At 55.8% G+C, this 57671-nt stretch carries 53 protein-coding genes (2 of these 53 cut by a window edge); 21 read left to right on the top strand and 32 right to left on the bottom strand.

What is annotated here, in order from left to right:
• A protein-coding gene (locus KO486_RS07120) for a YihY/virulence factor BrkB family protein (protein ID WP_216036554.1) crosses the window boundary here: on the bottom strand, positions 1–268 show its beginning. Its footprint begins 557 nt before the window's first position; the window shows 268 of its 825 coding nt (coding positions 1–268); its start codon is at positions 266–268; the stop codon falls past the left edge of the window.
• Between the two features lie 13 nt (positions 269–281).
• On the bottom strand, positions 282–836 hold the full coding sequence (locus KO486_RS07115) for a hypothetical protein (protein WP_216036553.1): 555 nt from the start codon (positions 834–836) through the stop codon (positions 282–284).
• A 95-nt stretch (positions 837–931) separates the two neighbouring features.
• Between KO486_RS07115 and moaA the strand changes: the two genes are divergently transcribed.
• Both moaA and KO486_RS07105 read left to right on the top strand, forming a co-directional pair.
• Positions 932–1948 (top strand): GTP 3',8-cyclase MoaA, encoded by a 1017-nt coding sequence (moaA, locus tag KO486_RS07110; protein ID WP_216036552.1) that lies wholly within the window; start codon positions 932–934, stop codon positions 1946–1948.
• A gap of 4 nt (positions 1949–1952) precedes the next feature.
• The gene (locus KO486_RS07105; protein WP_216036551.1) at positions 1953–2408 is read left to right on the top strand and encodes a hypothetical protein; all 456 of its coding nucleotides are present in this window, start codon (positions 1953–1955) and stop codon (positions 2406–2408) included.
• Positions 2409–2515: 107 nt separating this feature from the next.
• Here the strand turns inward: KO486_RS07105 and KO486_RS07100 are convergent, their stop codons facing one another.
• Entirely contained in the window at positions 2516–3796 is a 1281-nt protein-coding gene (locus KO486_RS07100) for a DUF3422 domain-containing protein (RefSeq protein WP_216036550.1), read from the bottom strand.
• Between the two features lie 166 nt (positions 3797–3962).
• Between KO486_RS07100 and KO486_RS07095 the strand changes: the two genes are divergently transcribed.
• Entirely contained in the window at positions 3963–4514 is a 552-nt protein-coding gene (locus KO486_RS07095; RefSeq protein ID WP_216036549.1) for a pseudouridine synthase, read from the top strand.
• Between the two features lie 68 nt (positions 4515–4582).
• The gene (gene yghX, locus KO486_RS07090) at positions 4583–5470 is read left to right on the top strand and encodes a YghX family hydrolase (RefSeq protein ID WP_216036548.1); all 888 of its coding nucleotides are present in this window, start codon (positions 4583–4585) and stop codon (positions 5468–5470) included.
• A gap of 50 nt (positions 5471–5520) precedes the next feature.
• On the opposite strand, the gene KO486_RS07085 is transcribed toward yghX, so the two are convergent.
• From KO486_RS07085 to KO486_RS07070, 4 genes are all read right to left on the bottom strand, one after another.
• Positions 5521–6024 (bottom strand): aggregation factor core, encoded by a 504-nt coding sequence (locus KO486_RS07085; RefSeq protein ID WP_216036547.1) that lies wholly within the window; start codon positions 6022–6024, stop codon positions 5521–5523.
• 112 nt (positions 6025–6136) lie between these two features.
• Complete coding sequence (locus KO486_RS07080) at positions 6137–7570, bottom strand: NAD(P)(+) transhydrogenase (Re/Si-specific) subunit beta (protein WP_216036546.1); 1434 nt, start codon at positions 7568–7570, stop codon at positions 6137–6139.
• A 13-nt stretch (positions 7571–7583) separates the two neighbouring features.
• Positions 7584–9155 (bottom strand): Re/Si-specific NAD(P)(+) transhydrogenase subunit alpha, encoded by a 1572-nt coding sequence (locus tag KO486_RS07075; RefSeq protein WP_216036545.1) that lies wholly within the window; start codon positions 9153–9155, stop codon positions 7584–7586.
• A 139-nt stretch (positions 9156–9294) separates the two neighbouring features.
• Positions 9295–9744 (bottom strand): isoprenylcysteine carboxylmethyltransferase family protein, encoded by a 450-nt coding sequence (locus KO486_RS07070; RefSeq protein ID WP_216036544.1) that lies wholly within the window; start codon positions 9742–9744, stop codon positions 9295–9297.
• A gap of 232 nt (positions 9745–9976) precedes the next feature.
• Here KO486_RS07070 and KO486_RS07065 point away from each other — a divergent pair, with 232 nt between their 5' ends.
• Both KO486_RS07065 and KO486_RS07060 read left to right on the top strand, forming a co-directional pair.
• Positions 9977–15364 (top strand): Hint domain-containing protein, encoded by a 5388-nt coding sequence (locus tag KO486_RS07065; RefSeq protein WP_216036543.1) that lies wholly within the window; start codon positions 9977–9979, stop codon positions 15362–15364.
• Between the two features lie 65 nt (positions 15365–15429).
• Positions 15430–15759 carry a hypothetical protein gene (locus KO486_RS07060; protein WP_216036542.1) on the top strand — a complete coding sequence of 110 codons (330 nt, stop codon included), beginning with the start codon at positions 15430–15432 and terminating at the stop codon, positions 15757–15759.
• A gap of 3 nt (positions 15760–15762) precedes the next feature.
• On the opposite strand, the gene KO486_RS07055 is transcribed toward KO486_RS07060, so the two are convergent.
• The 3 genes from KO486_RS07055 to KO486_RS07045 all read right to left on the bottom strand — a co-directional run bounded on the left by KO486_RS07055 (position 15763) and on the right by KO486_RS07045 (position 19223).
• Entirely contained in the window at positions 15763–16539 is a 777-nt protein-coding gene (locus KO486_RS07055; protein ID WP_216036541.1) for a gamma-glutamyl-gamma-aminobutyrate hydrolase family protein, read from the bottom strand.
• A gap of 87 nt (positions 16540–16626) precedes the next feature.
• Positions 16627–17055 carry a heme-binding protein gene (locus tag KO486_RS07050; protein WP_216036540.1) on the bottom strand — a complete coding sequence of 143 codons (429 nt, stop codon included), beginning with the start codon at positions 17053–17055 and terminating at the stop codon, positions 16627–16629.
• A 20-nt stretch (positions 17056–17075) separates the two neighbouring features.
• Entirely contained in the window at positions 17076–19223 is a 2148-nt protein-coding gene (locus KO486_RS07045; RefSeq protein ID WP_216036539.1) for a malate synthase G, read from the bottom strand.
• 209 nt (positions 19224–19432) lie between these two features.
• Here KO486_RS07045 and pepN point away from each other — a divergent pair, with 209 nt between their 5' ends.
• The 3 genes from pepN to KO486_RS07030 all read left to right on the top strand — a co-directional run bounded on the left by pepN (position 19433) and on the right by KO486_RS07030 (position 23622).
• Positions 19433–21982, top strand: coding sequence for an aminopeptidase N (gene pepN, locus KO486_RS07040; protein ID WP_216036538.1), 2550 nt, complete (start codon positions 19433–19435; stop codon positions 21980–21982).
• 61 nt (positions 21983–22043) lie between these two features.
• The gene (locus KO486_RS07035) at positions 22044–22562 is read left to right on the top strand and encodes a hypothetical protein (RefSeq protein ID WP_216036537.1); all 519 of its coding nucleotides are present in this window, start codon (positions 22044–22046) and stop codon (positions 22560–22562) included.
• Between the two features lie 199 nt (positions 22563–22761).
• Positions 22762–23622: a lysophospholipid acyltransferase family protein gene (locus KO486_RS07030; RefSeq protein WP_216036536.1), complete on the top strand. Its 861-nt coding sequence runs from the start codon at positions 22762–22764 to the stop codon at positions 23620–23622.
• A 3-nt stretch (positions 23623–23625) separates the two neighbouring features.
• Here KO486_RS07030 and KO486_RS07025 read toward each other — a convergent pair whose 3' ends face one another.
• Entirely contained in the window at positions 23626–24486 is an 861-nt protein-coding gene (locus KO486_RS07025; protein WP_252734612.1) for a transglycosylase SLT domain-containing protein, read from the bottom strand.
• Between the two features lie 186 nt (positions 24487–24672).
• On the opposite strand from KO486_RS07025, the gene gatB reads away from it, so the two are divergent.
• The gene (gatB, locus tag KO486_RS07020) at positions 24673–26184 is read left to right on the top strand and encodes an Asp-tRNA(Asn)/Glu-tRNA(Gln) amidotransferase subunit GatB (protein WP_216036535.1); all 1512 of its coding nucleotides are present in this window, start codon (positions 24673–24675) and stop codon (positions 26182–26184) included.
• 125 nt (positions 26185–26309) lie between these two features.
• Positions 26310–26837, top strand: a complete 528-nt coding sequence (locus KO486_RS07015; protein WP_216036534.1) for a DUF4177 domain-containing protein — start codon at positions 26310–26312, stop codon at positions 26835–26837.
• An 8-nt stretch (positions 26838–26845) separates the two neighbouring features.
• Here the strand turns inward: KO486_RS07015 and KO486_RS07010 are convergent, their stop codons facing one another.
• On the bottom strand, positions 26846–27100 hold the full coding sequence (locus KO486_RS07010; RefSeq protein WP_216036533.1) for a BolA family protein: 255 nt from the start codon (positions 27098–27100) through the stop codon (positions 26846–26848).
• Between the two features lie 75 nt (positions 27101–27175).
• On the opposite strand from KO486_RS07010, the gene KO486_RS07005 reads away from it, so the two are divergent.
• Positions 27176–27808, top strand: coding sequence for a J domain-containing protein (locus KO486_RS07005; RefSeq protein ID WP_216036532.1), 633 nt, complete (start codon positions 27176–27178; stop codon positions 27806–27808).
• Here KO486_RS07005 and KO486_RS07000 read toward each other — a convergent pair.
• The 5 genes from KO486_RS07000 to KO486_RS06980 all read right to left on the bottom strand — a co-directional run bounded on the left by KO486_RS07000 (position 27805) and on the right by KO486_RS06980 (position 31209).
• The gene (locus tag KO486_RS07000; RefSeq protein ID WP_252734611.1) at positions 27805–28326 is read right to left on the bottom strand and encodes a hypothetical protein; all 522 of its coding nucleotides are present in this window, start codon (positions 28324–28326) and stop codon (positions 27805–27807) included. The two genes, KO486_RS07005 and KO486_RS07000, sit on opposite strands and share 4 nt — an antisense overlap.
• Before the next feature lie 283 nt (positions 28327–28609).
• Complete coding sequence (gene msrB / locus KO486_RS06995) at positions 28610–29071, bottom strand: peptide-methionine (R)-S-oxide reductase MsrB (RefSeq protein ID WP_216036531.1); 462 nt, start codon at positions 29069–29071, stop codon at positions 28610–28612.
• A gap of 129 nt (positions 29072–29200) precedes the next feature.
• Positions 29201–29761: a fasciclin domain-containing protein gene (locus KO486_RS06990; protein ID WP_216036530.1), complete on the bottom strand. Its 561-nt coding sequence runs from the start codon at positions 29759–29761 to the stop codon at positions 29201–29203.
• Positions 29762–29860: 99 nt separating this feature from the next.
• Positions 29861–30568: an anti-sigma factor gene (locus tag KO486_RS06985; RefSeq protein ID WP_216036529.1), complete on the bottom strand. Its 708-nt coding sequence runs from the start codon at positions 30566–30568 to the stop codon at positions 29861–29863.
• Positions 30565–31209, bottom strand: coding sequence for a sigma-70 family RNA polymerase sigma factor (locus KO486_RS06980; RefSeq protein ID WP_354667490.1), 645 nt, complete (start codon positions 31207–31209; stop codon positions 30565–30567). The genes KO486_RS06985 and KO486_RS06980 overlap by 4 nt, the downstream gene beginning before the upstream one ends.
• Before the next feature lie 52 nt (positions 31210–31261).
• On the opposite strand from KO486_RS06980, the gene cobS reads away from it, so the two are divergent.
• The 6 genes from cobS to KO486_RS06950 all read left to right on the top strand — a co-directional run bounded on the left by cobS (position 31262) and on the right by KO486_RS06950 (position 37464).
• The gene (cobS, locus tag KO486_RS06975; RefSeq protein ID WP_216036528.1) at positions 31262–32251 is read left to right on the top strand and encodes a cobaltochelatase subunit CobS; all 990 of its coding nucleotides are present in this window, start codon (positions 31262–31264) and stop codon (positions 32249–32251) included.
• Positions 32252–32256: 5 nt separating this feature from the next.
• On the top strand, positions 32257–32631 hold the full coding sequence (locus KO486_RS06970; RefSeq protein WP_216036527.1) for a hypothetical protein: 375 nt from the start codon (positions 32257–32259) through the stop codon (positions 32629–32631).
• Positions 32632–32837: 206 nt separating this feature from the next.
• Positions 32838–33218 carry a hypothetical protein gene (locus KO486_RS06965; protein ID WP_216036526.1) on the top strand — a complete coding sequence of 127 codons (381 nt, stop codon included), beginning with the start codon at positions 32838–32840 and terminating at the stop codon, positions 33216–33218.
• A gap of 73 nt (positions 33219–33291) precedes the next feature.
• On the top strand, positions 33292–35166 hold the full coding sequence (gene cobT, locus KO486_RS06960) for a cobaltochelatase subunit CobT (RefSeq protein ID WP_216036525.1): 1875 nt from the start codon (positions 33292–33294) through the stop codon (positions 35164–35166).
• 65 nt (positions 35167–35231) lie between these two features.
• Entirely contained in the window at positions 35232–37031 is a 1800-nt protein-coding gene (locus tag KO486_RS06955) for an aminopeptidase P family protein (protein ID WP_216036524.1), read from the top strand.
• A gap of 91 nt (positions 37032–37122) precedes the next feature.
• The gene (locus KO486_RS06950) at positions 37123–37464 is read left to right on the top strand and encodes a DUF427 domain-containing protein (RefSeq protein ID WP_216036523.1); all 342 of its coding nucleotides are present in this window, start codon (positions 37123–37125) and stop codon (positions 37462–37464) included.
• Positions 37465–37471: 7 nt separating this feature from the next.
• Here the strand turns inward: KO486_RS06950 and KO486_RS06945 are convergent, their stop codons facing one another.
• Entirely contained in the window at positions 37472–39160 is a 1689-nt protein-coding gene (locus KO486_RS06945; RefSeq protein ID WP_216036522.1) for a chloride channel protein, read from the bottom strand.
• 58 nt (positions 39161–39218) lie between these two features.
• Here KO486_RS06945 and KO486_RS06940 point away from each other — a divergent pair, with 58 nt between their 5' ends.
• Together KO486_RS06940 and KO486_RS06935 are read left to right on the top strand one after the other, a co-directional pair.
• The gene (locus KO486_RS06940; RefSeq protein WP_216036521.1) at positions 39219–40595 is read left to right on the top strand and encodes an FAD-linked oxidase C-terminal domain-containing protein; all 1377 of its coding nucleotides are present in this window, start codon (positions 39219–39221) and stop codon (positions 40593–40595) included.
• A gap of 48 nt (positions 40596–40643) precedes the next feature.
• Entirely contained in the window at positions 40644–42413 is a 1770-nt protein-coding gene (locus KO486_RS06935; protein WP_216036520.1) for a LuxR C-terminal-related transcriptional regulator, read from the top strand.
• Between the two features lie 309 nt (positions 42414–42722).
• Here the strand turns inward: KO486_RS06935 and recN are convergent, their stop codons facing one another.
• The 14 genes from recN to ftsW all read right to left on the bottom strand — a co-directional run bounded on the left by recN (position 42723) and on the right by ftsW (position 57052).
• Positions 42723–44381, bottom strand: a complete 1659-nt coding sequence (gene recN, locus KO486_RS06930) for a DNA repair protein RecN (RefSeq protein WP_216036519.1) — start codon at positions 44379–44381, stop codon at positions 42723–42725.
• Between the two features lie 36 nt (positions 44382–44417).
• Positions 44418–45275: an outer membrane protein assembly factor BamD gene (locus tag KO486_RS06925; protein ID WP_216036518.1), complete on the bottom strand. Its 858-nt coding sequence runs from the start codon at positions 45273–45275 to the stop codon at positions 44418–44420.
• Between the two features lie 137 nt (positions 45276–45412).
• The gene (gene lpxC / locus KO486_RS06920) at positions 45413–46333 is read right to left on the bottom strand and encodes a UDP-3-O-acyl-N-acetylglucosamine deacetylase (RefSeq protein ID WP_216036517.1); all 921 of its coding nucleotides are present in this window, start codon (positions 46331–46333) and stop codon (positions 45413–45415) included.
• A gap of 221 nt (positions 46334–46554) precedes the next feature.
• A complete protein-coding gene (gene ftsZ / locus KO486_RS06915; protein WP_216036516.1) occupies positions 46555–48123 on the bottom strand; it encodes a cell division protein FtsZ in 1569 nt (522 codons plus the stop codon).
• Positions 48124–48325: 202 nt separating this feature from the next.
• Entirely contained in the window at positions 48326–49660 is a 1335-nt protein-coding gene (gene ftsA, locus KO486_RS06910) for a cell division protein FtsA (RefSeq protein WP_216036515.1), read from the bottom strand.
• 15 nt (positions 49661–49675) lie between these two features.
• The gene (locus tag KO486_RS06905; protein WP_216036514.1) at positions 49676–50554 is read right to left on the bottom strand and encodes a cell division protein FtsQ/DivIB; all 879 of its coding nucleotides are present in this window, start codon (positions 50552–50554) and stop codon (positions 49676–49678) included.
• Positions 50542–51432 carry a D-alanine--D-alanine ligase gene (locus tag KO486_RS06900; RefSeq protein WP_303435098.1) on the bottom strand — a complete coding sequence of 297 codons (891 nt, stop codon included), beginning with the start codon at positions 51430–51432 and terminating at the stop codon, positions 50542–50544. Before KO486_RS06900 ends, KO486_RS06905 begins: the two co-directional genes overlap by 13 nt.
• 122 nt (positions 51433–51554) lie before the next feature.
• Positions 51555–52490 (bottom strand): UDP-N-acetylmuramate dehydrogenase, encoded by a 936-nt coding sequence (gene murB, locus KO486_RS06895; RefSeq protein ID WP_216036512.1) that lies wholly within the window; start codon positions 52488–52490, stop codon positions 51555–51557.
• Between the two features lie 36 nt (positions 52491–52526).
• Positions 52527–52778 (bottom strand): DUF2484 family protein, encoded by a 252-nt coding sequence (locus KO486_RS06890; RefSeq protein ID WP_216036511.1) that lies wholly within the window; start codon positions 52776–52778, stop codon positions 52527–52529.
• Positions 52778–53032, bottom strand: coding sequence for a DUF2484 family protein (locus tag KO486_RS06885; RefSeq protein WP_216036510.1), 255 nt, complete (start codon positions 53030–53032; stop codon positions 52778–52780). Before KO486_RS06885 ends, KO486_RS06890 begins: the two co-directional genes overlap by 1 nt.
• A gap of 103 nt (positions 53033–53135) precedes the next feature.
• Complete coding sequence (locus KO486_RS06880; RefSeq protein ID WP_216036509.1) at positions 53136–53363, bottom strand: hypothetical protein; 228 nt, start codon at positions 53361–53363, stop codon at positions 53136–53138.
• Positions 53360–54757, bottom strand: a complete 1398-nt coding sequence (gene murC / locus KO486_RS06875; protein ID WP_252734609.1) for a UDP-N-acetylmuramate--L-alanine ligase — start codon at positions 54755–54757, stop codon at positions 53360–53362. The genes KO486_RS06880 and murC overlap by 4 nt, the downstream gene beginning before the upstream one ends.
• Positions 54758–54791: 34 nt before the next feature.
• Entirely contained in the window at positions 54792–55886 is a 1095-nt protein-coding gene (locus KO486_RS06870; protein ID WP_216036507.1) for a UDP-N-acetylglucosamine--N-acetylmuramyl-(pentapeptide) pyrophosphoryl-undecaprenol N-acetylglucosamine transferase, read from the bottom strand.
• Positions 55886–57052 (bottom strand): putative lipid II flippase FtsW, encoded by a 1167-nt coding sequence (ftsW, locus tag KO486_RS06865; RefSeq protein WP_216036506.1) that lies wholly within the window; start codon positions 57050–57052, stop codon positions 55886–55888. Before ftsW ends, KO486_RS06870 begins: the two co-directional genes overlap by 1 nt.
• Positions 57053–57191: 139 nt before the next feature.
• Here ftsW and KO486_RS06860 point away from each other — a divergent pair, with 139 nt between their 5' ends.
• Positions 57192–57671: the start of an NAD(P)/FAD-dependent oxidoreductase gene (locus KO486_RS06860; protein WP_216036505.1), read on the top strand. It continues 702 nt past the right edge of the window; the window shows 480 of its 1182 coding nt (coding positions 1–480); the start codon lies at positions 57192–57194; its stop codon lies off the right edge, out of view.

Raw genomic sequence — 57671 nt, 5'->3', positions numbered from 1 at the left:
GCGTCGCCCCACCCGCACTCAGCAACCCATCTATCTGAGCCTCGAACAATCGAAACACGCCAAGCGGCATGAGGCCAGACATCAGATCAAGCTGGCTGTCGACCACCACAGGGTCTGCAAACAGACCAAACAACGAAATCGTCGCGGCGATGCCGGGAAAGATCGCAAAAAGCCCGTAAAAGGCGACACCCGCCGAAATCAGCCCCGCATTCTTTTCCCCTAAGTCATCAATGACTTGTCGAGAAACGGCATAGGCGGACCGCAACATTCAGAAAGGCTCATTAGTTGGCATAGACCGTCACTTCCGGCAGCCCTGTTAGGGGCGCCTCGATCAAACGCATTGCAGCCAACGAAATCTGACTGCCTGACCCAACAACGCCGCCAGAGGGGCGCAACTCAACTGCGACGGAATTACCGTTATAGACAACGCGCCCTTGGGTCACTTCGCTCACCAAAGGTGTCTTGAACCAAATTCCGGGGTCCGTGGGGCTGCCGAGGCTGGCAATGGTCGTGCCCAAACGGCGCTCCCCGCTGCTGACGGGCGTCGCCACGGCGGCGGCCCGATCTTCGGCGGTTGTGGTGTCAAACTGCTCAACGGTGCGCGCCGTCGCGGAGGGCGGTGGCGGAAAATCGGGGCGCGTCTGGGTTCTATCCAAGGTCGGACGAACAGGTGGCGCAAAGGCCTCCCCCAAAGACGGCGACAAATCAGGCGTTACAGCGGACACCGCAACAGGTGCGACAATCGCAGGATCAGCATTCTGAAACGGAGAGTTAAAGGGCCCATTCGCACAGGCGGAAAGCCCAACAAAGGCCGAGATTGCTAACAACTTATTCATACGCCAGAACCTACGTTTGCCCAAAGTCGCTGTCGAGGGGGAATTGAAGGCGCAATTCCCTTGCGCGGGCTGTTGCCCGTCCTTACGGTCACGCCATGACAACGCCACTTATAGATCCCTTTGCACGCGCGATTACATATTTGCGGGTTTCGGTCACAGACCGATGCGATTTCCGCTGTGTTTACTGCATGTCTGAAAATATGACGTTCCTGCCAAAAAAGGACCTTCTGACGCTCGAAGAACTCGACAGGCTTTGCTCGAACTTCATCCGCTTAGGTGTTGAAAAGCTTAGAATAACGGGCGGAGAACCTTTGGTTCGACGCGGCATCATGACCTTCTTTGATGCGATGACACGCCATCTGGAGACAGGCGCTCTCAAAGAGCTGACACTGACAACAAACGGGTCCCAACTCGAGAAATATGCCGCCGACCTTTATGCGGCAGGTGTGCGCCGTATCAACGTCTCGCTCGACACGCTGGATGACGACAAGTTCGCAGAAATCACCCGCTGGGGTCGCCTTGAGCAGGTGATGCGCGGCATTGACGCAGCCCAAAAGGCTGGGCTGCGCGTAAAGATCAACACGGTCGCTTTGGCTGGGTTTAACGAAAGCGAATTATTTACCCTTCAAGCGTGGTGCGCGGATCGGGACATTGATCTGACATTCATTGAAGTCATGCCTATGGGTGACATCGGAAACGAAGACCGCATCACCCAATATTGGTCGCTCAAGGACCTGCGCGCGCGTTTGGAAGAACGCTTTACGGTCAGTGACTTGGCTGAACGCACGGGCGGGCCTGCCCGCTACATCCGGATCGAAGAAACTGGTCAGAAAATCGGTCTCATCACCCCGATGAGCCATAACTTCTGCGAAAGCTGCAACCGTGTGCGCGTTACCTGCACGGGCGAAATCTATACCTGCCTTGGGCAAGAAGGTCATTCAGACCTACGCGCACCGCTGCGCGCCAGCGCGGCCAACGGTGGTGATGACGCCGTGCTAGAAGATGCCATTCGCGCAGCAATCGGGCTTAAGCCCAAAGGCCATGATTTCGACTATTCCCGTCAAACAGTCGACGGCCAAGTCTCCCGCCACATGAGCCACACCGGGGGCTAACAACATGGCCAAGATTCTGCGCAACGCAGCTCTTCTTGCGTTGGTCACAGCACTCTGGTGTTGGATCATGAGCGCGCTTCACGGAATTTGGTCTTTCGGCATCATTCGCGATTACTTGGATGGCGGGGTGGTCCCACTTTACCCATCAATGCCAGTCACTTACATGACGTTCTTTATGTATGCGACGGGTGCTTTTATGGTGTCTTTCCTGGCCGTTTTTACCCTTTGTGTTTTAGCCCCGTCAAAGTTCAGATTGGCAATCGTTCTGGGGGCGTGGCTGATCGGCGCGTGGATGGGGGCTGCTAATATTTCGTTCCTGTTTCAGATCGATTTCGGCACCACGTGGCGCACATGGGAAGCGATCCTGAGCCTCTTTGTGCACGGCCTTTTCACCCCCATTTGGCTTTTCATCGGGCTTTGGGGAACGGAAGCCCTCACCCGCCCTTTGCGCAAGGCCTAAGGCGTCCGGCCGCAATACACATCAAGTCTGTCTGCCAAAATTCTTGAATTTTGGCCCCCGCCCGCCGCAGGCGCCGACCGAAGGTCGTCCTACCCGATATTCAATATTCAATGCAGCGCGTTTCGTATTCGTCGCACCATCAGCCAAACCAAGCCTATGACGATTGGGGTTAGAACAGCCTTTAGCCCTTTGTCACCGAGCCCCAGTTCATAAGCAAACGGAGCTGTCACGTTCGCCGCAAGGTTCACCCCGTAATAGGAAATCGCAACAATAGATAACCCTTCGACCGTTTCCTGAAGACGCAGCTGAATATCTGCCCGCCGGTCCATGCTTTCCAGCAGTGCTTTGTTCTCGGCGGAGCGTTCCACATCGACCCGTGTTCGCAACAGATCAGAGGCACGGATAGCGCGGCTCGACATGGCGTCCAGCCTCTCCTTGGTGCTGGCCACTGTCCGCATTGCAGGATCGAACCGCCGCATCATGAACTCCCCAAAGGTTTGCCGCCCCTCAAAGCGGGATTCCCGCAGGACTTCGATCCGTTGGTTTACAATCTTTTCATAGGCCGCTGTTGCGCCAAACCTGAACGTCGATTGCGCGCTCAGCGATTCCAGCTCTCCTGATACCTGTAATAATGCATCCAAGGTTTCTTCGGTTTTCTCGGGCGCGCCACTCAGTGCCTCGGTAAGGCCATTCAAGCGGCCATCAAGGGCACCCATATCGCGACCCAGATCGCGGCAGCGCGAAAAGCCGAGCATCGCCATAGCCTTATATGTCTCAACCTCGCACAGGCGTTGCACAATCCGCCCCACCCGTCTCTCTCCGGTTTCGGGACGGGAAAACACCGCAAATCGCATATGACCGCCCTGATCGATCCTGTAGTCCCCCGCAATCACGGCGTCATCATCCAAGACCCGACTGACGGCGACGCTTTCAGGCACGAACCATTTGTTAACTTTGTCTCCGATGCCAGCATCACCGCTTTGCTGTTCCACACGGATCAAGGCAGATGTGACCCGCGTTCCGGGCGCGTTGGCCAACCAGTCCTCAGGGAACATCCCGAACGTCGCAGCATCAAAGGGCGTCTTTGCGACACCCTCGCCGAACACCGTATAAGTCACGAATTCCGTATGGCTTTCCCACTTCAGCAAATGGCGACCGACCTGCCCGAAATAATGCGTCGCCCCTTCTTCGGGGTGCGGGGCCGCGTAATGATCTAGCAATGCCTTTAGGTGTTCCATATCAGCCGCGCGGTCGCGTCCGGCGGCATTTTGCGCAGGCTTTATTGCAAGGTAGGCCGCACGACACGGCGCATCCAATGTTGGAAACGGACGGGCGTGCAATTCATTGGCCAGCGCATAGCGCAACGGGTGATCGGCGATCGGGCTCATATCAGTCTTTCCGAAAAGCGTTTCGAGGCAATCTAAGCTAAATTGCGTAAGAGTAAAGAAAAACGTGTAATTTCATATGATTAGCGGAATACCATTGCATACACTCACCGCAATACGGCGGATATCTCTGCTTTCCTTCCGCATTTGACGGGTCTACGAAACGCGCATGACCACGATCTTGTTCAACAAACCCTTCGGTGTTCTCAGCCAGTTCACGGACGCAAAGTCACCGACTGAACGTCCGACCTTGTCGGGCTTTGATCTTCCCAAGGACGTCTATGCCGCCGGTCGATTAGACCGTGACAGCGAAGGGTTATTGGTGTTGACCGATGACGGAAAACTACAGGCCAAACTATCTAGCCCGAAATTCAAAACCCCAAAGACCTATCTGGTGCAAGTCGAGGGCGATCCATCTGAGGCTGACCTTGCCCCCCTGCGCAGTTCCGTCACCCTAAAGGACGGCCCAACTCTGCCAGCGAAAGTGCGTCTTATTGATCCGCCCGACCTATGGCTGCGCGACCCACCTGTGCGGGTGCGCAAGTCCATTCCGGATCGCTGGATCGAAGTTACGATCACCGAAGGCCGCAACCGACAGGTCCGCCGCATGTGCGCCCATATCGGATTTCCGTGCTTGCGGCTTGTGCGCTGGTCGGTCGGCGCGTGGACATTGGATGGATTGGCACAAGGCCGCTGGCGGGACGAACGCGCAAAAACGTGAATTGCAGCTTCTACAACCTGAGGTAACGTAAGCGCAGCCGACCACGGCCCCACCTGAGGAGACCTACTATGACCCGCATGACTGCCAAAGACTTCGATCAAGAACTGCTCGACCTGTATGACTTTTATGCCCACGGCAAGATCACCAAACGCGAGTTCTTAAACCGCGCCGGTAAATTCGCTGTCGGTGGTGTGACCGCCGTCGCCCTGTTGAATATGATGTCGCCGAACTATGCATTGGCACAGCAGGTTTCGTTCACGGATGAGGATATCTTTCCCGAATACATCACCTACCCGTCCCCCAATGGCACGGGCGACGTGCGCGGCTATCTGGTGAAACCCGCAAACGTAACAGGCCCCGTGCCCTCCGTTCTGGTTATTCACGAGAACCGTGGCCTCAATCCTTATATCGAAGACGTGGCGCGCCGCGTGGCCAAGGCAGGATTTATCGCTTTGGCCCCTGATGGTCTGACCTCAGTGGGCGGTTATCCGGGCAATGACGTCGAAGGCCGCGAATTACAAAGCACGGTGGATGGCACGGAGTTGATGAACGACTTCTTTGCAGGGTTCGAACACTTGATGGCCCGCGACGACACCACCGACAAGGTCGGCGCTGTGGGCTTTTGTTACGGCGGTGGCGTCTGTAATGCGCTGGCCGTGGCCTACCCCGAGATGGCGGCTTCTGTTCCGTTCTATGGCCGCCAACCTGCAGCTGACGACGTGCCGAAAATCCAAGCCGCAATGTTGATGCAATATGGTGAGTTGGATGAACGTATCAACGCGGGCTGGCCTGCCTATGAGGAGGCCCTAAAGGCAGCTGGCACCACCTATGAGGGCCATATATACGAGGCAGCCAACCACGGGTTCCACAACGACAGCACGCCGCGCTATGACGAAGAAAAAGCCGAGCTTGCGTGGTCCCGCACGATTGATTGGTTCAACACCTATCTAACCTAAGTCGTCGGGCGGCCCGTTTTCCGAAGATGGTTTCGGGCCGCCCCTTCCCGTTAAGAAATGCAATCTGGCAAAGCGACACGCGCTACGCCACTGCTGTCGAATGTCGCCGAGTAGCTGGTGCCGTCGAGAGTGACCGATGCAGTCACGCCTGCCATTTCCTGACCACTGACCGTTATGCCGCGCGACCCCAAGGTGTCATCGAGGTCTGCGGTAAAGACAACAGGCGCCCCTTGATCCACACCGTTCAAGGAGAGTGATACCTCTGTCGCGCCATCCGATATCTCGGATACCCGCAAGACGCGCTCGCTTTGCTCCACGAGGACAAGCGGCTGGTAGACCTCAACGCCCGCGCCTTGCGCTGTCACATCAAAGATAAGGCCTGCCGCAGACCCGCTCAGATCCAGCGACACATCAAATGGCGTGCCCATGCATCCATCGCTCGCTTGTATGGTAAATCGATCAACCGGTGCGCCGTCTTGGAAAACAACGTTGATATCGGCGTGTGCCGCGAATGGCTGCGCCAGCAATGCACCCAACAGAATAATAGATCGCATGAGTAACCCCTTTCCAGTTTATCTTACTACGGGTCCTGTCTGGGATTAGATCAAAAAAAGGGGCCGCAATCCTGCAGCCCCTTTGTCAATTTCAGGTCTGAAACCCAGTCGATCAATCGATCTTGGTCAGCAAGCTGTCCAAGGACGCTTTTGCATCGCCGTAGAACATGCGTGTGTTGTCCTTGAAGAACAGCGGGTTTTCGATACCGGAATATCCAGTACCCTGACCACGTTTGGACACGAACACCTGTTTGGCCTTCCAGCATTCCAGAACCGGCATACCCGCGATTGGGGAGTTCGGATCATCCTGTGCGGCTGGGTTCACGATGTCATTGGACCCGATCACGATGGCGACGTCCGTTTCCGGGAAGTCGTCGTTGATCTCGTCCATTTCCATGACGATGTCATATGGCACTTTGGCTTCCGCCAGAAGTACGTTCATGTGACCCGGCAGACGACCCGCAACTGGGTGGATCGCAAAGCGCACGTTCTTGCCCTTAGCGCGCAAACGACGTGTCAGTTCAGCGACGTTTTGCTGTGCCTGTGCAACCGCCATGCCGTAGCCTGGGATGATAATGATGCTGTCAGCTTCTTCCAAAGCCGTCGCAACACCGTCCACATCTATGGCGATTTGTTCACCTTCAACGGCCATCTGCTCACCCGCTGGGCCGCCAAAGCCACCCAAGATAACGGACACGAACGAACGGTTCATCGCCTTACACATGATGTAGGACAGGATCGCACCGCTTGAGCCAACCAGTGCACCAACAACGATCAACAGGTCGTTCCCAAGGGAGAAACCAATCGCCGCTGCAGCCCAACCGGAATAGCTGTTCAGCATGGACACAACGACAGGCATATCCGCGCCGCCGATGCCCATGATCAGGTGGTAGCCGATAAACAGTGCCGCCAAAGTCATTAGGAACAGTGGGAAGAACCCGCCTGTGTTGAAGTACCAGATCAGCGTGATCACTGCGACTGCCGCCGCCGCGATGTTGAGCATGTGACCGCCCGGCAACTTCGTCGCCGCGCTGTCCACTTTGCCAGCCAGCTTACCGTAAGCAATGACCGACCCTGTGAACGTGATCGCACCGATAAAGATGCCGAGGAACAGCTCGACCCGCAAAATGCCGATCTCTACGCCAGATTTATGCGCCAGAAGCCCTGCGAACCCTGTCAGGCCCTCGCGGGTTTCATGGTCCATACCCAAGACACGGTTCAGTTCGATATGCGCAATGAAGCCCACGAACACCGCTGCCAGACCAACCAGAGAGTGCATCGCTGCAACCAGTTCTGGCATCTGTGTCATCTGAACTTTGGTCGCGAGTTGGTACCCAATCGCGCCGCCGCCAATGATCATCAAGATCGAAAGAAGCCAATAGCCAGCACCGGGGCCAACCAATGTTGCTGCCACGGCCAAGGCCATACCAACGATACCGTACCAAACAGCGCGTTTTGCGCTTTCTTGGCCAGACAGACCGCCCAAGGACAGAATGAAAAGAACTGCAGAGACGACGTATGCCGCTGTTGTGAAACCAAATTCCATTATCCAGCCCCCCTTAAGATTTCTGGAACATGGCAAGCATGCGCCGTGTGACGAGGAACCCGCCGAAGATATTGATACCTGTCATAAAGACCGACAAGGCCGCGAGCAGAACCACTAGGAAGCTCCCCGATCCGATTTGCATCAAAGCACCCAGAATGATGATCGATGAAATCGCGTTGGTCACCGCCATGAGAGGCGTGTGCAAGCTGTGTGCGACGCCCCAGATGACTTGGAAGCCCACGAAGACGGCCAAAACAAACACGATAAAGTGCTGCATAAAGCTGGCAGGTGCCACAAGGCCAACGGCCAAAAGCAAGAAGGCACCAATCGCGATCAGTGTCACCTGAGATTTGGTCTGCGCTTTGAACGCTGCGACCTCTTCTGCACGCTTTTCTTCTGGTGTCAGTTCTTTGACCTCGACCTTTGGCTGTGCCGCAATCGCCTGCACCTTTGGTGGTGGCGGCGGGAAAGTCACTTCTTTGTCGTGGGTCACGGTCGCGCCGCGGATCACGTCGTCTTCCATGTTGTGATCGACGACACCGTCTTTCTCAGGTGTCAGGTCAGTCATCAAATGGCGGATGTTGGTCGCATAAAGCGTAGAAGACTGCGCCGCCATACGGGATGGGAAGTCTGTGTAGCCAATGATGGTCACACCGTTGTCCGTGACGATCTTCTCGTCTTTGACGGTCAGCTTACAGTTGCCGCCCTTTTCCGCCGCAAGATCAACAATCACAGACCCCGGCTTCATGGATTTCACCATGTCTTCCGTCCAAAGCTCTGGCGCTTCGCGGTTCGGGATCAGGGCCGTTGTGATAACGATGTCCATGTCCGGCGCAATTTCGCGGAACTTGGCAAGCTGTGCCGCCGCGAATTCTGGTGAAGACACAGAAGCGTAGCCACCTGATGACGCGCCATCTGCCTGTTCTTCCTCAAAGTCGAGGAAGACGAACTCGGCGCCCATGGATTCGACCTGTTCGGCCACTTCAGGGCGCACGTCGAATGCGTAGGTGATCGCACCAAGGGACGTCGATGTCCCGATAGCAGCCAAACCGGCAACCCCTGCCCCGACAACCAGAACCTTGGCAGGTGGAACTTTACCGGCCGCAGTGATCTGGCCTGTAAAGAAACGTGGGAAGTTATTACCTGCCTCGATAACGGCGCGGTAACCCGCGATGTTCGCCATGGACGACAAAGCGTCCATTTTCTGAGCGCGCGAAATACGCGGGATCATTTCCATTGCGACAACGGTTGCACCTTTATGGGCAGCGGATTTCATCTTTGCTTCGTCAGCGACGGGGCTGAAGAATGAGATCAATGTTTGATCCGCACGCAGACGTTTCATTTCACCGTCATCAGGGACACGGACCTTGGCGACAATGTCAGCCGTTTTCCACAACGCAGCGGCGGTCTTTACGACCTCAACGCCTGCATCTTTATAATCTTTGTCCGAGAAACCCGCGGCAGCACCGGCTTTGGTTTCGACCACACATTCATGGCCCAATTTTTGCAGTTCGAGCGCAGATGCCGGCGTCATCGCGACGCGGTTCTCACCCTCAAATAGTTCCTTTGGTGTGCCAATTCTCATGGAACATCCCCCTTATAAGTCTTCCTTGCAGCAGTCGTAGCGGTGCAGGACTTGAACCACAAGTCATCCGACGTGGTCAAAGGCCCGCACATGCTGGCTTCAACGGGTCATTGGATGGACGCCAAAAGCGCTGTGAGGGTTACAGCCAGCGGCGGGTCTTTTCGGTGTAACGATAGAAATCCTGCCTGAACTTGCGGCGTAGGCGGTCTTCTTCGGGGATGACAAACCGTGTTTCCAACAGCCAGAACAAAATCGGGATCAGCGGCAAGGCCAACGGCACGTCCCATCGCAGAACGAAACCCGCTAAGATCAAGATATCACCAAGATAAATCGGATTCCGTGAGCGTTTGAAAATACCGGATTGCACCAGTTTTTCAGCGTCCATATGCGGGATTATGGTCGTCTTCTGACGCCGCATCTCCATCACGGCCAAAAGCATCAAAATCGCCCCACCCCCGATAAGTACGGCCGCAAGAAACTGCGTGATCGGATGCGCCAAGCTAAGCCCTAAGGGCCGCCATTGCCCAAGCCAATAAGTGAGGCACAATGCCGCGACGAGCCATACGGGGGGGATGTCTAACCATTTCATATGCATTTCTTGCCAGAGGTTGCCCCGTTTCTCCAGTCAAAAACACGCATGCCGTGTGCCGCACTTATTTTTGCCATGATCTTAGCAAAATTGAGGGATCAATAGCCCCCTTATCACCCCATTCATGCCGCCTATGACCCGTAGGTAACCCTCTAAAGGTCGAGCTGTGCCCAGCGCATGGTCGGCGATGTTCAATACAGGGCGAAAGCCCGCGCAATGAGGTTATAGAGTTATGCCAACAGGTTATTTGGTAACATTAGGAGACGGAATCCTCGACGGTGGAGACGCGATTAGCGGATCCCAGTCAACGTTCACAACATCCAGCACAATTGGCGCAGGCAATTGGATCTGGAGCGGCACCTATGGCGGCAACTCTTACAACAACATTCAGGATTCCGGCGTCTACTACGAAGCCACCGATGGCAATGTTTACTTTATTCCCGACAATTACATGATTACCAGCGGCACCGCCCAAGCTGACGGTCCGCCAACCTACCCTGTTGTGCCATCCGATGGCACGATTGACGGGACGTCCGGCGATGATGACATTGATTTTAATTACAATGACACAGGCAGCAACGACGAAGTTGACGGTGGCGACAGCAACGGAACCAACGAGGACATAATCGTCGCGGGCGGTGGCAATGACACCGTGGATGCAGGCGTCGCGAATGATACCGTTTATGGTGGCACGGGTTCTGATACGATCTCTGGTGGTAGCGGCAACGATAGCATTGATGGTGGTGACGGGAATGACGTCATTTACGGCGACACCAACACATCTGTAAGCAGCAACATTGAAACAGCGTTTCGCTGGGATGAACAGGGTGTTGCGGATGAAGCAAGCATCGCTGGCGGGCTGACCGGAACCTCTATTAGCGGCGACATTCAGGTCGATGTTTCTGTCACACAGGGCGTCAACTTCACCGGTGCCTCGATGGAAACCAATGACACGCTTTACGACTTTGATGATCGTAGCGATTCATCCTCTATTGAACTCTACGGCGGCGGTACCGGCACGGGGCAACACGCCTCAACGGTCACGCTTGATTTCTCAGCCAATGATCCCACGAGCTATAGTGATGAAGTCACCGATGTCACTTTTGGTATCCATGACATCGACGAACTGGAAAACCAGTTCATCGACCAGCTGATCATTACGGCATATGATGCTTTGGGCAATGCCGTCCCTGTTGTTCTTACCGCAGGCGACGCATCCACGATCACAGTTGATAACGCGACTGGGACAGCGACCTCGATTGTGAATTCGGGTGGCTCGGGTCTAACGTCAGCTCAGACTGGTTTCCTTGAAGTCAGCATTGCCGGTCCAGTCGCGCAAATTGTGATCGAATACAACAACGTTGATACAGCATACGGCAATCACGCGATCCGCATTGGTGACGTTGAGTTTAGCCAAGTTCCAATCGCTGAATTCAGCGACGCTGACGACGTAATTTCAGGTGGCGATGGCGCCGATGAAATCTATGGCGGCGAAGGCCATGATACGATCCAGGGCAACGCGGATGGCGACACCATTTACGGTGGCACGGGTGACGACTCCCTCAGCGGCGACGCCGGGATTGATACGCTATACGGCGGTGACGGCGCAGACAGCATCGACGGTGGTATCGGCGATGACTCGGTATCGGGTGGTTCTGGGAATGACACAGTTTCCCTTGGCGACGGCAACGACACCTTTGGCGATTGGTCCACAGAGGCCGGAAACGACACCGTTTACGGTGGCGCGGGCAATGATTTCATCAATGGCGGCGCAGACAATGACAGCCTTTATGGCGGTGCGGACGACGACACCATCACGGGTGCATTTGGCGACGACTATCTAGATGGCGGAACAGGTTCGGACCAATTCTGGATCACCGACGACCACGACACCGATACCATCGTCGGCGGCGAAGATGTCGGCGATGGCGATTGGGACAGCGTTTGGTTCTCTGATTACGTAACAAGCGCAGGCGTCACAGTCACATCCACCGGTGCCGAAATGGGCACCTATTCGTTCAACGGCACGGCAGCAGCAGGAACCTTCGCCGAAATCGAAGGGCTTGGTGGCACCGAGAATGACGATATTTTTGACACGTCTGCGGATGGCAGCGGCCTTGACCTTTTTGGCGGCGCAGGCGCGGATACGTTCACAACTGGGTCCGGTGACGATTCCGTCTACCTTGGCGATGGATCGCCGGATGGCGATGCGGATGTGCTGATCCTTGAGGACGGATTTGGCAACGATACCATCTATGAATTCGACGCCCCTACTCCAAATGGCGACGGCACCTTTACGGGTATCGATACTTTGGATGTTTCCGCCCTTTACGATCTGCCTGTGGGCGATCCAGACCGCACACCAGTTCTGACCAATGATGTTGTGGTTTCCGATGACGGGTCCGGCAACGCGTTGCTGACCTTCCCGAACGGTGAAACCATCACGCTTGTTGGGATCGATCCAACTGATGCAGATGATCCGTTCTACCTCAACGCGATTGGCATCCCGATGCCTGACGGCACGGTCAGCGGGACCGCGGGCGCAGACACGATCGACGCAAGCTATACTGGCGATCCAGATGGCGACATGGTCGATGCAGGCGACGCGATCTTGGCTGGTGACACGAACAATGACGACCTGATTTACGGCTACGGTGGGAATGACAGCATCACTGCTGGTGCAGGCGATGACGAAATCTATGGCGGTACAGGAAACGACACGATTGACGGTGGTACTGGTGATGACACGATCACTGCTGGCACTGGAAATGACACGATTATCCTGAACGAAACCAGCGGAACGAATGCAATCGACGGTGGCGAAGATGGCGACTTGTCAGACATCGACACGCTTGACTTCTCATCTACGTCAGTTGACCGCGTCATTGTTCAGGTCACGGGCGATGAAGCCGGTACCTACGATGTCGATCACGGTATTGCAGACGGCACATTCACAAACATCGAAGCGATTGTTGGTACGGACGGTGGCGACTTTCTGGACAGTACGCTCAATACCTCTGACATCACCATTAGCGGTGGTGCAGGTGACGACCTTGTTGCTGGCGGCACTGGCGACGATGTCCTGAGCGGCGATGCTGGTGACGATTATATCGAACTGGGCGACGACTTTGGCAACGACACCATAACCGGTGGCGAAACGGGTGAAACTAACGGCGACAGCTTGTTTGCCGGATTTGTAACAGACGATCTTATTGTCGATTTGCAAACGTTGAACCCTGCGGATCCTGAATCCGGCACAATCAGCGATGGCACATCTACGACAACTTTCTCTGAGATTGAAAACATCTATCTCGGCTCTGGAGATGACAGTGTCACTGGTTCTTCTGGCGCCGACAATATCGCGCTTGGTGAAGGCGCCGACACGATCAATGCTGGCGCAGGCGATGATAACATCGATCTGGGTGTCGGCACTGATACCCCTGACGGCGACGCCGATGTCGTCGTGTTGGAAGACGGGTTTGGCAACGATACCGTCGAAGGCTTCGACGCCCCTACCCCAAATGGCGACGGAACATTCAATGGCATCGACACATTGGACGTGTCGGGCCTGTACGATCTGCCGCTCGGCGATCCAGATCGCACACCAGTTCTGACCAATGATGTTGTGGTTTCTGATGACGGGTCCGGCAACGCGTTGCTGACCTTCCCGAACGGTGAAACCATCACGCTTGTTGGCATCGATCCGACAGATGCAGACGATCCGTTCTATCTAAACGCGATTGGTATCCCGATGCCTGACGGCACCGTCAGCGGGACCGCGGGCGACGATACGATTGATGCGTCTTACGTTGGTGACCCCGATGGCGATCAAGTTGATAGCACAGACGCGATCCTTGCGGGCCACGAACCCAATGACGACCTGATCGAAGCAGGTGCCGGAAACGACACCGTCATTGCCGGGAACGGCGATGATTCCATCTATGGCGAAGCTGGGGATGATCTCATCTTTGGTGGCGTTGGCAGCGATACGGCCTTTGGTGGCACAGGCGACGACATCATCAACGGCGGCGATGAAGCTGACACCCTTTATGGTGGCGATGATGCCGACACGTTCGTGCAAGAATCCGGATTTGGGTCTGACGTTATTGAGGGCGGCGAAGGCGGCACTGACACCGATGAAATCTGGTCCACTCAAAACGTTGACGTCACCGTCACCGCGACGGGTGATGAGTCTGGCTCCATTTCAGATGGAACGTCCACGGCGACATTCAGCGAAATCGAGGCGATTGAAACCGAAGGTGGCGACGACGTCATCAACCTAAGCAATGACAGCGCGGGTATGACGGTCGATTCAGGCGCGGGCGACGACACGATTACAGGTGGTTCCGGTAACGACAGTATCGTTGCAGGCTCGGGTGTGGACGCCATCACTGGCGGCGCTGGCAATGACGTTATGGACGGCGGAACAGGTTCTGACAGCTTCGTACTTGGCGAAGGCTTCGGTACTGACGACATCACCGCTGGCGAAGACGCGGGTCTCGTTGACATTGACGTTGTCGATGCGGGCGGCATGACGACTGGCGTAACTTTGGACTTCACTGGCGCAGAAACAGGCACGTTGAGTGACGGCACAAACACGGCCTCGTTCACGGAGGTTGAATTGTTCAACCTCGGCTCTGGCGATGACACTGTTGACGGTGGCGTTGGCGACGAGCTGGTGTTTGCGGGCGCTGGTGACGACACAATGACCGCTGGTGAAGGCGAAGATACGTTCTACGCTGGCAGCGGCGATGACGACATCACATTCTCTGAAGGGGATGCGATGTATGGCGGGTTTGGAGATGACACGTTCACGCTCGAAGATCTTGGTGAAACCAGCAACGGCACGATTACAATTGATGGCGGCTCTGGCAGCGAAACGCCTGACCCAGACGGTGACGGCCCGCTGATAGGCGGCGACACACTGAAGTTGGGCGACCTCGGTGTCTTGACCCAAGCTGTGCGTGATACATTCGTTGATGACGGCACTGGCAGCTATTCTGGTTCCGTAACGCTAGACGACGGCACGATCCTGAATTTCTCCGAGATCGAGAACATCATCTGTTTCACACCAGGAACCCGCATCGCGACGCAGCGCGGTTTGGTGGCTGTTGACGATCTTGAGATCGGTGATCTGGTGGTCACACGCGACCACGGTTTGCAGCCCGTTCGTTGGACCGAAGGCCGCACCGTGCCTGCCGTCGACCGGTTCGCCCCTGTGCGTATCTCGAAAAACGTACTGGCAGGTCAGGAGCGCGACTTGATCGTGTCGCCACAACACCGCGTCTTGTTCCAAGGCTATCGTGCCGAATTGCTGTTCGGCGAAAGCGAGGTTTTGGTCTCTGCAAAGCACTTGGTGGACGGCGTGGATGTTGTTCAAGAAGAATCTGGCATGGTCACCTATGTGCACATCATGTTCGACCAACATGAGATCATTTACGCAGAAGGCGCCCCCACCGAAAGCTTCCACCCCGGCGATATCGGCTTTAGCGCTGTATCAGACGAAGCCCGCGAAGAACTTTTCGCGATCTTCCCCGAACTGCGGGCAGATCCTTCGTTCTATGGTTCAACAGCCCGTCGCAGCCTGAAAGCCCACGAAGCACGTCTGATCCATTTGTAAGATCAGCCCTTGAATGAAATTGGGCATCGGGCCAGTGTTCTCAAAACACTGGCCCGGAGTCATTTATGCGTTATCTTTTTCTTGCTTTGCCCGTTGCAACGCTATCTGCCTGCATCGCCCCTGCCCCACAACCCACATCCGACGCGGCCGTGCTCGCGCAACCCTTCACAATGCCTATGGATCCGGGTCTTATTCGCTGTGATCAACTGTCAAACACCGCAGCCTTGGATGCGGCAACGGATTGGACGCTTGGACGCGCACGCGCGGCCGTGTTGGCTGGCAGGTTATCTGCCGTGCCGGATACATTGTCTGTTTCAGGGGCGCTTTCCGCGTATTGCCAATCCAACCGCAATGACGTGTTGCGCAATGCGGCAATAGCGGTTGTAGGTGTGTAAACCCTAAGCGGTCTTACGCAGCGGTTGCGCTTCACGATTGGCCCAACTGCGCACCGCTTCGCCGAACGCTTCGAACAACGGGCGCGACACGGGGTCATCGCAGGCTTGGTATTCGGGATGCCACTGAACGGAGAGCGTAAAGCCAGGTGCGTCTCGAACGTAAATCGCTTCCGGTGTGCCATCGGGCGCGTAGCCATCGATGACGATCTTATCGCTCGTCTCCATGATGCCCTGACCATGCAAGGAATTGGTCATCACTTCGGTCGATCCCATCACTTGATGGAACACGCCGTCTTCTTTCAAGGATACAACGTGGCGCAATGCAAATTTTTCGTCCAGCGTGCCATCCGGCGGCATGCGGTGATTGTCGCGCCCTTCGATATCGCGGATTTCGGGATGCAGGGTGCAGCCCATAGCAACAGCGATTTCTTGAAACCCACGGCATACACCTAGGATCGGCTGCCCGCGCTGAACGCATTTGCGCACCAAGGGCAGCGCCAATCCGTCGCGTTCACGATCAAAATCACCGTGGGCTTCAGTTGGCGCGTGACCGTATTCTTCGGGGTGAACATTGGGACGGGCGCCTGTAAACAAAAACCCGTCGCAAACTTCCATCAAGTCGTCGACATTCACTAGGCTTGGGTCAGACGGTACAATCAACGGCATGGCACCGCAAACGTGCGCCACCGCTTCGGAATTCATTACACCTGTCGAATGCGACGGGTAGTCGTCCCCGATCATGTAAAAGTTGCCAATGATACCAACGACTGGCTTGCGCATACATCACCTCTTTTGCATCTACCTAGCAAGATGCGTCAATATTTCAAAGCTCCGTTAGGGCGCCGCCCCTGTTTTCACCCCAAAACGTTAAATTTCCGCCGACAAATTGGCTGCTTCGATACCAAAAACAGCACAAATTGCATCATTATCCGATGTATCACCGGTCACACCAACGGCGCCGACGACTTTTCCGCGCTTGTCCAGCACCAATACACCACCCGGAAGTGGAATCATTTTACCGCCAAACGCGCCGTTTGCCGCGGCCATGAAATAGGCCTGCGCTTCGGCGCGTGCCATCTGCGCCGTGCCCGCCATACGAAGCATCACAGCGCCGTAGGCTTTGCCCTGCGCAATTGTAAACCGTCCGGGAGGCGCATCGTCTTCGCGCTCAAAAGCGATGACATGGCCGCCAGCATCCACAACAACAATGCCCATCGGGCGGAGTTCCATTTCACGCGCCTTGATCAGGCCTTTACGAATGATCGTGCGTGCTTTGTTTGTCGAAATATCAGCCATTGGGTGCTCCGCTTGGTCTGTTAAACGTTATCGCGTGCTTTTAGCTCAAGTCGGCGGCGATGCAAAACAGGTTCTGTGTAACCCGAAGGTTGTTCACGCCCCATGAAGATCAAATCGCACGCCGCCTGAAACGCGATGCCGCCAAAATCGGGCGCCATTGGGGTGTAGTTTTTATCGTCTGCGTTTTGTTCGTCGACCACAGCGGCCATCTTATGCATGGCCGTCATCACCAACCCACGGTCAATGATGTCGTGGTGCAGCCAGTTTGCAATGTGCTGTGCCGATATCCGGCAGGTCGCGCGGTCTTCCATGAGCGGGATGTTGTTGATGTCGGGCACTTTGGACGCCCCCATCCCCTGATCGATCCAGCGCACGACATACCCCAGAATACCTTGAGCGTTGTTTTCCACTTCGCGGGTGATCTGCTGATCAGTCCATGCCCGATAGCTTGCCAGTGGGATCTCCAGCAGCGCAGGCAGATAGCTGCGCCGCCCCCCTGCTTTCAGTTTCGCCTGCACGGCAAAAACATCGATTTTGTGGTAGTGAAGCGCATGCAGTGTCGCGGCAGTCGGGCTTGGTACCCATGCACAGTTTGCGCCAGCCTTGGGGTGATCGACCTTTTGTTCGATCATACCCGCCATATCGTCAGGCATCGCCCACATGCCCTTGCCGATCTGGGCGCGCCCAGACAGACCGCATTCCAAACCGATATCGACGTTCTGGTTTTCATATGCGCCGATCCAGCCTTTTCGCTTGATAAAATCCTTACGGCTAACAGGCCCTGCTTCCATCGAGGTGTGAATTTCATCGCCCGTGCGATCAAGGAACCCTGTATTGATAAAGGCCACGCGTGATTTCGCGGCGCGGATGCATTCCTTGAGGTTGGCCGACGTGCGGCGTTCCTCGTCCATGATCCCGACTTTGATGGTGTTGGCAGGCAAGTTCAGCACGGTTTCAACGTGGCTGAAGATCCGGTTGGTAAAGGCAACCTCATCAGGGCCGTGCATCTTTGGTTTCACGATGTAAACGGATCCATGCACCGAATTGCCGCTGTCGCGTGCAAGATCATGTTTTGCGATCAATGTTGTGATCATCGCATCCATCAAACCTTCAAAGGCTTCGTTGCCGTCACGGTCCAAGATCGCCGGGTTGGTCATCAGGTGGCCAACGTTGCGCACCCATAACAAAGCACGCCCCTTGAGCGTCAAAGACCCGCCTTCAGGCGTTGTAAATGTGCGGTCGTCATGCAGGCGACGGGTCATGGTCTTGCCGTCTTTTTCAAACGTGGATTCAAGATCGCCGCGCATCAGACCAAGCCAGTTGGTGTAAGCCACGACCTTGTCTTCGGCATCCACACAGGCCACGGAATCTTCACAATCCATAATCGCTGAAACTGCACTTTCCAAACGCACATCCGCCAAGGACGCCCGATCGTGGGACCCGATCACATGGTTCGCGTCAAACACCAGTTCGACATGTAGGCCGTGGTTCTTGAGCAAGATCGTCTTCGGTTTGGCAGGGTCGCCTGTATAGCCAACAAATTGCTTTGGCATCATGAGCGGATTGCCATCAATCAACAACGCGCCATCTACAACCGTGTAGTGTTCAACATCCCCGTGAGAGGCATCCTCGATCGGGAACGTGTCATCCAAGAACACCCGCGTGCGGGCGACAACTCGGCTACCATGACCGCGATCATAGCCTTTGCCTTTGGGAGTGCGCCCCATGGCGTCCGTGCCGTAGAACCCGTCATAAAGACTTCCCCAACGGGCGTTCGCGGCGTTCAGTGCAAAGCGTGCGTTGGTGATTGGCACAACCAATTGCGGACCGGGAACTTTCGCAATTTCAGGATCGACGTTGGTGGTTTCGATCTCGAAGTCGTCTCCATCAGGGACCAAATAACCGATTTCGCGCAGGAAGGTGTCGTAGGCCTTTTCGTTGTGCAACGTGCCGATGCGCGCCTTGTGCCAGTCATCTATCTGGCTTTGCATTTTGCTGCGCACCTCTAACAATGCTTTGTTTTCAGGACCGAAATCATTGATCAGATCCGAGAACCCTTGCCAGAACGCATCCGCAGTCACCCCTGTTTCGGGCAACGCCTTTTGTTCAATGAACTCGACAAGTTCGGCTGCAATTGAAAGTTCACCGCGCGTAACACGATTGGTCATGGTCTTCCCCCCTTTGGGTCGCAATCAGGAGCCAAATTATGGCCTTGCCATAGAGCTACGCGTTGAAACCTTGCTGCGCAACTCACGGGCCAAATTTCTGTCCTGATACACTTCATAAGGAAACTTGATAATCCGTGCCGATTGGTTGCCTTCGTCTTGTAGCCCTTTGATCAGCACCATAGGTTTGAGCGAACCCAACGGAGTCCCCCATGAAAGACGCAGCCCCCCAAACCATCTATCTTAGCGACTATCGCCCGTTCGGGTATCTGGTGGATGACGTCCACCTGACGTTCCGATTGGCTGAGACAGCAACACGCGTGATCAGCCGCATTTCGTTTCGACCAAATTCGGAGTTTCCGGGGGCGTTCTTTTTGCACGGACAAGACGTCACTCTGATTTGGGCCAAGATCAACGGGGAGGACGTGACCTCCGCGATCACGGACGACGGGCTGACCTGCGATGTTCCCGACGGCCCGTTCGTGTGGGAAGCTGAGGTCGAAATTTCGCCCGCAACCAACACGGCACTTGAGGGGCTTTATACGTCAGGCGGAATGTATTGCACCCAATGCGAGGCAGAGGGTTTTCGCAAGATTACCTACTACCCCGACCGCCCCGACGTGATGAGCGTCTTCACCGTCCGCATTGAAGGTGACCACCCCGTCATGTTGTCCAACGGCAACCCAGTGGCTTCAAGTGAAGGTTGGGCAGAATGGCACGACCCTTGGCCCAAACCGGCTTACCTGTTCGCCTTGGTCGCCGGTGATTTGGTAGCCCATTCGGGTACTTTCAAAACCATGTCCGGAAATGACGTGGAGCTAAACATCTTCGTGCGCCCCGGCCCTGATAAGGACAAATGCGCCTTTGGCATGGAAGCGCTGAAACGGTCGATGAAATGGGACGAAGACGTTTATGGCCGCGAATACGACCTCGACATTTTCAACATCGTCGCAGTGGATGATTTCAACATGGGCGCGATGGAAAACAAAGGGTTGAACATCTTCAACTCCAGCTGCGTACTGGCCTCGCCCGAGACCAGTACGGACGCTAATTTTGAACGCATCGACGCGATCATCGCCCATGAATATTTCCACAACTGGACGGGCAACCGGATCACCTGCCGCGACTGGTTCCAACTGTGCCTTAAAGAAGGGCTGACCGTGTTCCGCGATCAGCAATACACAGGCGACCAAGGCAGTCACGCAGTGAAACGGATCGAGGATGCGATCACCCTGCGATCGCGCCAGTTCCGCGAAGACGGCGGCCCCCTCGCCCATCCAGTGCGCCCCGAAAGCTTTATTGAGATCAATAACTTCTACACCATCACGGTGTATGAAAAAGGTGCCGAGCTGATCGGAATGTTGAAACGTCTGGTCGGAGATGAGGACTATTACAAAGCGCTCGATCTTTATTTCAGTCGCCATGACGGCGACGCCGCAACGATTGAGGACTGGCTCAAGGTATTCGAGGACAGCACAGGCCGCGATCTGTCGCAATTCAAACGCTGGTATTCGCAGGCCGGAACACCGCGACTAACGGTCTCGGACAGCTATGAAGACGACACCTACACCCTTCATTTCACGCAAGAAACACCGCCCACCCCAGGCCAGAACGACAAAGACCCGATGGTCATCCCGATTGCCGTGGGTCTGCTGTCCCAAAACGGGGATGAGGTGCAGCCAACAACCGTTCTGGAAATGACCCAAGCAAGCCAGAGCTTTAGCTTTGATGGGCTTGCGGGCAAACCTGTGCCCTCAGTCCTGCGCGACTTTTCTGCGCCGGTAATCTTGCAGCGCGACCAGACCAATGCGGAACGTGCATTCCTCATGGCCCACGACACGGACCCGTTCAACAAATGGGACGCAGGCGAAGCCTTGGCGCGCGCGGTCTATAAAAAGGCGGTGACCGAAGGGGCCGCGCCAGACAAAGCCTACCTTGATGGAATTGCAGCCATTTTGCGCGATGACACGCTCGACCCAGCATTCCGTGCGCTTGTCCTGACATTGCCCTCCGAAGGCGACATGGCGCAGGTTCTGTTTGATGCGGGCGTTACGCCTGACCCGATAGCAATCCACCACGCGGGCGAAGCGTTGCGTGTGGCGATGGCCCAGCACGTGCAAGACATTCTGCCCCGTATTTATGCTGACTGCATGAACACTGGCCCGTTTTCTCCCGATGCAAAATCCGCTGGAAAACGCAGCCTTGGAAACACCGCCCTTGGGCTGATCACCCGTCTTGATGGTGGTGCTGCAGCGGCCAAGCAGTTTGCGGATGCCGATAACATGACGCTGCAGCTTGGCGGCCTTGCGGCCTTGTTGCGCAACGGAACAGGCGAGAAAGAAAGCGCGGCGTTCCGCACTCAATGGCGGAGTGATCGATTGGTCATGGACAAATGGTTCGGTCTGACGGTTTCGGCGGCGGGGCCTGACGCAGCGGCGTCAACGGCACAAAAGCTGACCGAAGAACCCGATTTCGACATGAAAAACCCAAACCGCTTTAGAGCCGTCTTTGGCGCTCTGGCCGGTCACGCCGCAGGATTTCATGCGGCGGATGGGTCTGCCTATCGCCTTCTTGGGGATTGGCTGAAAAAACTGGACGCGATCAACCCACAAACCACCGCACGCATGTCCACGGCTTTTGAAACATGGCGCCGTTATGATGCCGACCGCCAAGCGCAAATTCGTGCGGTCCTTCAAGACATTGCAGGCACGGCGGGACTTTCGCGTGACACTTCCGAAATGGTTGGCCGCATGCTGGAATAGCAGACTTTCCCGACCGCAGCTTGGGCGATAGTGTCTCTGAAAGGTCTTAAGGAGTTTATCAGTGCCGTTTATTATTGCCCTACTTGGAATTGTCGGAGCCGCATATTTTTGGGCCCAGCGCGCACGCAACGCCCGCGACGTCGTCGGGGATGTCGCGGACATGGCCAATGATGTTCGCCTTGCTGCGCGTCGGTTCGGGTTTAGCCGTAAGTTAAACGTTCACCCCGTTGAAAGCATTGAGGATCCTCGCCTTGCGATTGCGTCCATCGCGACTGCATTTATTGAACTGGACGACCTACCAACAGCCGAACAACGGCAACTTTTGACCGTGCAAATTCGGTCCGTCCTGCGCGCGAATGCGGAAGAGACCGAAGAAATGGAAGTTCTGGGCCGCTGGTTCATGACCGAATGCGGCGGCGCGGAGCCTGCCATCGCACGGATTTCGCGCAAGCTTTATAAATTGGGCGGAGCAGAACAAATGGATCCGTTGATGACCGTGCTAAAGGGCAGTGTGACCGCGCTTAGTGATCGCCAAAGAGACGCGCTGGAAGACATCACACGCGCAATGCGGGTTCGGTAATTTACACGAATGAACGCAAAGGACGGCGGCCCCCAGACATAGAACCACCGGTGGGTGCCTTCAAAACTGCACTATCGGATGCGGGTTTATCGGCACAAAGACACCCATTCTCCGCCCTCTTGAGGCAGGTTATTGCCCAAATCAGATGCGGCCGCTGCCGTCCATAGAACCGTTACAATCCTGTGGTTCTTATTGCGCCATGAGACATCGCATTGACCCTTTGATCAAAGAACGTGCGCCTTGGCTTTTCAAAGACGGAATCGCCACACGTGCGGCGCGCGCAGTTCTGAACCGTGGCTTGTCTTATGACGAGACCGTCAATGTTGCCGCGCAACTTCAAGGGTTGGATACGGCAGGCATTATGACGGCCATGTATGAACGCATCGGCAAAGAGGTCTCGGTTTCGGGTTTAGAAAACCTGCCCCGTCAGGGCGCGGCGTTGATCGTTGCCAATCATCCGACAGGGATCGCAGATGGTATCATGCTGCACGGGCTGATTTCCCAAATGCGGCCGGACGCATATTTCTTTGCGAACAAAGATATTTTGCGGGTGATGCCGCAGATGGAAGACATGATTGCCCCTGTCGAATGGCGCAAGGATCAACGGTCCCACGGTAAAACACGCGAAACCATGAGCTATCTTTGCAAGGCCGTGGCGGATGACCGTTTAGGAGTAATCTTCCCGTCAGGACGCTTGGCTAAACGCCGTGGTCTACGCCTGTTTGAGCGCCCATGGATGGGATCGGCTGCAATGCTGGCGCGCAAATTCAAACTTCCGGTCATTCCGGTCAACATCCGCGCCCGCAATTCCGCGATGTTCTACCTGTTCGATTTGATCCATCCAACGCTTCGGGATGTCACGCTGTTCCATGAGACCTTGAACAAGGCCAAGCAGCCCTATTCCGTCACCATAGGTGAGCCGATATCCCCCTCAGCGTTGCCAGAAAAAACTGAAGACGGGATCGCTCTTTTGCGTAAAGCGACGCTGGCTTTGGGGGATAACGCAGGCGCGCAAACAGTTAGTTTGGTCAAGACAACGCGAAGATTGCTTTGGTCTTAGGGACTAGCCTTCGTTCATTGTCGACAGCGTTGCCTGTACCTGCGGGCGTGCCGTTGGGCGGATGCTGCCGATGTTTACAGGCGCTTCGCAATATTCCTGTTGCCGCGTCCATGCCGACATTTCCGCGATCTTGCTGGGGTGCGTCATTGGCCCCCAATCGGCTGCAACACCGCGCCAACGACTGTCACGCACAGCTATCGCGTTGTCGCGCGGGACGGTCACATTCATAATGCGGATGGCACAGCTAAGGTTGTCTTCGGGGTCTTTCAACGCCTCCCCCGTCGTCGCACGACAGCCGTAACGGCGGGCGGTGTCTGGGTAAATCTGAAGCAACCCATACCAAAGGTTCGGACCACCCACAGCCTCGGGGCGATAAGTGCTTTCATGTTTGGCGAGCGCCGACATCATCCCAACCCAGAACGCGCGACGTAGATGCGGCGGGTTGTCTTCATAGGCAGGGCACCAGTTCTCGATATCGCGAGGAACGGTTTCTTCCATCCGTGTGCCGTGACTGCGCAGTGCGGCCAGTGCGGCGCGGGTCCAGCTGTCGCTGCCGCTTTTGAAATCCCAGCGGGCATCCGGAATGTAGTTGGTCCGCATCACAGGGCGCTGGGTCGGGTTTTCAGAAATCACCACAGGATAGCGCAGCATATAGTCAGGACGGGTCAACGGTTTGAACGAGGCCAGCGCAGCGCGCGCAACTTCAACCCTCTCAAACGCCGCGTTGGCGCGCAAGACAACCGCATCAGCGCGGCTAAAGGGACGTGTTTCGCTTTCAGGGCCACCCACAGGCCATTCAGCCAACGCAGCAGTTCCCATCGTGATCGCGAGAATCCCCCCCAGGAGAGTTCTTAGTGCAAACATCTGGCGGAACATGGCCCGCAGCGATGACATTTGCAAGAAAACTGCACCAATTCGGGGCGTTACGGGCCATTTTTCGCCGCGACCTACCAGATATTGGGGCGCGGCAGAAAAGAACCGCAACTGCCCCGCTTGAAGCCCGCCCCACTTGGGCCTATTCAACACTCAAACACCGATGCGGAGCACACCATGCTAGACCTCACCTACGAGACCCCCAAAATCAAAACCATTGCCGGAGCGACTGGCGATTGGGAGCTTGTGATCGGGCTTGAGGTCCACGCGCAAGTCGCCACCAAGGCGAAACTGTTTTCTGGTGCCTCCACCCAATTCGGCGCGGAACCCAACAGCAACGTGGCCTTCGTTGACGCAGGCATGCCCGGCATGTTGCCCGTCATCAACGAAGAATGCGTGGCATATGCCGTAAGAACGGGCCTTGGCCTGAAGGCTGAAATCAACCTGATGAGCGCCTTTGACCGCAAAAACTATTTTTACCCTGACTTGCCGCAGGGCTATCAGATTTCGCAATTGTATCACCCGATTGTCGGCACAGGCGAAGTGTTGGTCGAAATGGGCAATGGCACTGCGCGCAATGTGCGCATCGAACGCATCCACCTTGAACAGGACGCGGGTAAATCCATTCACGACATGGACCCAACGATGTCCTTTGTTGACCTGAACCGTACAGGCGTTGCCTTGATGGAGATCGTGTCATTCCCTGACATCCGTGGCCCCGAAGAAGCGGCCGCTTATGTGGTCAAACTGCGTCAGATCATGCGCTACCTCGGCACGTGCGATGGCAACATGCAAAACGGCAACCTGCGGGCTGACGTGAACGTATCCGTCTGCCGCCCCGGCGATTATGAGAAGTTCCAAGAGACGGGCGACTTTGGCGTCTTGGGCACCCGTTGCGAAATCAAGAACATGAACTCCATGCGCTTTATCCAAGCCGCAATTGAACACGAAGCGCGCCGTCAGATCGCGATCATCGAAGACGGTGGCGAGATCGTTCAGGAAACACGCCTGTATGATCCCGACAAGGACGAAACACGTTCTATGCGGTCCAAAGAAGAAGCGCATGATTACCGCTACTTCCCTGACCCAGACCTGTTGCCGTTGGAGATTGAGCAGGCTTGGGTTGATGATATCGCAGCCACCCTGCCCGAACTGCCAGACGACAAAAAATCCCGTTTCATTAATGACTTCGGGTTGAGCGACTATGACGCCTCCGTTCTAACGGCCGATGTTGAAAATGCTGGGTATTTCGAAGCAGTTGCCGATGGCAACGATGGTAAGCTGGCTGCGAACTGGGTCATTAACGAACTGTTTGGCCGTTTGAAAAAGGACGACAAAGACATCAGCGACAGCCCTATTTCTGCGGCCCGTCTTGGCCAGATCGTTGCTTTGATCAAGTCCGACAAGATCAGCGGCAAGATCGCCAAAGACGTGTTCGAGATTTCCTATACCTCTGATCGTGATCCGGAAGAGATCGTGAAAACCGAAGGCATGGAACAAGTCACCGACACGGGCGCGATTGAGGCCGCAGTGGATGAGATTATCGCCGCCAATCCTGATCAAGTCGAAAAAGCGAAACAGAACCCGAAACTTGCGGGTTGGTTCGTTGGCCAAGTGATGAAAGCGACGGGCGGTAAGGCCAACCCAGCGGCCGTGAACAAATTGGTTTCACAGAAACTGAACGGCTAAACCGTAGATGTGGGGGTCGCCTGCGCGGCCCCTACTAAGGGTGGTGTTATTCCAAAAAACTTAATGATGTCTTTGCGTTGCAGGCCTTTCTTGTTAGAAATGCCGCGGGACAATTGAGGTGAGTTATGACCGGATTTGAATATAAAGTAGTGCCAGCCCCGATGCGCGGCCTTAAGGCGAAGGGCGTTAAAGGCACTCCGGCGCGGTTCGCAAATGCTTTGCAGTCGGTCATGAACGAGCTTGGCGCAGAGGGTTGGGAATACCAGCGCACGGACACCCTCCCCGTCGAAGAACGCCAAGGCCTGACCGGCAAATCCACCTCGTTTCAAAACATGCTGGTGTTTCGTCGTGCCATTGAAATTGAAGACACCCACGCCGCCCCCGTTGCGGCCCTGATCGAAGATCAGACACAGGTCGAAGAAACCGTCGAAACGCCGCTCCCTGCACAAGACCACGTGGAAGATGAGCCCGCAGTCGTCGCCCAACCGGCCCCAGAAACGAGCGCCGGACCTGCCGCGGACGAAAACACCCCCGAGGCACAAGACCGCGTCGACGAGACATTGCAGGCGCCCTTTACGTTTCCTTGGAACAATCGTGTCGCGTCCCAAAACCCAAAGAAGAAAACTGACGACGACCACGTCGCAGCCGAGTAACCCCGGCCCTAGCTAACTTGTAACGACAGCGCGTGGATTCGCCTGATGATATCCTCACCAAGGGCTGCGTGAATCGCGCGGTGTTTGGCTATTCGGGATTTTCCATCTAGTGCGGCTGTCGCAATCTCAACCCGCCAGTGGCTTTCGCCGGACCCATCATCGCCCGCGTGGCCTGCGTGCAAATGGCTTTCATTTATGACCGCCAGAACCGTTGGCGAAAAAGATGCCTCTAATGCATCACGAATTTCTGTTTCTAAAGTCATTATTTTTACCTCTGCCCCCTTCAATCCTGCTCTGCATGGTTTAAGGTCTCATGTCCGAGTCGGAAAGGTGATGTGATGAATAAAGACGATCCATTTGGCTTCAATATGTCGGTTTCAGCCAGCAAAAAGAAGAACCCGCGCGGACGCCGCGGGATGTCTGGCGCATCCGAAACGTCTAACCGCGTTTGTGAAAAGCCGGGCTGCGAAGAAGCAGGCAAATACCGCGCGCCCAAGAACCCTGACGTCTTGGATGACTTCTACTGGTTCTGCAAAGACCACGTTCGGGAATACAACCTCGGCTGGAACTTCTTTGACGGCACCACCGAGGCCGAGATCAACGCACAGCAAAGCAAAGACCGAGTTTGGGAACGCGACACAAAACCGTTCCGCAAATCCGACGAGCAACGCGCATGGGCCCGCCTCGGCGTGGATGATCCACATCAGGTGCTTGGTGAAAACGCAACGCAAAACCCAGGCCGTTCGGTCACAGGGTCTACCCGCAAGTTGCCCGCCACAGAGCGCCGTGCAATTGAAGTGCTAGAAGCCAAAGATCACTGGACAAAAGCCGAAGTTCGTAAAGCCTATAAGAAACTTATCAAGGTCCTGCACCCTGACATGAATGGCGGCGACCGATCACAAGAAGAACAACTTGCCGAAGTTGTTTGGGCTTGGGATCAGATCAAGGCCAGCAGGCATTTCAGAGCTTAAATAAAACGCCCGCCTGATCGGGGCGCGGTTTCATTTGAATGACCGGGAATTCGCATTCTCTCGGGCGTAAATATGGAATCACGTTCCCGCTGGTGGATGCCAAGCAACATGTGGATGCCCAACAGGTTAACCACCCAAAGCATCGCGAGGATTGGCGCGCCCATCAAAGTAACGCAAACAATTAACGGGCCAAACATCGTGCCATAAAATGGCAAGCTCAGCGTACCGCCAATCAAGGCGCCGATAAAAGTGACCCAGATTGCCCCTGCTACGCCGCGCCTTGCACCGACCGCACCAGATTGACCTAAGCGATCCCCAGAAAAGAACAACGCTGCAAGACCACCGATACCGGACGCAACAACGATCCAAGTTTGATACAAGCTGAGCCCGTTGAACATTGCAGCGCGATCAAGGTGGAGAACGGCAAGGTACCCCAGCCCAGCGCTACAAAAACCACACAGGAAGAACGCCAGCAAACGGGCGCGTTCTCCTTCTGTCGGTTTTCTAAATCTGCGCATTCCGTAATGCATAAAGTCTCCATTGTGGTTGATCCGGTATGGAGACGCTTTGGGGCAGCCTTGTGGCATCAGGTGACGTATAGGGAAATGAACTGTTTCAGCACGGTGAACAGTTAACGATTAATATCGGCGTAGAGCCTTATTTTTAAAGTAAAAAATCGCATCACCGCCCGGTAACGCCAAACCAATCGACCTAATACCCATAACACCCTCGCTCAATGTTTTTGAACGAGGGCTATCAGATGGCTTCCGTCACTCTACGGAGCGACTGTGCAGCGGGTGATTAGGCCGCGCGGAACACGAGGCTGACGCCGTTCAGGCAGTGGCGCAGGCCAGTCGGTGCCGGCCCATCATTAAAGATATGCCCCAAATGGCTGCCGCAGCGATCACAATGGCATTCTGTGCGGGTGCTGAAGAGGCGGTTGTCTTCCATGGTTTCGATCGCACTGGGCAAGACGTCATAAAACGAGGGCCAGCCCGTGCCGCTGTCAAACTTATGCTCGGAGGAATACAGCGCCTGATCGCAGCCACGGCAGTGGTAGATGCCTGCGGCGTAATTCTTATCCAATGGCGAAGACCCTGCCCGCTCGGTGCCTTCTTCACGCATAACGTTGTACTGCGCGCGCGTCAGCATGGCGCGCCATTGCGCATCGGTGCGGGTCACTTCAAAGGTGCCCTCGGCCGCGAGGCTTGGGCGGGCAAATGCAGTCGCAAGGGCAGCGAGGGAAAATGTGCGGCGGTTCATAACGATATCCTTCTTGATTTAGGGCATCTTAAGGGGTGCGCCGCGCCTTGGGGACAGATTTTGGCGCAGCGCACAGGATTGTGACCTGAGGCCACTCGGGATGGGAAATGCCTCAGATCAATCGAACGCTTATTGCTGGGGAAGCATTACGCGGTCGATTACGTGGATAACGCCGTTGGATTGGTCCACATCGGCGATCGTTACGGTCGCGGTGCGGTCATTTTCATCCGTAAGCGTGATCATGTCGCCGTTCATTTGTGCCATCAACGTACAGCCACCCAACGTCGCAACAGGGTGCATGCCGCCGTCATCCGCGATCATACCCCCAATCGCATCCGAAAACACTTCCGCACCGACAACATGGCAGGTCAGGATTTGTGTCAGCTGGTCCTTATTTTCAGGTAAAAGCAGGGCCGCGAGGGTTCCCTCGGCAATCATACCGAACGCATCATCTGTTGGTGCAAACACTGTGAACGGGCCGTCACCTGACAGCGTGTCCACAAGGCCAGCCGCCTGAACAGCCGCAACCAGTGTCGTGTGGATCGGAGAGTTCACAGCGTTTTCGATGATATTCTTTTCAGCGAGCATTTCAGCGCCGCCCACCATCGGGTTGGCCGCGTGTCCATCCGCGAAAGACATGCTGGCAGTTACAGCGAGGGCAGCGGCAGTTGCAAAGGTCTTGAGGGTCATGAGAGTTCTCCAGTTTGGTTCATTTCGGTCACGTGATTGCGACCTCGATGCCCAAAGCCACGTAAGCGGCCGGAGATAAGTTTCAGATGTTTCAGGGGCTCACAGCACCGTGATAAGACCAGCCGCCAGAATGGCGCCCGTTGCGACGCCTGTGGGTGATCCGCCAAGCGGTTCGTCCGTAATCGCAAGGGTCGCGCCTTCTAGACGATCGCGCAGCGCGGCAGGGATCGTAATTTCATCAAGCGATCCATCAGCGGCCAGAACCCCTAAGGAAAGCGGCGCGTCGTCGCCCGCGATCAACCACAACTCGTGAGAGCGCTCGGCCACACCCGACCCTGCTTGGCGCTCCACAAAGAGCGTCCCAGTGTCATTGACGTAAGCGGCCTGCACCACAAGGCTGTCATCCTCGGCGGCAATGCGTGCGGCATAGGTTGCCACCGTTGGTTCAGGAGGGTTCACCACGCCAAACTGCAACGCGAGAATGAGAACAAGCGCAGCCGCGCCTGCCCCGAGTAGCGCGGGCAAGACACCCAATTGATGCCAAATACGTTTCGGGCTGTCCGGGTAGGCCTCAGAGGCGATCTTTTTGAACAGGTTTTTGGGCGGGGCGACCGGCTCCACCTCATTGGTGAGCGCGCTGAAATGATCTTGCCACTGCTCCACTAAGGCGCCGAACTCCAGATCTATACGGGCGCGACGGGCGACCTGCACCATCTCCTCGGCTTCCAACAGACCAAGGCTGTACTCCGCCGCCAAAACGTCGTCGCCGGAAAAGTCTTCGTCTGGAATGATGGTGTCATCCGTCATCGGTTCAAGCAGTCTTTCAAACTCAAGAGGCTGCGGCGCAGCCATGTTCGCATTGTATTCAGCGGCACGCCAAAACGCGCTGCAAGGTCGGCATATGTATCCCCGTCCAAATAAGCCCCGCGCACAGCGGCGGCCCTGTCGGGCACGAGTTCTTCAAGGCACGCATGGATTTGCGCACGGTCAGATGCCGCCATGACCAAAGCTTCTGGGCCCGGCTTGGCATCCGCAATTTCTGGCGCATCCGAAAGGGGGCGGCTTGGTTTCAGCTGTCGCAAGCGATCAATGGCGCGGTTGCGTGCCACAGTCGCCAGCCAGCTGATTGGGCTTGCCGTCCCACTCGTAAACGTCCCAGCCCCACCCTGCCAAAGCCGCAGGTAAACATCCTGCAAAACATCCTCCGCAGCGGCGCGGTCTTTTAAGACACGTAAGATAATACCAAAGAGTTTCGCCGAGGTCGCCGAATAAAGCGCCTCGAATGCCTTGCGGTCCTGCAGGGCAACCCGAAGGATCATCTTTTCGATGTCTTGCACGCTGGTCATAAGGGCAATCTCTTCATGGGAGCGAAGGATGACATAATCACGCACAAGCGCAAGCCACACATTGCACCCCTTCCCCTTGCGGCGGGCCTTGATATGGTGCATTTCGACATAAGGAATAGACACGCTCAATTTGTAAATAAAGGCGCCCGCAGACATGGCCGAGAACACGCTAGACCCGATGATGAAACCAACCGAAGAAATCTCAGTTCGTGATGTGTTTGGCATTGATACGGATATGAAAGTCAAAGGGTTTCCTGCTGGCTCCAGCGACCGCGTGCCCGAGGTCGATCCGACCTATAAGTTTGACCCTGACACCACTTTGGCAATCTTGGCCGGTTTTGGTTACAACCGCCGCGTCATGGTTCAGGGCTACCACGGCACAGGTAAATCGACACACATCGAACAGGTTGCAGCTCGTCTGAACTGGCCCTGTGTGCGTGTGAACCTAGACAGCCACATTTCCCGGATTGATCTGATCGGTAAAGACGCCATCAAACTAAAAGACGGTGTGCAGGTTACGGAATTCCACGAAGGCATCTTGCCATGGGCGCTGCGTAACCCTGTTGCGATTGTGTTTGATGAATACGACGCAGGCCGCGCCGACGTGATGTTTGTGATCCAGCGCGTTCTGGAAACCGACGGTAAGTTGACGTTGATGGACCAGAACGAAATCATCACACCAAACCCGAACTTCCGCCTGTTCGCCACGGCCAACACTGTTGGCTTGGGTGACACGACGGGCCTGTACCACGGCACCCAGCAGATCAACCAAGCCCAGATGGACCGTTGGTCCTTGGTCGCGACGTTGAACTACCTAAGCCATGATGCGGAGACCAACATCATCCTGTCCAAGGCACCAACGTTCAACACCGAGGCAGGCCGCAAGCAGATCAGCCAGATGGTTACCGTCGCCGACCTGACGCGCACCGCGTTCATGAACGGCGATCTTTCTACCGTCATGTCCCCACGGACCGTCATCGCATGGGCCGAAAACGCACGTATCTTCCAAGATGTCGGCTATGCGTTCCGTCTGAGCTTCCTCAACAAATGTGACGAGCTGGAACGCCAGACGGTTGCCGAGTTCTACCAGCGTTGCTTTGATGAAGAACTGCCGGAGAGTGCTGCAAGCTTGAGCTTGGGGTGAAGATTTTGACGAAGTCGCTTTTCCTTACCGCAGTCGCGGCTGTCTTAGCGCCTTTGACATATGCTTCGGCCCAACACTACGATTTGACCTATGAAGAACATATCGCGTATTGCGCCGCGTGGTTTATGGGAGATGACCTGCTGGACTATCCGAGCGAAATCTCACGCACACATGCGCCCGCGATTATGGAAGAATTTAAGCGTCTCTACCCCAACGGGGAAGAACAACGATCCGAAGCGGTATCTGAAACGATTGGTGGATTGGTTTTTGTGTTCGGCCACGAAGGCGCTTCCGTTGGTCAGAAAAACCAAGTTATGCTGCGGTCCAATGCATTGTGTGATAAACCCATCAGCGACATTCAAAGCGATGCGTCTAGATAAATGAACAAACCATCCGACAACCCGGCTGATCCGTTCAAGAAAGCGCGCTCCGAGACCTCGTAGAAAACGCTGCTCGCAACACAAGGCTGAGATTGCCTCCATTGCCCCTATTGCGTACCCCGCCTCCCCTTAACATCACCCAATACCCATAAAAGTTTTCAAAATGCACACTTGACGTGCGCCTTTTCACCATGCTTGCATAAGTTATGGGCGGAATAAAAACATATACCCCCATCGGGCTGCTTGCGTTTTTTGCGCTGATTGCCCCTGCCCCCACCTCTGCCGATATTGAAAATCCCTTGCGCTATTTCGCATCTTGCACAGGGCGGCTTTCGGCGCAGATGGAACATGAATGGCTGTTGTCGGATGAAAACGCAGAGCAAACAGAAGACCATCGCGCGGCTATGATTGATCTACTGTTCGCAACCATGGAGCCCGACGAAGGGAGACAGGTTTTGGCATGGCGTATTGAGGCCAAAGCAGCCCACGCGGGCCTCCTGACACGCGCAACATTTCGCGAAGACACATGGGCCGCCCAACGGGCTGCACAAATGGTGCGGGCCTGTACGGCAATTATGATGTCTTGAAGGTCTACGCGCTCTGGTTTTCCTAAACTTTGCGCACTAGATTGGCCGCGAAACGTGTGCCCAAAGGACCACCATGCAAAAGCCAACCGATAACCCTGCTGATCCGTTCAAGAAAGCGCTCGCTGAGGCCACCAAGGTCATGGCGGATGATCCTGAATTGACAGTCAGCTTCACCGTGGACCCTCCGGGGGCGACGGCGGAAACGGTGCGTTTGCCACAGGTCAGCCGTCGGATGACCCGCGAAGAGGTTTTGATCGCGCGTGGCACGGCGGATGCCTATGCCCTGCGTCACAAATACCATGATGCTGGGGTTGCCGCGAAATACATGCCAAACGGGCAGTTGGCGCAAGACCTTTACACCGCCATGGAAAACGCGCGGGTTGAGGCCGTTGGCGCGCGTCATATGCCTGGCACGGCGGGCAACATCGACGCCAAAATCGGCAACGAGGCCCTGCGCAAAGGCTATGACCAAGTACGCGAAGCGTCCGAGGCGCCTTTGGCCGCCGCTGCAGGCTATCTGATCCGCCACCTTGCGACGGGTCGTGACATGCCCGGTGGTGCCGCCAATGTGATGGACCTGTGGCGCGGATTTATCGAAGATAATGCAGGCGGCACGCTGGAAGGTCTGGAAGACACGCTCGAAGATCAAGCGGCCTTTGCCAAATTTGCACGTCAGATCATCCAAGACATGGGCTACGGCGACCAGTTGGGCGATGACCCTGACGACATGGGCGATGACCTCGAGGACGAAGCCAATACTGGCGAAGAAGAGGAAGAACCCGAAAGCACGGGCCAAGACGACGGCGACGAAGACGAGACCGAAGGCACGCCAGAGCAGTCTCAAGAAGAACAACAAGACGCCGCCGAAGCGCAAGTCAGCATGGACGAGTCCGCTGAAAGTGAAATGGCCGAAGAAGCCGACATGCCCGAAGGCGAGGCCCCAATGGAGCCCCCCGCTCCGCAGCCCGTGTCGGATGCTGATCCCAATTACGTTGTCTATGCCACCGAGCACGATGAAGAGATCGGCGCGGAAGACTTAGCAGAACCAGCCGAGCTGGAACGCTTGCGTGCCTATCTTGATCAGCAGCTGGAGCCCCTTAAGGGCGCGGTTTCGCGGCTTGCCAACAAGTTGCAGCGCCGTTTGCAAGCACAGCAGAACCGGTCTTGGTCGTTTGACCAAGAAGAAGGCATACTGGATGCCGGTCGTTTGGCGCGGGTTGTCGCAAATCCCACAACGCCGCTGAGCTTTAAGGTCGAACAAGACACCGAATTCCGCGATACCTGCGTGACGCTGTTGCTCGATAATTCTGGATCCATGCGCGGTCGCCCGATTTCCATTGCTGCGATTTGTGCCGACGTTCTGGCGCGCACGTTGGAACGGTGTTCCGTCAAGGTCGAAATCTTGGGCTTTACCACCAAAGCGTGGAAAGGCGGGATCAGCCGCGAAGAATGGCTTGCTGAGGGTCGCCCGCAACATCCGGGCCGCCTGAATGATCTACGTCACATCATCTACAAACGCGCCGATGCCCCTTGGCGTCGCAGCCGCGATAACCTTGGTTTGATGATGAAAGAAGGCCTGCTGAAAGAAAACATCGATGGCGAAGCACTGGAATGGGCGCACCGCCGCCTGACTGCGCGCCAAGAGGCCCGTAAGGTTCTGATGGTGATTTCTGATGGTGCGCCAGTGGACGATTCCACCCTGTCGGTGAACGCTGCCAACTATCTGGAAAAGCACCTGCGCGATGTGATCGCCATGGTCGAAAAACGCAAAGCCGTTGAATTGGTCGCGATTGGCATCGGCCATGATGTGACGCGTTACTACGACCGCGCTGTGACCATTACAGATGTCGAACAACTGGCGGGCGCGATGACAGAACAACTGGCGTCCTTGTTTGACACCGACCCGCGCAAACGCGCTCGGGTCTTGGGGATGCGTAAAGTCGGCTAGCTTGCGCCTGCGGCGGGCGGGGCCTCCGGCGGAGGTATTTTTGAAACAAAGGCAATAGGTTAGCGATGTTCCAGACCTTTGAAGTTTCCTCTTCTCCCGACACGGGGCCTGCACGTGTGAAGGCGCTGCGCGGTGAAATGAAGGCGCGTCAGTTGGACGGGTTTCTGGTGCCACGTGCGGACAAGTACCAGGGTGAATATGTTGCGTCTTGTGATGAACGCTTGGCTTGGCTGACGGGGTTTACTGGATCAGCGGGCTTTTGCGCGGTTCTATCTGATATCGCAGGCGTATTCATTGACGGGCGTTACCGCGTGCAGGTGCGTGATCAAATCGCGGGTGTGTTTACACCTGTGCATTGGCCTGAAACGTCTTTGGCTGATTGGCTGAAAGAACAACTGCCGGATGGCGGCGTTGTTGGTTTTGATCCGTGGTTGCATACCGTCACCCAAATCCGAGACCTTAAGACCGCGCTTGACCCAGCAGGCATAACGCTGGAGCCCGTCGATAATTTGGTCGATGCCATATGGGACGACCGCCCCGCCCCACCCCGCAATCCCGTTCGTATTCAACCAGACGAACTTGCAGGGGAAAGCCATGAAAGCAAACGCACCCGTTTGGCTGCCGCTCTTGACCAAGACACCCGCGCATTCATTGCATTGCCGGATTCGATCTGTTGGCTTTTGAACATCCGCGGCACGGATATTCCGCGCAACCCTGTGGTTCAGTCCTATGCGATTTTGAACGACGCTGGACAAGTTGCGGTGTTCAGTGATGCGACGTTTGATGACGCGGCACTCTCGCATCTGAGCGCCGATGTTACGGTTCACGGCGTCGCTGATCTGGGTGACTACATCTCAACGTTGGATGGCACGTTGCAAGTCGCACCAACGTCTACTCCGAATGCGGTGCTTTCGATAATCGATGCGCCCCAACTGGCTGTTACGGCGGTGGATGGCGTTGACCCGTGCATTCTTCCAAAGGCGCGCAAGAACACGGTTGAAATCGCAGGCAGCCGAGAGGCCCATTTGCGCGACGGCGCGGCGATGGTGCGGTTTTTGGCGTGGCTGGAGGATGAGGCCCCCAAAGGCCAGTTGACCGAGATCGATGTGGTCAAATCGCTCGAAGGATTTCGACGCGATACGAACGCACTGCAAGATATTTCGTTTGAGACCATCAGCGGCGCAGGCCCGAACGGGGCCATCGTCCATTACCGCGTAAACGAAGACACCAATCGTGCTGTAGATGTGGGTGAATTGTTACTTGTGGATTCTGGTGGCCAGTATCTTGATGGGACCACCGACATTACCCGCACGATTGCCGTCGGTGAAACCGGGGACGAGGAAAAATCCTGCTACACCCGTGTTTTGCAAGGGATGATCGCGATTAGTCGCGTGCGGTTCCCGAAAGGCGTGCGGGGCCGTGATCTGGACGCTTTGGCGCGCTATCCTTTGTGGCTGGCGGGACAGGATTACGATCATGGCACGGGCCACGGCGTGGGGTCATATCTGTCCGTCCACGAAGGGCCGCAAGGTTTGTCACGTCGGGCCGATACCGTGTTGGAAACAGGCATGATCCTATCCAATGAACCGGGCTATTATCGTGAAGGTGCTTTTGGCATTCGGATCGAAAACCTCATCACTGTGCGCGAAGCTGCGCCAGTAACAGGCGGTGATGCCCGCGACATGTTGGATTTTGAAACACTGACGTTCGTGCCGTTGGATCGCACCCTAGTCGATGTGACGCAGCTAACCGATGACGAACGGGCTTGGATTGATCAGTATCATTCTGATACGTTGCGCAAAATTGGACCGCGCGTGGATGGGCGGGCGCTTGAATGGCTAACAGCAGCGTGCGCGCCGCTCTAGTCGTATAGCGCTCACAAAACCTTCAAACTTGGGTCTTAAATACACTGCCGTGGTCGGGGGGATCATGGCACATGAAATGGGATCACACGACATGACAAAGCATATTGAAATTCGGCCTGCTACAGGCACTTGGGTCGTTCGCGCTGCGGGCGCTGTTTTGGGTGAATCCAGCCAAGCCATTGAGCTGTTGGAAGGCGGGCGTGATCCGGTGATCTATTTCCCGCGTAAAGACATCTCTATGGCGTTCTTTGACACATCAGACACCCATTCCGTCTGCCCACATAAAGGCACGGCGACCTATTATAACTTTGAGGCTAAGAGCGGCACATTCGCCGACGCGGCATGGTCTTATGAAGACCCAAAAGCAGACGTTGCCGAAATCAAAGGATATCTGGCGTTCTTTGGAACAAACGTCGCCGTAGAGCAGCTATAGCGCCAAATCAGGAATGTTCTTCGGCTGCAGTTGCAGCCAAAGCACGGTTAAACGCCCGCAAAGCATCCAGTTGAAAAAGGGCACCGCGCAACATCGGTGGCCCGTCGCCTTTGGCTGCAGTGACAACAGGAATGAATGTTGAACCGGTCGCTTCGAGGATTGGCATAGCCTGATCGAGCGTCATGGTTTCAAACACGTAGGTGCCCTCATTGATAAGGTTGGTGCAGGATTCTGGGTCGGCGGCGCGAGGGTGGTCAACGCCGCGCATCACCGATGCGACTTTGAAGGTGCCAAGCAGATAGGCCTGTGGCCCCGCCGCCAAATGGACGTCACGACGTTCCAGTTGCGTCAGAAAGAAGCTGCGATCGACAAGTCGGGACGCCAGTGCGGATGACAATGACACCGACACCATCACAGCAATCCCTGTCTGCCAGTCTCCCGTGAGTTCAAACACAATCAGCGTGGTCGAGATCGGCGCGCCAAGCACCGCGGCAGACACCGCCCCCATGCCAGCCAAGGCATAAAGCGTCCCCTCGCCCGAGACGTCAGGGAAAATACCAGTCGCAACAAACCCGAACGCAAGCCCCGTCAAAGCGCCAACCATTAAGGCTGGAGAAAACACCCCGCCCCCCATGCGCCCGCCCATGGTGATGGCGACGGCAATGATCTTGATGATGACAAAAACAATCGCCTCATGCATCAACAGGCGGCCCGTCAAAGCGTCCGACGTGGTTTCATAACCCACGCCGATGATGTGGGGGTAAAAGATCGCGATAGCGCCCAGCAACGTGCCGGCAACCATGGGCCGCAAATAACGTGGCAGCCCGACCCGATCCTGAATTGCACTCCCGATTGAATCCGCCCAGAAGATAGACCGCATCAGGACCACGGCGATCAACCCACATACCAACCCAAGGATCAGGAAGGCAGGCAATTCAACATAGAACGCCAACACGTTCTGGTTCGGGATCAAAAACTCGGTCACATCGCCATAGACAAGGCGGTTGATCACAGTGCCTGCCACAGACGCAATCACAATCGGGGCAAAGGCGTGTACGGCAAAGTGGCGTAACACCACTTCGAGCGCGAACAAGGCCCCAGCAATCGGTGCGTTAAAGCTGGCCGACACCGCCGCGGCTACGGCACAGCCTAACAAGTCGCGCCCTGTAATTCCGTCCGCACGGATCAGTTTACTAACACCCGTTGAAATGATCGCCGCGAGGTGAACAACCGGCCCTTCACGACCCGTCGATCCCCCTGTGGAGAGCGTGATAAAGGACGCCAATGTGGATGCGATCCCTTTGCGCCGCTCAACCCGTCCCTCATATAGGGCGGCCCCCTCAATCACATCCGCAACAGAGCGCACGCGGCCATCATCCGTGAACCGGTTCAGGATCAGTCCAACCAAAAGCCCGCCTGCCATCGGGATAACCAGCACCCACCACCAATCCAGCCCCGCGGCGAAGGTGTGTAAGTTCGTGATGTCATCTGTCCCGTAAATCCACGCTTGCAGGTTCTCGATCCCGAACCGGAAACCAATGGCCACAAAACTCGCCGCGATCCCGACGAACAGGGCGATGAACCAGAACTGCACCTGCGACGGACCACGGGTGCGCACAACGGTCCAGCCATCGCGACAGGCACATAGGGCGTCTTCGACCCCCTGCCCGATCAGCGATTTTTGTGGCTTCGCCATAACTTCCCCTTCGTGCGAAGCTGTCTTAGTGTCGCGGCAACCAAAGGGGGAGAATTCCATGTCCATTGACGCCGCACTTCGTGCGCTTACACCAGTGTTAGGCGATCGGCTGTCGCTGTCCAAGTCCGATTTGGCCGCCCATGGCCAATCAGAGACCCACTTTGCCCCAACACCGCCAGATGCCGTGGCATATCCACGAAATGCTGAAGACGTCTCAACCATCGTAAAGATCTGTAATGAGCACCGCTGTCCTGTCATTGGCTACGGCGCGGGTACATCTCTTGAGGGCCATACCTTGGCCGTTCAAGGCGGCATTGCCGTGGATTTTCGCGACATGGCGCAGGTGATCGAGGTCCAAGCCGAAGACATGTGTGTCCGTGTCGGACCCGGCATCACCCGAGAGGCCCTGAACGAAGACTTGCGTGCGACGGGGCTGTTTTTTCCAGTTGATCCCGGGGCCAATGCGTCGCTTGGCGGCATGGCGTCAACACGCGCCAGCGGCACGACCGCGGTGCGGTATGGAACCATGCGCGACAACGTTATGGCGCTTGAGGTCGTGTTAGCAGATGGGCGGATCATCCGAACAGGCAGTGCCGCACGAAAATCCAGTGCGGGCTATGATCTGACGGCTCTGATGGTTGGCGCCGAAGGCACATTGGGCCTGATCACCGAACTCACCCTGAAACTTCAGGGCCAGCCCGAAGCCACCGCCGCTGCCACCTGCGCCTTTGGAACCATCGACGCAGCCGTAGATGCCGTTACAGCGACCATTGCCATGGGCATCCCCATGGCACGGATCGAGTTCTTGGACGCCGCCAGCGTGGCCGCCGTGAACGCCTATTCCTCAACCGCCTATCCAGAAACGCCCCATCTTATGGTCGAATTCCATGGCACCGACGCAAGCGTTGCAGAACAGGCTGAACGGTTCGCCGAAATCGCTGAGGACTTTGGCAGCACCTCGTTTGAATGGGCAAGCAAGACCGAAGACCGCAATCGCCTTTGGCACATGCGCCATCACGCCTATTGGGCCATTCTGGCATCACGCACGGGTGCCACCGCAATCGTCACCGACGTCTGTGTCCCCATAAGCCGACTGGCGCAAGCGGTTCAAGAAACCCAAGCGGATGTAGAGGCATCTTCAATCACCGCCCCCATTTTGGGCCACGTCGGGGATGGTAATTTTCACGCTATTCTTTTGATTGATCCCGAAAGCGCCGAGGAACGCCAAGTCGCACAGGACCTTTCAGCGCGCATGGCCAAACGTGCCTTGGACATGTCCGGAACTGTCACGGGGGAACACGGCGTTGGCATGGGGAAACTCACCTATATGGCGGACGAACATGGTGCAGGTTGGGATGTGATGGGTCAGCTCAAACGTGCAATGGACCCCCATAATATCCTCAACCCCGGAAAGATGGTGCGCTCTAACGGGTGAGTGACGCGCAATCAACGGCCTGCTACCGTCGGGTAAAGTAGGATTCGAATGCCACAAGACGATAAAACACCTCAGCTCCCGTCCGATGAGATGATCGACCGCCTTTATGAGGTGGCCGTAGATCCCTCTCGTTATGAGGCTCTTTTGGATCACTGGGAAGCAATGATCGCCCCCCAGCGAAGCCAAACAGCAGCGCAATCCTCGCCGATCCTCAAACTTGATTACCTAACTGGACATGTCGAACGCGCCGGCCAAGTGCTGGACCGCGTTCTCTCGGCGGATGAGCCATCCGATCAACGTGGCCCGCAGGCGGTTCTGGATAAGATCGACAGGTCCGCTGCCTTTGCTGTGGATCGCGACATGAATGTCATCACGGCCAATGACAGTGCGACCCAGCTTTTGAACCTGCGTGCAGGTACTAAGTTGTCAGATCTGGTTCTGGGTGATGGTGACGTAGAACAGCTCACCCACCATATCGGCCGTTTGCTGTCTGCCAATCGTGACGAACCGCTGGTGTTACGGGGCCGCCTGAAAGTCAGTGAGCGGGTCATCCTGTTTCATTTGCGCGTTGTACGTGCAGAAAACGCCGCCCCCTACGTCATGGTCATTTCATCAGCGATTCAATGGCCAAGCGGGTTCAGTGAGATGCTTCGCGCGGCGTTCGAATTTACCCCCGTTGAATCTGAGGTTGTCCGCGCCCTCACCGAGGGCCAGACCCTACAGGAAATCTCAGAAGCGCGTGGCCGCAGTGTCGATACGATCCGCGCCCAACTGAAATCGATCATGGCAAAGACAGAAACCCGCAGCCAATCAGAGCTCGTGCGACTGACGCTTTCGACCATGGAAATCGCGCAGTATTCCACGTCAATCTCGGACACCGCTGAAGATATATCTCAAGGGTATGGCGCGTTAGAACCGCGCCCGTTTCAAACGCTGAGTTTGGTTGACGGGCGGCGGATGGATTATCTCATACTGGGTGATCCAGACGGGGTTCCACTGGTCTACTCTCCTTTGGATTACGGTTTAGTTCGCTGGCCCGCCAAAGCCGAAGCCGAGGCTGAACGCCGCGGCATCAAAGTTATTGTCCCGATACGCGCAGGGTACGGGCATTCAACATCATTGCCCAAACGGACGCCTTATGTGCCCCAACTCTGCGATGATTATGCGGCCCTGCTGGATCACTTGGGTGTGGATGCCGCGCCATTCCTGACGCTTGGGGGCGATAGTCATATCGCCGCGCAATTCAACGTGTTTCACCCCGGTCGGCTAACTGCCCTCGTGGCGTGTGCGGGCGTTCTTCCTCTCACCCGCTCCGAGCAATACGACCGAATGGATAAATGGCACCGCTTTATCCTAGCGGGGGCACGATATACGCCGCACTTGCTGCCGTTCATGGTTAAAGCGGGCTTTGCTTTGGCCAAACGTCTCGGGAAACAAGGGTTTCTTCACGCGGTTTACGGCAAATCCGACGCCGACATGACCACGATTGCCGATGTCGAAGCGCTCGAAGCGCTCGTCGTGGGGTCCGAAGTGGCGTTATCAGACAAACACAGCGCCCATGACGCCTTTGCCCGCGAGGTTATCGCCCACGAGACGACTGATTGGACTGAATCCGTTCTAGCGTTCAAAGATCAGATTCCACTGATCTTGATGAACGGTTTACAGGACCCGCAAACGCCACCGGAAACCCTTGCAGAGTTTCGCCGAGACTATCCTTGGATTGTGTTTGATGTCTTCCCTGACGGCGGCCAATTGTTGTTCTTTTCCAAGTGGCAACAGGTTCTGGATCGCATGGCACCCTTCCTAAAGGACCGGTAATTCATGGTTTTCCGTCGATTTACCCTATTTGGGGTAAGCGGAAAGTTGACCATTTGGTTAACCTGATTCCATTGAACGGACATTTTTTCAAAATTGCTGACCAGCACAGAATTCGTTTTCAGCCGTTGTAAAGCGTTTACGCGCAATGCAACTTTTTCAGATCAGTCGGGCAACCGGCGCATATTTCGGCCGATGGATGGCAATGACGCGGGTATTAGAGCGTTAAACATCCATCGGTCGCTTTTGTTTTTGCTACAAACTAGCAGCGTTTACTCGCCAAAAATGTCTGGAAATATTACTTTTGCAACCTTACGCGGATTGCGCCGTCAACAAAGCGATCGCAGCTGCACGCGCTTCGTCGGTGATGCGATCACCGCTTAGCATGCGCGCGATTTCATCGACACGATCCGTTTCTTCCAGCCCGATCACTGTCGAAAGCGTCGTCTCTTTGGTTTGACGTTTTTCAACGCGCCAATGATGATCCCCAAGTGCGGCAACTTGCGGACTGTGGGTCACGACAAGCACCTGCCCCTGCTGCGCCAGCTGAGACAAACGGCGTCCGACGGCATCCGCTGTGGCCCCGCCTACTCCGCGATCAATCTCATCAAAGATGAGGGTCAGGCCCGAATCTGTTCCTGTTAAACACACTTTGAGCGCCAACAAGAACCGGCTCAATTCACCGCCCGATGCGATTTTACCGATGGGGCCAGAAGGCGCGCCGGGATTTGTGGCTACGGAAAACGCCACATCGTCTACGCCGTCTGGTCCCGCCGTTATTTCAGAGATCTGAGTTTGGAACACGGCGCGTTCCATTTTGAGCGGGGCCAATTCTTTTGCCATCGCTTTGTCCAATTTCACAGCGGCCTTGCGGCGTGCGTCAGTTAGATCGTTCGCGGCGGCGTCATACGTCGATTGTGCGGCTTTTACTTCTACGGAAAGGTCTACCAAATCAGTCGCGCCGCGATCCAGCGTCGCCAATCGGTCCCGTAGCCCATCAGCGAAAACACCAAGCTCATCCGGCAGAACGTTGTGTTTTCGGGCCAAACCACGAATGGCGAACAAACGCTCTTCGATTTGCTCAAGCTCCATCGGATTAAACGCCAATGCATCTATACAGCTTTCAACACCGGCCTGCGCTTCGCTGAGTTCTGCCATCGCGCGATCAAGCGCCGCCAGAGGCCCTTCAAGCGTGCCCTCGGCTTCGCCTGCAGCATCCGCGAGCCAACGTGCCGCATCGCCTAGGTTGCCTTCGGCTCCGTTGAGGCCAAGTGCCTGATGCGCCTTGGAAATATCTTCACCGATCTTCTCAGCAGCCTGCATTCGGCGACGTTGCTTATCCAGGCTTTCATCCTCACCGGCCTCGGGGGACAGCCCGTCCAGCTCGGCAACTGCGTGACGCAAGAACTCTTCTTCGGCCTGCAATTCAGCGACCAATGCCTCGGCCGCGGCAAGCGATTTTCGAGCGTCAGACAAGGTTCGCCAAGCTTTACGAACCTTGATCAAACGGCCTGACAGGCTGCCGAAATCATCAAGCAAAATCCTGTGGCCACGTGGGTTCAGCAATCCACGGTCGTCATGTTGCCCGTGCAGTTCCACTAAGGTTTCCGACACCGCGCGCAGGATTTCGCCACTCACCCGACGGTCATTGATCCATGCCGTCTTGCGACCGTCCTTCGTGTTGATCCGTCGTAGGATCAACGCATCATCATAGGTGAAACCAGCTTCGTTAAGCACTGCCCAAGCTCGATGATCTTCCGGCAATTCGAACTCGGCAATGACTTCGCCTTGCTCGGCCCCTTGGCGCACCAGTTCGGCACGTCCACGCCAACCAAGAACAAAACCGAGCGAATCCAATAGGATAGACTTACCCGCGCCTGTCTCACCGGTGAGAACATTCAAACCCGGCTGAAACGCAAGTTCCAGCCGGTCAATGATAAGCATGTCTCGGATGTCTAAGTGACGCAGCATATTACACCAAGGAACGGTCTATGTGCTGACCGCTTTTTACAGCCATTCGCCGCGCACCATCTGGCGGTAAATCGCGGACAACCAGTTGTCACCGATCGAGATCGGCTCAAGCCCCTGACCTGTCAACAAGGCGTAGCTTTCCTCGTACCATTCAGTTGACTGGTAGTTGAATCCAAGGATCGCACCAGCGGTCTGTGCCTCTTCGACCAAACCCAATGAGAGATAAGATTCGACCAAACGGTGAAGCGCTTCTGGGGTGTGGGACGTCGTCTGGAAGTCCTCAACCACGATACGGAAGCGATTGATCGCCGCTGCAAAATGATCGCGTTTAATGTAGTAACGACCGATTTCCATCTCTTTGGCGGCAAGGTGGTCAAAGGCGAGGTCGAATTTCAGTACAGACGAACGTGCATATTCAGTGTCAGGATAGCGTTCGATTACGACGCGCAACGCCTGCAAGGCTTGGAACGTAAGGCCCTGATCGCGGCCAACTTCGTCGATTTGATCATAATAGGAGAGCGCCAGCAGGTATTGTGCGTAGGCTGCGTCTTCGTCCACGGGGTAAAAATCGATGTAGCGTTGCGCTGCGGCGCGGGAATTGGGGTAATCTTCGTTACGATGATAGGCAAACGCCTGCATAATCAACGCCCGTTTGGCCCATTCAGAATAGGGATAAAGGCGTTCGATTTCACCAAAGTAGAACGCCGCATCGTCGCCACGTCCGCGTTCGAGTTCAAACTCACCGCGTTCGAAAATCTCTTGCGCTGAATAGACCTCAAGATTCGCATCAACGCCCGGCTCAAAGAGAGCGCCGCACCCGGACAAGAGACCAAGCGCAAGGACGCCTGTTGCCAGACCCATCCGAAGTTTTGCAATGCTGCTGCGACCCGACATGGAGGCGCCCCCGTTTACGATTATTGTCCGAAAAATAGGTTTCGGTTGGCTTTGTCTAGCACACAATATTGGGGTGCAAAACGCCTTTTGCGTCTAGCTGATCACGATTGAGAAATGGATGGCTCGAATGAGTGGCTTTACGCCACATCAGGAAGGTCGGACCAGCGCAAACCAACACCCGGAAGACGCGCCGCTGTGCGGGCATCTACGTCTGCCCAACCCCAAGCATCAGGATCTTCAAACAAGGCGCACAGCAAGGCATTCGTCACAGCGTGGCCTGCCTTGGACCCCGTATAGAGACCGAGAATTGGCGCACCAGCGGTGTACAAATCACCCAATGCATCCAACATCTTATGGCGTACAGCTTCATCAGAGTGACGTAGGCCACCCGGGCTCAATACGTCTGCACCATCAACAACGACCGCGTTTTCCAATGTGCCGCCAAGGGCCAAGCCCTGTGCACGCATGGCATCCACATCAGAAGAGCGGCAGAACGTGCGGCTGTCGCAAAGTTCGCGAACGAACGCGCCATTGGCCATGTTCAGGGTTTTCGTCTGGTGCCCAATGGCACGATCCGCGAAATCAATCTCAAACCGGATATGAAGCGTGTCAGACGGATCAAGGCGCGCAACAGCGTCGCCCACTTTGACAGTCACGGGCTTGAGAATTTCGATAACGCGCAGTGGAGCGCTCAGGGTGCGGACCCCTGCCCGCAAGAACCCTTCGACAAACTCAGCAGCCGATCCGTCTAGGATTGGCACTTCTGGGCCGGACACTTCGATCAGGACGTTGTGCAACCCACAGCCCGCCAAAGCGGCCATGATGTGTTCGATTGTGGAAACGGATGTTCCAGCGGCGTTCTGGATACGTGTGTTCAAAGGCGAGACAATGACATTGTTCCACAGCGCAGGAACGTCAGCGTCGGCTACATCCACGTCTGTGCGGCGAAAGACGATACCATAGTCTGCTGGTGCAGGGCGCACGACAACAGACACAGGTTCCCCGAGGTGGAGCCCCTTGCCTTCAAATGCCACTATGGAGTCTACAGTCGTCTGCACGGTCAAAGCCTTTATTGGTTGATAATGTCCTAAGACCCACAGTCCTTTCCCTCAACACACAGTTTGCAACGTTCTGAAACATGTTTGTTACATTCAGGCGCGATAATGCTGATCATTTCGCCGCGCCGCAGCAAGCCCCTGTTATTAAACAGAAAAGGGCCGCCCAGTTTCACAGCTGGGCGGCCCTTCGTTATAAATTGTGACCTGACGTCACATGGATCTTAGTTGGCCTGACGACGCAAGAACGCAGGGATTTCGATGCGTTCTTGGTCTGGATCGACCTCTGCTGCAGGTGCTGGCGCTTCTTCACGAAGTGTCGCAACTGGTGGCTGTGGGCGTTCTTTTGCGCCGCCTTCAGCGTGGCCCGTCATGCGGCTGATCAAGCTGTTAAGCCCGCCCATACGTGGCTTTGCTTCGTCCTCGGACTCAGCAGCTGCCATTTCTGGGGCTGCTGGTGCGGAACGCGCTGCAGCTGTACGCAAACGATCCAGTGTTTCCTGGCTTGGAGTGCCAACTGCTGGACGCTGTGGCGCAACAAATGCGTCTGTCGGCGCTTCGATTTCTGCTGGTTCCGCGCGTGGTTGATACGCGGCTGGCGGCAGGTCGGATTCAGCGGCAGCGGCTGCTGCAGGTGCATCAAACGTTGGCGCTGGTGCAGGTGCGGCGGCTGTTTCGTCGAACAAAGACCGTTCTGGCGCAGCTTCCACAGCCACTTCAGCAGCAACCGGAGCAACTGGTGCTTCTTCTTTTGCTTCCGCTGTTACGTGCTGCGTCAATGGTGCGGCCATTGGGCGGCGTGGCACAGGCATGTCGTTTGTTTTCGCGACAGCGTCGATACCCGTTGCAACAACAGACACGCGCATTTTGCCTTCCATGCCAGTATCCAGCGTGGAACCAACGATGATGTTGGCTTCTGGATCGACCTTTTCACGGATTTTGTTGGCTGCTTCGTCGAGTTCGAACAACGTCAGGTCGTAGCCACCTGTGATGTTGATCAACACGCCGCGTGCGCCTTCGAGGGAAATCTCGTCCAGAAGTGGGTTGGCGATGGCTTTTTCAGCCGCCTGAACCGCACGATCCTGACCTTCGGATTCGCCTGTACCCATCATCGCCTTGCCCATTTCGTCCATTACGGCGCGAACGTCTGCAAAATCGAGGTTGATAAGACCCGGACGGACCATCAGGTCTGTCACGCCTTTAACACCTTGGTACAGAACGTCATCTGCAAGGGAGAAGGCTTCGGTGAATGTTGTGTTTTCATTCGCAAGACGGAACAGGTTCTGGTTTGGAATGATGATCAGCGTGTCGACAACCTTCTGAAGGGCTTCGATGCCTTCGTCAGCTTGCTTCATGCGCTTGCCGCCCTCAAACTGGAACGGCTTGGTAACAACACCAACGGTCAGAACACCAAGTTCACGGGCTGCCTGTGCGATGATCGGAGCAGCACCCGTACCGGTGCCCCCGCCCATACCCGCCGTGATGAAGCACATGTGTGCGCCAGCAAGGTGATCGACGATTTGTTCGATTGATTCTTCGGCTGCGGCAGCACCTACAGTTGCGCGTGCACCAGCACCCAAACCTTCGGTTACTTTCACGCCCATCTGAATTTTCGCATCAGAACGCGACTGCTGCAGTGCTTGCGCGTCAGTGTTTGCAACAACGAATTCAACACCTTCCAGTGCTTCTTCGATCATGTTGTTCACTGCGTTGCCGCCTGCGCCGCCAACACCAAATACGGTGATACGTGGCTTAAGTTCTTCCTGTCCGGGCATAGAAAGGTTCAATGTCATTGTGCTGTCCGCCTGTCTGTGTTGGCCCGTCCCACCGAGCGTTCTTCAATATACTTTTACAGGACCTTAACGGCCTCTTCCCCATGGGTCACGTCCAAAGTACCAAAAAACCGCAAAATATGGGCCCTCGGTCGTGATTTTCCGCCGTATATGGGGGTATCGGCGAAATCTTGCGTAGTGCTGGACCCGTAGGACCAGTGATTTACCAGTTTTCCCTGAACCAACGCACTGCGCGCTTGAACGATCGTGCTGGGTATTTTTCGGCGGGAATGTCGAAATCCCACCATTCGTCTTGCGGATGTGCTGCAAAAAGGCTGAGCCCGACTGCAGCAGAAAACGCTGATCCTGTCGCCGCTTGTGGCAAACCTTGCACACGCAACGGGCGACCAAGGCGCACTTGCTGGCCAAGGATTTTAGTCGCCAAACCATCAAGCCCTGGAATTTGGCTCGCGCCACCTGTCAGGACGATTTGCTGGCTTGGAAGGTGTTCAAACCCTGCTGCGTCCAGACGAACGCGGACCTCTTCGAGGATTTCTTCTACACGTGGGCGCATGATGCCGATCAATTCGGCACGGCTAACGGTGCGGCGATCACGTTCCCAGTCACCAGTGTCACTGCCGACTTCGATCATTTCGCGATCATCCATGCCCGTCGCCAAAACGCCGCCGTAGAATGTTTTGATCCGTTCCGCCATGGCAGGCGCAACCTGAAGGCCCATGGAAATGTCGGATGTTACGTGGTCACCGCCCATGCGCACACAATCCGAATAAATCATGTGTTTGCGCATAAAGATGGAGATACCGGTCGAACCGCCCCCCATATCAATACATGCCGCACCAAGTTCCTGTTCATCTTCAACAAGGGACGAAATACCAGCCGTGTAGGCCGATGACGCAATCCCTGCGAGTTCAAGATCGCAGCGCTTGATACAATACAGCAGGTTTTCCAACACGCTGTCTTCAACCGTCATCAGGTGCATATCTGTCGTCAGGCTTTGACCGATCTGACCGCGCGGGTCAGCAAGACCACTTCGGTTGTCCAAAGCAAAGTTGATCGGCTGTGCGTGCAAAACTTCACGGCCTTCGCCGATATCTGGAACTTCGCATTCAGCCAAGACACGGCCGATGTCGCCTTCGGTGACCACCTGCCCCATCACATCAACCTGCCCATCAAGCCCATAAGAGCGAGGACGGCCACCGCTAAGACACGCAATCACATGATCGACACGTACGTTCGCCATCTTCTGTGCCGCTTGAACAGCCGTGCGAATTGCGCGTTCTGTTTCTGCCATGGCGTCAACTTCGCCAAAGCGTACGCCGCGGGACCGCGTCGTCGCCGCGCCAATCACGCGAAAGCTGGATTGCCCAGCCATAGACCCAACACCGTCGGCATCGCCAAACTGTTCCGGCCCATCAAAACGCAACACAAGGCAGGCAATCTTAGAGGACCCGACATCCAAAATCGCCACCACGCCGCGCTGCATGGCCGCCTGACGCATATTCCGCATGGCCCGCTGGGATTGATAGAGGTCTCTCATGTTCTTTACCTATTCTTACTCTTGTGGGGCGCTTGTTTGACGTAAATTCGTCACGGCCTGCTCGTTCATTCTAATTGTGGGGCGGGTTGGATTGCGCATGTCGACAACAGCGACATCGCGTTCAAGAAGATCCTGCGCTTGGTTCAGGGCAACCACCCGTTCAAATGCAATCACCGGGTCTGCGTTTGGCAACAAAATGCGTTGGCCGGATTCTAGGATCACATCCCAACGACGTTCGCCCATACGAACAACGCCCCGCATACGCGGCAGCAACGGTCCAGCGACCCGATAAATCTCAAGGCCTTCGCTTAAGAAATCGCGCGCGCCATCGCCTGTAATAAGGGGCAAGTCCGAACGATCCGCACGTGCGACGATCGCTTGAATAAGAACGCCCTCGACATCAATCAGTTTCAACCCATCAGGTCCGCGAAACACTGCTACCGGTTGGCGTTGAGTCACACCGACCTGCAAAATCCCACCGGGGCGCACACGCAAGGTTGCATCCGCCACAGCGGGCAAAGCGGCAACCGTCTGACGCATCTCTTCGAGGTCGAGGTCAAAGCTCGACACAGGGAATTCTACTGGCAGAACCGTACGCACATCCGCGCTTAGGGTTTCGTCAGCGCCATCCACAGCCATGACCTTTACCATGAACTCATCGCGCTGTTGGATCTGCGTCTTCATGTCGTTGTAGGCGTCAGCCACCATTTGGCGGTTCGCTTCTCGTGCGCCCCAACCGGCAACCAGACCACAAACTACAAGCGCCGGAAGCCCAACCTTGACTAACTTGCGGAAACCCGGCGTCAACATCAAACGCTGGTAGCGGTAGCCCCAACGCGACGGCGCCGGATCACGGCGCGGCTGGTCCGGGCGAGATGCCTTTAACGATCGCATGACGCGTCCTCCACCATCCAAGTCATCAAGGCAGGAAAACTGATGCCGCAATGGGCCGCCTGTTCGGGGGCAAGCGACGTTGGCGTCATACCGGGCTGCGTGTTTGTCTCCAACAAAATCAAGCCATCCAAGCCACGGGTTTCATCCCAGCGGAAATCTGTGCGGCTTAACCCACGGCATCCCAGTGCATCATGGGCACGTTGGGCGTAGTCCATACAGGCGTCGAAAATCTCGGACGGAATATCAGCTGGCAGGACGTGTTTTGATCCGCCGTCACCGTATTTTGCTTCGTAGTCGTACCAGCCATCGACGATAATATCCGTCACGGTCAAGGCGCGATCAGACATCACAGCCGTCGTCAGCTCGCGGCCTGGCGCGTAGGCTTCGACCATCATGACGTCAGGCAATTCAGGTGCAATCTTTGGTGTGCCGTTTGCGGCTTCGTGGACGAGGTAAATGCCAACGCTGGACCCCTCATCAAACGGTTTCACCACATAAGGCGGCGCCATCACGTGATCCGCTTCGATCTGTGCTTTGGTCGCCAAAACGCTATCCACAAACGGCAGCCCTGCCGCGCGGTAAATATCTTTGGTCTTTTGTTTATCCATGGACATAGCAGAGGCCAGAACCCCGGAATGCGTATACGGCAGGCGCAGCCATTCCAGCACGCCTTGCACAACGCCATCTTCGCACCAACGACCGTGCAACGCATTAAACACGACATCAGGCTTGGCGGATTTCAGCTGCTCGACAAGATCAGCGCCCGCATCAATCTCGACCACGTCGAAACCTGCGACCTGCAAAGCAGCCGCACATTCTTTACCCGAACTAAGAGAGACCTCTCGTTCAGCCGAAGGGCCGCCCAATAGCACAGCCACTGTTTTGGGTGTCCTGCTCGACACACTACCGCCTTTTCGCAAGCCTTTTTGGCCTGTCTTTTGCTTACTTTACCGTCTTTTTTAGCGCCCCCGCCTATGGGACGATGATCCATTATAGGGGATCAGTCTTTCGGGGCCGGTTCACCGACCCTCATGATTTCCCATACTAGCGTTAATCCACTGGTTTCGTAAACCTTTTTTCGGACATCTTCGCCAAGTCCTTCAAGGTCCGCCGCAGTGGCACCGCCCGCGTTGGTTAGAAAGTTAGAATGCATGGTGTTCATGACAGCACCACCACGGGTCGCGCCGCGCATTCCAGCGTCATCAATGACCTTCCACGCCTTCAAATCCATCGCATCATCCGCCGCGCCTGTGCTGGAAAATCCAGCCGGATTGCGGAATGTGCTGCCTGCAGTGCGGTCTTTGGTCGGTTGCGTTTCATCGCGCTTGGTGAGCTGCGCCGCCATACGGTCCTCAAGCACAGCGGCATCCTCGCGCGGGGCTTTCAGTGTGGCGGATACAATCACCGCGCCATCTGGCAGCGATGATGAGCGATATTGCAGATCAAGCTCGGCGGCTGAGAGGGTTTGCACCGTGCCATCGCGCAAGATCACGCGAACACCTTGCAGCACATCCGCAACGTAATCGCCGTAACAACCCGCATTCATACGCACAGCGCCACCAATGGATCCGGGGATCGTGCGCAGGAATGTCAGGTTTAACCCTTCGCTCGCGGCCTTCCGGGCGACATGGGCATCCAGCGCGGCGGCCCCTGCCCGCACAACATCACCGTCAAATTCAATCCCGTTGAAACCGCGCCCGAGGCGAATAACGACACCGCGCACGCCACCGTCACGGACAATCAGGTTGGACCCGACACCCATTGGAAATACCGGAACCTCAGAAGGAAGCGCCGCCAAAAACGCGCTTAGGTCGTCTTCGTCAGCGGGTTGGAACAATACATCTGCAGGCCCGCCCACACGCATCCACGTCAGGCTGGAAAGGTCTCGGTTCGGGGTCAAAACCCCACGCGCATCGGGTAAATCAGTCAACATCATGGGGCCCGTTTAACGCGACACACCAGCTCTGCCAAGTCACCCGTTTGCGCGGCTGAACACCTGACGCACCCAACGGGTCAAATAAATGACAGGCCAGCGCAGCACGCTGCAGGCAGCAACCAAAAACAACAGACCGATCCAAGGCCCGTTTGAATAGGTGATATACCCCAACAAAGGGATGCCAATCCCGATCAACACATAGGCGCGCCGCCAATGGTTGTCTTTGCTCGGCAACAAAGCCAGCACATTGGCCGTTATCAGCCACAAAAACCCTAATCCAACTGCCATCACTTCGGTAACTCCGGTCTTAGCCCACGCGCACGCGCAAACAGATATTTAAGCGGATTACGAAACATCGACACAAACGCTGCAAGTGCCGCAAAGCTCCACCCCCAGCCGAAATCAAACCCAAGCCATACAATCAGAACGGGGGCCATAATTAACAACATCACCCCGGGCACATACTGCCGTCGCATCGGCAACAACGCGGTTCCAGTTGCCGCAAAAACCCACGCAACAGCTATAGCAATAGACCAACTCATGCCGATCGACCTTCCGCCTTTGCCTTTGTTTCAAAAATACCTCGGGGAGCGCGAGGGGCTGGCCCCTCGCCGGATCGGATTGGCGCAGCCAATTCGATCCCCATCATGCCAATCCCGCAAATACCAAACGACGAATAGGGCGCGCAAACATCAAACCGCCCCCCATTGCACCCAGTGCCAACGTCGCCTCGCCCGGATTATGCTGCATATGAACCAGCAACATCCCGACAAAGGCGATCATGAACGCCCATAACAGGCGGCGAAGCCATTTGATCATAGGCAGAACGGAAACGACGACAATCGCCCCAAGGATCAGCCATTCATAAGTCACGCCTTAAGCTTCTCAGGCAAAGCATTGGCCCATGTAGAAATAGAACCCGCTCCAAGGCAAACGACCATATCGCCCGACTTGGCTTGCTCTTTGACCAACCGGACGAGATCATCTTCGTCGGTGATCGCCCGGGCGTGACGGTGGCCCGCGCGGATCAATCCAGCGACAAGATCATCGCGTGTTGCGCCTTCAATCACCTCTTCACCGGCGGCGAAGACTTCGGAAATTGCGACAACATCTGCGTCATTAAAGCAGGCACAATAATCGTCAAAATGGTGATGGACACGGGTATAGCGGTGCGGTTGGTGCACGGCGATGATGCGCCCGTCACAGGCTTGGCGCGCGGCTTTTAGCACTGCGGTAATCTCGGTCGGGTGGTGGCCATAGTCATCGATAATGGTCACCCCATCGACTTCGCCCACGCGCGTAAAGCGACGATTCACGCCGCCAAAGCTTGCCAATGCAGCGCGAATTTCTTCGCGTTTCATTCCAAGGTGGCGCGCAACGGCAATGGCCGACAAGGCATTGGACACGTTGTGATCACCGGGCATTGGCAAGGCACAGTCTTCAATTACCAAGTCTTCGTTCTGCAAAACCACGTCGAAATGCGCGACACCGTTCTTATACGTCAGGTTCGTCGCTCGAACATCAGCCTGCGCGTTAAACCCATACGTCACCACACGGCGATCAGTGATTTTACCAACCAAGGCCTGAACATCACTGTCATCGGTGCAGCAGACAGCCAAGCCGTAGAATGGAATGTTGGACACAAAATCATAGAAACCGCGGTGCAGGTTTTCTTCCGTGCCCCAGTGTTCCATGTGCTCAGGGTCGATATTGGTCACGATTGCGATGGTTGCGGGCAAGCGGTTGAATGTGCCGTCGGACTCGTCTGCCTCTACGACCATCCATTCGCCATCGCCCACACGGGCGTTGGATCCATAAGCGTGAATGATGCCGCCGTTCACGACAGTCGGGTTGAAATTGCCACCATCCAGCAGGGCTGCGACCATCGTCGTGGTGGTCGTTTTTCCGTGCGTCCCCGCGACGGCGATGTTGGATTTCAAACGCATCAGTTCGGCCAGCATTTCAGCACGGCGAACAATCGGAAGACCACGTCGACGAGCTTCGTCCAGTTCTGGGTTGCCCGGTTTGATTGCGCTTGAGATCACTACAACCTCTGCGTCGGCGATGTTCTCGGCTGACTGGCCGACAAACACGAAAGCGCCAAGTTTCTTAAGCCGTTTCGTGATCGGGGTTTCCTTAAGGTCGGACCCCTGCACGATATACCCATGGGACAACAAAACCTCGGCAATACCGGACATGCCAATGCCACCAATCCCAACAAAATGGATCGGACCTACGTCGAGTGGGAGTTTCGTTGCTGAGTTCATGATGGGATTTCCGTCCATACTGCTTCTTACTTTTTTACGGTGCTGGTGTGGCCAATTCCAGCGTCATATCCACGAGTGTTTGTGTCGCATCAGGCTTGCCGCAGCTTAGGGCTGCTTGTGACATTCGAAGGGCCAGAGTTGGATCGGCCAAAATGGTTGCGATCTGGTCTGACAGGCTGTCCACATGCAGATCAGCCTCCGTGACCATCACAGATGCGCCTGCCTCTACCAACTGTTTGGCGTTGGCGGTTTGGTGGTCGGACGCGGCTGCGGCGTAGGGCACCAAAACGGACGGGCGACCGATGATACTTAGATCGGCAATTGATGACGCCCCTGCCCGTGTCACGACCAACTGTGCTTCGCTCATGCGCGTCGGCACGTCGTTGAAGAAAGTCTGAACGTCCGCGGGGATGCCTTCGTCCGCATAGTATTGCGCCACGCGCGCGAGGTCTTCTTCGCGCGCCTGATGAGACACCCGAATGTTACGGCGAATTCCGCTTGGCAACGCGCTGATCGCAGGTGGAACTACATCAGACAAAATGCGTGCACCTTGGCTTCCGCCCATCACAAGGATCGACATCGGATAGTCCCCCGGTGCGATATAACCAGCCCCTGCCCGTTCCAAAATTGCACCGCGCACGGGGTTGCCGACGGGCACACCGTCCACACCGTCTGGCAAGGTTGTCGGCCACGTGCCGCAAGCAACTTTGTTCACGCGCTTTGAGAAAATCTTGTTCACGCGCCCCAGCACGCCGTTTTGTTCATGGATCATTGTGGGCTTACGCAGCACCCACGCCGCCGACATTGCGGGAATAGTTGGATAGCCACCAAAGCCGACAACAACACGCGGCTTATCGCGCAGCATCTTTACGACAGCAGACGCAACACCGCCAATAATGCGAAATGGGACCAGTGCCTTGGCCGCAATACCGCCGCGCGCAAAAGTGGCAGACCCGACTTGTTCGATTTCAACAGCATGGGGGAAGCCACTGGTATAGCGCGCGCCACGGGCATCCGTGGACAGTTTTACCCGCCAGCCGCGTTCCAGCATGGCTTCAGCCAATGCTTGCGCGGGGAACATATGTCCGCCCGTGCCGCCCGCTGCGATAATCAATAGTGGATCGGCCATTAGCGTCCTCGTCTCAGTAGAATGTCACCGATCTGGCCCTGTGGCCGTGTCCGTGTGAACGCCAACAGCATACCGACGGCGATGGCCGATGCGATTACGGACGACCCGCCGTAGCTGACGAAAGGCAATGTCATGCCTTTGGCTGGCAGTAAACGGACTGCAACTCCCATGTTGATCATCGCTTGTACGCCAACGATGCAGGCCAACCCGCACCCAGCCAAACGAATGAACGGATCGCGTTCTTTCATCAAACGCATCAGTGAGCGCACAACAATCGTCGCATAAAGAAAGATAATCGCGAGCACGCAAATCAGCCCGTATTCTTCGGCCGCAACCGCGATGATAAAATCTGTATGTGCATCAGGCAGGGACCATTTGACCTGCCCTTCTCCAACACCAACTCCAAAGAACCCGCCCTCGCGGATGGCATTGGTGGCATAGCCAAGCTGTGTTGTCGGGTCGACATCAGGGTTCAAGAACCCATCAATGCGTCGCGCAAAGTGTTCGGAATTAGAATAGGCAACTGTGCCGCCGAAAACCACGATACCGGCAATCCCGACCAGCAAAACAATCGGCGCGCCTGCAATGAAATACATCACGCCCCAGCCAAACAAGATCAACGCGGATTGGCCAAAGTCAGGCTGCATGGCCAACATCAACACGATCACAACGGTCAGAATTAACGAATAGGTTTTCCCCGGAGGTCCACCGATTTCCTTGCTCGCGGCCATAAACCATGCGGCAACAACAATAAATCCAGGCTTCAGGAACTCGGATGGCTGAACAGACGCAAATCCAAGCGAATACCAGCGCGTCGCGCCTTTACCAAAGTCTGTGCCGAAAAAAGGCAAACCAGCAAGCGCAATAAACGCCCCCAAAAACCCAAGAACGGCCAAACGCCGCACCAAAGTCGGGGACATCATCGACGTGACAAACATGACAACAATCGCCATCGCTCCAAAGAACGCCTGACGTTGTACATAGTGGAAAGGTTCAAACCCGTTTTTAGCAGCCAAGGGCGGCGACGCGGCCAACCCAAGCAACAGGCCAATGCCAAACAACGCCAAAATGCACGACAACGTCCATTTATCAACGGTCCGCCACCAACGTGGAAGAACCGGATCGCCCGATTGCACGGGGATCGCTCCGAAAACCATCTCTGTCATGGTTACTACCTACTGCCTCTGTTCGCCCGTTTTCCGGGTCTGTTTCAATCTGTAACCCTAAAACGTTCACGATTCCAGTGAAATGAGGGGAATTTTGTCCACCCTTGCGTTGCTCGTGATTTCAAGGCACCTGAGAGCCATGCAAGTAAACACCCTTATTCTTGGCGCGGGCGCCGCTGGATTGCACTGTGCCGCACACGCGGGGCCACAAACTTTGGTAATCGATCACGCAAAGGCGGCAGGTGAAAAGATCCGTATTTCCGGTGGTGGGCGATGCAACTTCACCAATCTTGGCACCACCCACGCCAATTTCATCAGCCAGAACCCGCATTTCGCGAAATCAGCGTTGGCGCGCTATACGCAATGGGATTTCATTGAGCTTGTGGATCGCCACGGCATCGCATGGCACGAAAAGACGCTGGGCCAGTTGTTTTGTGACGACAGCGCCAAAGACATCATCGCGATGCTGCTGGCCGAAATGGCACCGAATGCGAAACTCTGGCTGAATACGACCATTGGCAATATCCGCCACGACGGTAAGGTTTTCCACGTCGCCCTGAAACGCAAAGGAGAGGTTCATACCGTTCAGGCAAAGTCCCTCGTCGTGGCCACCGGTGGG

This window comes from Octadecabacter sp. B2R22, assembly GCF_018861045.1.
Classification (GTDB): Bacteria; Pseudomonadota; Alphaproteobacteria; order Rhodobacterales; family Rhodobacteraceae; genus Octadecabacter.
The sequence above is the reverse complement of the archived record's forward strand: the minus strand, read 5'-3'. Positions and strand labels throughout refer to the sequence as shown.

What these genes read in the sequence shown, in the direction of transcription:
- pepN (WP_216036538.1), top strand. Translation starts at nt 19,433, where the DNA reads ATGAAAGACGCAGCCCCCCAAACCATCTATCTTAGCGACTATCGCCCG.
- KO486_RS07065 (WP_216036543.1), top strand. Translation starts at nt 9,977, where the DNA reads ATGCCAACAGGTTATTTGGTAACATTAGGAGACGGAATCCTCGACGGT.
- ftsW (WP_216036506.1), bottom strand. Translation starts at nt 57,052, where the DNA reads ATGACAGAGATGGTTTTCGGAGCGATCCCCGTGCAATCGGGCGATCCG.
- msrB (WP_216036531.1), bottom strand. Translation starts at nt 29,071, where the DNA reads ATGAACCGCCGCACATTTTCCCTCGCTGCCCTTGCGACTGCATTTGCC.
- KO486_RS06990 (WP_216036530.1), bottom strand. Translation starts at nt 29,761, where the DNA reads ATGACCCTCAAGACCTTTGCAACTGCCGCTGCCCTCGCTGTAACTGCC.
- recN (WP_216036519.1), bottom strand. Translation starts at nt 44,381, where the DNA reads ATGCTGCGTCACTTAGACATCCGAGACATGCTTATCATTGACCGGCTG.
- ftsZ (WP_216036516.1), bottom strand. Translation starts at nt 48,123, where the DNA reads ATGACATTGAACCTTTCTATGCCCGGACAGGAAGAACTTAAGCCACGT.
- cobS (WP_216036528.1), top strand. Translation starts at nt 31,262, where the DNA reads ATGGCCGAGAACACGCTAGACCCGATGATGAAACCAACCGAAGAAATC.
- KO486_RS06965 (WP_216036526.1), top strand. Translation starts at nt 32,838, where the DNA reads ATGGGCGGAATAAAAACATATACCCCCATCGGGCTGCTTGCGTTTTTT.
- KO486_RS07000 (WP_252734611.1), bottom strand. Translation starts at nt 28,326, where the DNA reads ATGCGCAGATTTAGAAAACCGACAGAAGGAGAACGCGCCCGTTTGCTG.
- KO486_RS07015 (WP_216036534.1), top strand. Translation starts at nt 26,310, where the DNA reads ATGACCGGATTTGAATATAAAGTAGTGCCAGCCCCGATGCGCGGCCTT.
- KO486_RS07095 (WP_216036549.1), top strand. Translation starts at nt 3,963, where the DNA reads ATGACCACGATCTTGTTCAACAAACCCTTCGGTGTTCTCAGCCAGTTC.
- KO486_RS06935 (WP_216036520.1), top strand. Translation starts at nt 40,644, where the DNA reads ATGCCACAAGACGATAAAACACCTCAGCTCCCGTCCGATGAGATGATC.
- murB (WP_216036512.1), bottom strand. Translation starts at nt 52,490, where the DNA reads ATGATGTTGACTGATTTACCCGATGCGCGTGGGGTTTTGACCCCGAAC.
- murC (WP_252734609.1), bottom strand. Translation starts at nt 54,757, where the DNA reads ATGAACTCAGCAACGAAACTCCCACTCGACGTAGGTCCGATCCATTTT.
- KO486_RS06890 (WP_216036511.1), bottom strand. Translation starts at nt 52,778, where the DNA reads ATGGCAGTTGGATTAGGGTTTTTGTGGCTGATAACGGCCAATGTGCTG.
- KO486_RS07025 (WP_252734612.1), bottom strand. Translation starts at nt 24,486, where the DNA reads ATGTTTGCACTAAGAACTCTCCTGGGGGGGATTCTCGCGATCACGATG.
- KO486_RS06905 (WP_216036514.1), bottom strand. Translation starts at nt 50,554, where the DNA reads ATGCGATCGTTAAAGGCATCTCGCCCGGACCAGCCGCGCCGTGATCCG.
- gatB (WP_216036535.1), top strand. Translation starts at nt 24,673, where the DNA reads ATGCTAGACCTCACCTACGAGACCCCCAAAATCAAAACCATTGCCGGA.
- cobT (WP_216036525.1), top strand. Translation starts at nt 33,292, where the DNA reads ATGCAAAAGCCAACCGATAACCCTGCTGATCCGTTCAAGAAAGCGCTC.
- KO486_RS07045 (WP_216036539.1), bottom strand. Translation starts at nt 19,223, where the DNA reads ATGACCAATCGTGTTACGCGCGGTGAACTTTCAATTGCAGCCGAACTT.
- KO486_RS06985 (WP_216036529.1), bottom strand. Translation starts at nt 30,568, where the DNA reads ATGACGGATGACACCATCATTCCAGACGAAGACTTTTCCGGCGACGAC.
- KO486_RS06940 (WP_216036521.1), top strand. Translation starts at nt 39,219, where the DNA reads ATGTCCATTGACGCCGCACTTCGTGCGCTTACACCAGTGTTAGGCGAT.
- KO486_RS06980 (WP_354667490.1), bottom strand. Translation starts at nt 31,209, where the DNA reads ATGCACCATATCAAGGCCCGCCGCAAGGGGAAGGGGTGCAATGTGTGG.
- KO486_RS06925 (WP_216036518.1), bottom strand. Translation starts at nt 45,275, where the DNA reads ATGTCGGGTCGCAGCAGCATTGCAAAACTTCGGATGGGTCTGGCAACA.
- KO486_RS07075 (WP_216036545.1), bottom strand. Translation starts at nt 9,155, where the DNA reads ATGAGAATTGGCACACCAAAGGAACTATTTGAGGGTGAGAACCGCGTC.
- KO486_RS07030 (WP_216036536.1), top strand. Translation starts at nt 22,762, where the DNA reads ATGAGACATCGCATTGACCCTTTGATCAAAGAACGTGCGCCTTGGCTT.
- KO486_RS07100 (WP_216036550.1), bottom strand. Translation starts at nt 3,796, where the DNA reads ATGAGCCCGATCGCCGATCACCCGTTGCGCTATGCGCTGGCCAATGAA.
- yghX (WP_216036548.1), top strand. Translation starts at nt 4,583, where the DNA reads ATGACCCGCATGACTGCCAAAGACTTCGATCAAGAACTGCTCGACCTG.
- KO486_RS07010 (WP_216036533.1), bottom strand. Translation starts at nt 27,100, where the DNA reads ATGACTTTAGAAACAGAAATTCGTGATGCATTAGAGGCATCTTTTTCG.
- KO486_RS07105 (WP_216036551.1), top strand. Translation starts at nt 1,953, where the DNA reads ATGGCCAAGATTCTGCGCAACGCAGCTCTTCTTGCGTTGGTCACAGCA.
- KO486_RS07050 (WP_216036540.1), bottom strand. Translation starts at nt 17,055, where the DNA reads ATGGCTGATATTTCGACAAACAAAGCACGCACGATCATTCGTAAAGGC.
- KO486_RS07005 (WP_216036532.1), top strand. Translation starts at nt 27,176, where the DNA reads ATGAATAAAGACGATCCATTTGGCTTCAATATGTCGGTTTCAGCCAGC.
- KO486_RS07080 (WP_216036546.1), bottom strand. Translation starts at nt 7,570, where the DNA reads ATGGAATTTGGTTTCACAACAGCGGCATACGTCGTCTCTGCAGTTCTT.
- KO486_RS06945 (WP_216036522.1), bottom strand. Translation starts at nt 39,160, where the DNA reads ATGGCGAAGCCACAAAAATCGCTGATCGGGCAGGGGGTCGAAGACGCC.
- KO486_RS07070 (WP_216036544.1), bottom strand. Translation starts at nt 9,744, where the DNA reads ATGAAATGGTTAGACATCCCCCCCGTATGGCTCGTCGCGGCATTGTGC.
- KO486_RS06870 (WP_216036507.1), bottom strand. Translation starts at nt 55,886, where the DNA reads ATGGCCGATCCACTATTGATTATCGCAGCGGGCGGCACGGGCGGACAT.
- moaA (WP_216036552.1), top strand. Translation starts at nt 932, where the DNA reads ATGACAACGCCACTTATAGATCCCTTTGCACGCGCGATTACATATTTG.
- ftsA (WP_216036515.1), bottom strand. Translation starts at nt 49,660, where the DNA reads ATGAGAGACCTCTATCAATCCCAGCGGGCCATGCGGAATATGCGTCAG.
- KO486_RS07115 (WP_216036553.1), bottom strand. Translation starts at nt 836, where the DNA reads ATGAATAAGTTGTTAGCAATCTCGGCCTTTGTTGGGCTTTCCGCCTGT.
- KO486_RS07055 (WP_216036541.1), bottom strand. Translation starts at nt 16,539, where the DNA reads ATGCGCAAGCCAGTCGTTGGTATCATTGGCAACTTTTACATGATCGGG.
- KO486_RS06955 (WP_216036524.1), top strand. Translation starts at nt 35,232, where the DNA reads ATGTTCCAGACCTTTGAAGTTTCCTCTTCTCCCGACACGGGGCCTGCA.
- KO486_RS06950 (WP_216036523.1), top strand. Translation starts at nt 37,123, where the DNA reads ATGACAAAGCATATTGAAATTCGGCCTGCTACAGGCACTTGGGTCGTT.
- KO486_RS07085 (WP_216036547.1), bottom strand. Translation starts at nt 6,024, where the DNA reads ATGCGATCTATTATTCTGTTGGGTGCATTGCTGGCGCAGCCATTCGCG.
- KO486_RS07060 (WP_216036542.1), top strand. Translation starts at nt 15,430, where the DNA reads ATGCGTTATCTTTTTCTTGCTTTGCCCGTTGCAACGCTATCTGCCTGC.
- KO486_RS06885 (WP_216036510.1), bottom strand. Translation starts at nt 53,032, where the DNA reads ATGAGTTGGTCTATTGCTATAGCTGTTGCGTGGGTTTTTGCGGCAACT.